Annotated in this window: 33 protein-coding genes; 21 read left to right on the top strand and 12 right to left on the bottom strand. The window is 63.5% G+C overall.

Translation table 11 applies throughout. The features are described from left to right. Window positions 1-83: 83 nt before the first annotated feature. Entirely contained in the window at window positions 84-419 is a 336-nt protein-coding gene (locus tag SB4_RS10025; protein ID WP_058717124.1) for an EthD domain-containing protein, read from the bottom strand. Between the two features lie 65 nt (window positions 420-484). On the opposite strand from SB4_RS10025, the gene SB4_RS18935 reads away from it, so the two are divergent. From SB4_RS18935 to SB4_RS10015, 3 genes are all read left to right on the top strand, one after another. Continuing rightward, window positions 485-1,465 (top strand): AraC family transcriptional regulator, encoded by a 981-nt coding sequence (locus SB4_RS18935; RefSeq protein WP_338112948.1) that lies wholly within the window; start codon window positions 485-487, stop codon window positions 1,463-1,465. A gap of 221 nt (window positions 1,466-1,686) precedes the next feature. Beyond that, on the top strand, window positions 1,687-2,628 hold the full coding sequence (locus SB4_RS10020) for a 2-hydroxyacid dehydrogenase (RefSeq protein ID WP_058752467.1): 942 nt from the start codon (window positions 1,687-1,689) through the stop codon (window positions 2,626-2,628). A 613-nt stretch (window positions 2,629-3,241) separates the two neighbouring features. After that, the gene (locus SB4_RS10015; protein WP_058752466.1) at window positions 3,242-3,982 is read left to right on the top strand and encodes an SDR family oxidoreductase; all 741 of its coding nucleotides are present in this window, start codon (window positions 3,242-3,244) and stop codon (window positions 3,980-3,982) included. Window positions 3,983-4,091: 109 nt separating this feature from the next. Here the strand turns inward: SB4_RS10015 and SB4_RS10010 are convergent, their stop codons facing one another. After that, entirely contained in the window at window positions 4,092-5,405 is a 1,314-nt protein-coding gene (locus SB4_RS10010; RefSeq protein ID WP_058752465.1) for a hypothetical protein, read from the bottom strand. Window positions 5,406-5,864: 459 nt separating this feature from the next. Here SB4_RS10010 and SB4_RS10005 point away from each other — a divergent pair, with 459 nt between their 5' ends. Both SB4_RS10005 and SB4_RS10000 read left to right on the top strand, forming a co-directional pair. Next, window positions 5,865-8,873 (top strand): MobA/MobL family protein, encoded by a 3,009-nt coding sequence (locus SB4_RS10005; protein ID WP_082670103.1) that lies wholly within the window; start codon window positions 5,865-5,867, stop codon window positions 8,871-8,873. Between the two features lie 113 nt (window positions 8,874-8,986). Next, window positions 8,987-9,244, top strand: a complete 258-nt coding sequence (locus SB4_RS10000) for a DUF6429 family protein (RefSeq protein WP_058752463.1) — start codon at window positions 8,987-8,989, stop codon at window positions 9,242-9,244. Between the two features lie 129 nt (window positions 9,245-9,373). Here the strand turns inward: SB4_RS10000 and SB4_RS09995 are convergent, their stop codons facing one another. The 3 genes from SB4_RS09995 to SB4_RS09985 are packed head-to-tail and all read right to left on the bottom strand — an operon-like array spanning window position 9,374 to window position 12,602. Beyond that, window positions 9,374-9,763, bottom strand: a complete 390-nt coding sequence (locus SB4_RS09995; RefSeq protein WP_058752462.1) for a DUF4878 domain-containing protein — start codon at window positions 9,761-9,763, stop codon at window positions 9,374-9,376. After that, window positions 9,763-10,506 (bottom strand): hypothetical protein, encoded by a 744-nt coding sequence (locus tag SB4_RS09990; protein WP_058752461.1) that lies wholly within the window; start codon window positions 10,504-10,506, stop codon window positions 9,763-9,765. Before SB4_RS09990 ends, SB4_RS09995 begins: the two co-directional genes overlap by 1 nt. Before the next feature lie 26 nt (window positions 10,507-10,532). Continuing rightward, entirely contained in the window at window positions 10,533-12,602 is a 2,070-nt protein-coding gene (locus SB4_RS09985) for a S8 family peptidase (RefSeq protein WP_058752460.1), read from the bottom strand. A gap of 40 nt (window positions 12,603-12,642) precedes the next feature. On the opposite strand from SB4_RS09985, the gene SB4_RS19990 reads away from it, so the two are divergent. The 11 genes from SB4_RS19990 to SB4_RS09930 all read left to right on the top strand — a co-directional run bounded on the left by SB4_RS19990 (window position 12,643) and on the right by SB4_RS09930 (window position 24,437). Next, window positions 12,643-12,978, top strand: coding sequence for a hypothetical protein (locus SB4_RS19990; protein WP_193753789.1), 336 nt, complete (start codon window positions 12,643-12,645; stop codon window positions 12,976-12,978). Between the two features lie 498 nt (window positions 12,979-13,476). Continuing rightward, a complete protein-coding gene (locus SB4_RS09975) occupies window positions 13,477-14,130 on the top strand; it encodes a hypothetical protein (protein WP_058752459.1) in 654 nt (217 codons plus the stop codon). A gap of 42 nt (window positions 14,131-14,172) precedes the next feature. Next, on the top strand, window positions 14,173-14,826 hold the full coding sequence (locus tag SB4_RS09970; protein ID WP_058752470.1) for a hypothetical protein: 654 nt from the start codon (window positions 14,173-14,175) through the stop codon (window positions 14,824-14,826). Between the two features lie 46 nt (window positions 14,827-14,872). Next, complete coding sequence (locus SB4_RS09965; RefSeq protein WP_058752458.1) at window positions 14,873-15,730, top strand: 3'-5' exonuclease family protein; 858 nt, start codon at window positions 14,873-14,875, stop codon at window positions 15,728-15,730. Between the two features lie 190 nt (window positions 15,731-15,920). After that, window positions 15,921-17,384, top strand: a complete 1,464-nt coding sequence (locus SB4_RS09960; RefSeq protein WP_058752457.1) for an AAA family ATPase — start codon at window positions 15,921-15,923, stop codon at window positions 17,382-17,384. 159 nt (window positions 17,385-17,543) lie between these two features. Beyond that, window positions 17,544-18,893: a hypothetical protein gene (locus SB4_RS09955; RefSeq protein ID WP_058752456.1), complete on the top strand. Its 1,350-nt coding sequence runs from the start codon at window positions 17,544-17,546 to the stop codon at window positions 18,891-18,893. A gap of 473 nt (window positions 18,894-19,366) precedes the next feature. After that, window positions 19,367-20,797 (top strand): IS1182 family transposase, encoded by a 1,431-nt coding sequence (locus SB4_RS09950; protein ID WP_058752455.1) that lies wholly within the window; start codon window positions 19,367-19,369, stop codon window positions 20,795-20,797. A gap of 258 nt (window positions 20,798-21,055) precedes the next feature. After that, window positions 21,056-22,018, top strand: coding sequence for an aspartyl protease family protein (locus tag SB4_RS09945; protein WP_193753788.1), 963 nt, complete (start codon window positions 21,056-21,058; stop codon window positions 22,016-22,018). A 585-nt stretch (window positions 22,019-22,603) separates the two neighbouring features. Then, complete coding sequence (locus SB4_RS09940; RefSeq protein WP_082670100.1) at window positions 22,604-23,323, top strand: phosphatase PAP2 family protein; 720 nt, start codon at window positions 22,604-22,606, stop codon at window positions 23,321-23,323. A gap of 95 nt (window positions 23,324-23,418) precedes the next feature. Next, on the top strand, window positions 23,419-23,955 hold the full coding sequence (locus SB4_RS09935) for a hypothetical protein (RefSeq protein ID WP_058716283.1): 537 nt from the start codon (window positions 23,419-23,421) through the stop codon (window positions 23,953-23,955). Then, window positions 23,955-24,437 carry a DUF421 domain-containing protein gene (locus SB4_RS09930; RefSeq protein WP_058716284.1) on the top strand — a complete coding sequence of 161 codons (483 nt, stop codon included), beginning with the start codon at window positions 23,955-23,957 and terminating at the stop codon, window positions 24,435-24,437. The genes SB4_RS09935 and SB4_RS09930 overlap by 1 nt, the downstream gene beginning before the upstream one ends. A gap of 889 nt (window positions 24,438-25,326) precedes the next feature. On the opposite strand, the gene SB4_RS09925 is transcribed toward SB4_RS09930, so the two are convergent. Genes SB4_RS09925 through SB4_RS09915 form a run of 3 tightly spaced genes read right to left on the bottom strand, consistent with a single transcriptional unit; the run spans window position 25,327 to window position 27,691 of the window. Next, complete coding sequence (locus tag SB4_RS09925) at window positions 25,327-26,439, bottom strand: acyltransferase family protein (protein ID WP_193753787.1); 1,113 nt, start codon at window positions 26,437-26,439, stop codon at window positions 25,327-25,329. A gap of 14 nt (window positions 26,440-26,453) precedes the next feature. Continuing rightward, window positions 26,454-27,002 carry a sugar O-acetyltransferase gene (locus SB4_RS09920; RefSeq protein ID WP_193753786.1) on the bottom strand — a complete coding sequence of 183 codons (549 nt, stop codon included), beginning with the start codon at window positions 27,000-27,002 and terminating at the stop codon, window positions 26,454-26,456. A 5-nt stretch (window positions 27,003-27,007) separates the two neighbouring features. Beyond that, window positions 27,008-27,691 (bottom strand): DUF1349 domain-containing protein, encoded by a 684-nt coding sequence (locus SB4_RS09915; RefSeq protein ID WP_058752451.1) that lies wholly within the window; start codon window positions 27,689-27,691, stop codon window positions 27,008-27,010. A 94-nt stretch (window positions 27,692-27,785) separates the two neighbouring features. Between SB4_RS09915 and SB4_RS09910 the strand changes: the two genes are divergently transcribed. Continuing rightward, a complete protein-coding gene (locus SB4_RS09910) occupies window positions 27,786-28,343 on the top strand; it encodes a TetR/AcrR family transcriptional regulator (protein WP_058716281.1) in 558 nt (185 codons plus the stop codon). Window positions 28,344-28,516: 173 nt separating this feature from the next. Here SB4_RS09910 and SB4_RS09905 read toward each other — a convergent pair whose 3' ends face one another. Further along, window positions 28,517-29,917 carry a sensor histidine kinase gene (locus tag SB4_RS09905; protein ID WP_241488573.1) on the bottom strand — a complete coding sequence of 467 codons (1,401 nt, stop codon included), beginning with the start codon at window positions 29,915-29,917 and terminating at the stop codon, window positions 28,517-28,519. Next, window positions 29,914-30,630 (bottom strand): response regulator, encoded by a 717-nt coding sequence (locus SB4_RS09900; RefSeq protein WP_058752450.1) that lies wholly within the window; start codon window positions 30,628-30,630, stop codon window positions 29,914-29,916. Before SB4_RS09900 ends, SB4_RS09905 begins: the two co-directional genes overlap by 4 nt. A gap of 117 nt (window positions 30,631-30,747) precedes the next feature. On the opposite strand from SB4_RS09900, the gene SB4_RS09895 reads away from it, so the two are divergent. Together SB4_RS09895 and SB4_RS09890 are read left to right on the top strand one after the other, a co-directional pair. Then, on the top strand, window positions 30,748-31,125 hold the full coding sequence (locus tag SB4_RS09895) for a hypothetical protein (RefSeq protein WP_058752449.1): 378 nt from the start codon (window positions 30,748-30,750) through the stop codon (window positions 31,123-31,125). A 4-nt stretch (window positions 31,126-31,129) separates the two neighbouring features. Then, a complete protein-coding gene (locus SB4_RS09890) occupies window positions 31,130-33,547 on the top strand; it encodes a TonB-dependent receptor (protein WP_058752448.1) in 2,418 nt (805 codons plus the stop codon). A gap of 167 nt (window positions 33,548-33,714) precedes the next feature. Here the strand turns inward: SB4_RS09890 and SB4_RS09885 are convergent, their stop codons facing one another. Next, a complete protein-coding gene (locus tag SB4_RS09885) occupies window positions 33,715-35,808 on the bottom strand; it encodes a DUF4238 domain-containing protein (protein WP_082670099.1) in 2,094 nt (697 codons plus the stop codon). Window positions 35,809-36,269: 461 nt separating this feature from the next. Between SB4_RS09885 and SB4_RS09880 the strand changes: the two genes are divergently transcribed. Next, window positions 36,270-42,401, top strand: a complete 6,132-nt coding sequence (locus SB4_RS09880) for a DUF3320 domain-containing protein (RefSeq protein ID WP_082670098.1) — start codon at window positions 36,270-36,272, stop codon at window positions 42,399-42,401. A 401-nt stretch (window positions 42,402-42,802) separates the two neighbouring features. Here SB4_RS09880 and SB4_RS09875 read toward each other — a convergent pair whose 3' ends face one another. Further along, the gene (locus tag SB4_RS09875; protein ID WP_058752446.1) at window positions 42,803-43,360 is read right to left on the bottom strand and encodes a helix-turn-helix domain-containing protein; all 558 of its coding nucleotides are present in this window, start codon (window positions 43,358-43,360) and stop codon (window positions 42,803-42,805) included. A 240-nt stretch (window positions 43,361-43,600) separates the two neighbouring features. Here SB4_RS09875 and SB4_RS09870 point away from each other — a divergent pair. Next, window positions 43,601-45,247 (top strand): recombinase family protein (locus SB4_RS09870; RefSeq protein WP_153006161.1); only part of this gene is annotated, 1,647 nt, incomplete at its 3' end.

The raw sequence follows: 45,247 nt of genomic DNA, 5'->3' as shown, positions 1-45,247 counted from the left end.
GCGCCGTTCGCCATCTCGCCGGTACGCTGATGCCGCGCTGGAGCATCAGGTTGCCACGTCAGCCTGATGCTCACAGGAGACGGCTAACCAACGACGACTATCTCCTCTGAAACGATCCGGCTGACCGACGCTAGATCGATGAAGTTGGCATGATCGGGGTCGACCACCTCTTGAAAGGCTTCGCAAGTGTAGAGTGCATTCAGGTCATCAAGCGAGTCAAACCATGCCTCCACGACTGCATCGAAGGTCGGCTCTGGCCAGCCAGGTGCGGCAACGGGATAGGATACGACAAATCGTCTAATTTTGTCCGCTTCGGGAAGGTTGAAAAGTAGCGGTGCGTGGATATCGCGCCGGTAGTCTTTGAACTCCTGCATGCTCATTCCCTGACGACGGCGAAAGCCGATCAGCATCTTGATCATATCTGTGCGACCTCATGTTTGCGTTTTACCGAGACACAATCTAGCGCCGTACACTGAGACGAACTATGCGTCTCAGTCCATTTAACATTCGCGATCGTCCCACGTTGATGTCACAAGATCCCCTGTCTGACGTGCTGTCGACCCTGTTCCCGGTCACTCACGTTGCCGGTGCATTCGATCTGGGCGGAGCCTGGGCGATACGGTTTCCAGCCCATGACGGGCTCAAAGTATATGCCGTTGCCTCGGGTCGGGCATGGTTAAGTGTCGAAGGCGAGGCAAGTCCACTGCGCCTTTCGGCGGAGGACTGTGTGATCCTGCCGAGTGGCCGATCCTTTACCATCGCGCGCGATCTTTCTTTCGCGTCGACAGGTATCGACAAGATACCCGAAGAGGCATGGAGCGATCGCACCGCGACCATAAACGGCGGTGGAGATACGGTCTTGCTGGCTGGGCATTTCGCCTTCACGGGTCCGCAGACGGCAATGCTGCTCGGTGCGATGCCTGGCATCCTTCCCCTTCGTGACGCTGCGGGCCAAAACGGCCTGCGCTGGCTTCTGGAGCGACTGCGGGAAGAATTATCGGCAGAGGCGCCGGGCCACATTTCTGCCGTACGTCACCTGTCGCATTTGCTGCTCGTTGATACGCTGCGCCACTACTTGAGCCAAAGTGCGGGACGCACAACAGGCTGGCTCTTTGCCCAATCCGACCCACAGATTTGGCGGGCGGCGCAGGCTATCCACGCCGATCCATCTCATCCATGGACAATCGCCAGGCTTGCAGCGACCGCGGGCATGTCACGCTCCAGATTTGCGGAACGCTTTCGAAGCTTAACTGGGACACCCCCGATGGAGTATGTGACACGCTGGCGTATGGTTCTTGCTCAACAGCGCCTGAGAAACGGAAGCGACAGGATAGCGGCCATCGCGTATTCGCTTGGCTACACGTCGGAAGCTGCATTCAGCACCGCATTCAAGCGGGTATACGGTTGCGCACCGATGAGGTACAAAAACGCCGAATGTTCTAACGCGGGTACCTCAAGACGCTGATTGGTTACCTGCAGTGGCAGCCGATTTTTCAACTCTGTCTCAAAATACCATCCCAATGGGAAAGCCTTGGCCGTCTTGCAGGCCGCTCCTTTGCGGGAAGGCGGATTGGTGGGGGGCGCCTGCGTCGCCCTTTGCTCGTGTCTATGTGCCTGTAGGGACAATTGCTATGCTTCTCGTCCCGTCGCCAAATCCCGGCTGGTGCAGCATCCGGAGGTCTATTCATGTCGATCCCTCTCCTCGTTCTCGTCGAGCTTGCACCTGAAAGCCTGGCTCGTATCAAGGACGCAGGTTTCGAGCTTCATGTCGCGCCCAAAGCATCAGAACGGGCGGCGGTCATACAAGCCGTGGGTGACAGCATCCGCGCAGTGCTGACGAACGGGTCGACGGGCCTCGGTGCCGGCGAGATCGCGGCGCTTCCAAAGCTTGAGATCATCTGCGCGCTCGGCGCGGGCTACGAGAAGGTGGACGTGGCGGCCGCCCAGGCACGAGGCATCGTAGTCACCAACGGGCCGGGCACGAACGACACGTCCGTCGCGGACCACGCGATGGCTCTGATCATGTCGATCGCACGCGGCATCGTCCAGGCCGACGCGGCGGTGCGGCGCGGCGAATGGGCGATCTCGCGCCAGCCGCGCCCGATGATTTCCGGGAAGAGGCTCGGCATCCTCGGTTTGGGCAATATCGGCGAGCAGATCGCCCGGCGTGGCGCCGAAGGCTTTGGGATGACGGTCGCCTATCACAACCGCAAGCCCCGCGACGGGTCGTCCTGGCTCTACTTGCCTTCTGCGAAGGCGCTAGCCGAGTGGTCGAACTTCCTGGTCGTCGCCACGCCTGGCGGAGCGGCGACGACGCACCTCGTGGATACGGCCGTGCTCGATGCGCTCGGTGCCGAAGGCTTCCTCGTCAACATAGCGCGCGGCAGCGTGGTGGATACATCTGCCCTGATCGACGCGCTGACGCACGGCCGCATTGGCGGGGCCGCGCTCGACGTGGTTGAGGGAGAGCCGAATGTGCCAGGCGAACTGGCGGCGCTGCGCAACGTCATCCTTACCCCTCACATCGCCGGCCGTTCTCCGGAAGCTGTGCAGGCGACGGTGCAACTCGTCCTCGACAACCTGCTCGCGCATTTCGGCGGGCAGTCCGTACTATCTCCTGTGACGTGATTCCCCGGATGTGACCTCCTGATTAGCGATCACGCTGCGCCAGCATCAACAGGGTACATAGTTCCCGCAATTCTATCGATTCCGAGAACGCCCGCCTCGCCTCGCCGGCCGCTCGTTTATGGAAAAGCGAGACGCCTGCCTTCACTAACTCCAGACGGCCTATCTCTGACGGCTAATGTCAGACACAGCACCGTCGCAGGCAGCTATTTCCATGCCAATTCCGTTGCCGCCTAAAAACCGAACACCTTTAGCGGCAGAAACAGCTCTTTGATAAACTATCCAGCTATTCCGTTCGCGCAGATATTCAATGTGAAGATCATATCTTAATATATTCTTGTCTATCGGTTCAGGCGGTGCCGATGCAATGACAACTTGGGCGATGGCCCGTGCCGCCGCTTCGGTCCGAGCAACGTCAAATGGAAGAGTGCATTTCGGAGAAGACGTGGAGATTGTCGCAGCGATCATGAGCGATAGCATGGTTACTACCTTGATATGGGTAGGCTACCCTTAGCGATAGCGAATGTCAGTTCTACTACATAGCGGACATTCCCGTCTCACCATCCCCGTGGGAAAGCCGGATGCCGGAAGCGACTTTGTCTGCTAACTTCGCTCAATGGCAAGGTTCGAGAACAAACGCGTCCTTATCACGGGCGGAACGAGCGGCATGGGTCTGGCTGGCGCGAAGCGCATCGTCGCCGAAGGCGGCAGCGTAATCGTCACGGGGCTCAGTCCGGATCGTATCGATGGCACGCGACGTGAGCTCGGCGATCGTGGCCAGGTCCTCGCCAACGATGCCGCTGATCCTGCCAGCGTCGCCATGCTGGCCGAGACGGCAAACAATGCGGGCGGCCTCAACGGACTATGGCTCAACGCCGGATATGCCGCGCTCGGCACGCCTGAAGAAGTCGACGCCAGTGCCTTCGACCGGATGATGGCCGCCAACGTGCGGGGTCCGATGCTTCAACTCGCTGCGCTGTCCGATCACCTGAGGGACGGGGCCTCGTTCGTCGTCACGTCATCGTCCTCGACCTATGAGGGAGCCGCTGCCACAAGCCTGTACGCTGCCACCAAAGGGGCACTGGTCGCGGTGGCACGGTCTTGGGCGACGGCATTCGCGCCGCGAGGCATCCGTGTGAACGTCGTCGTGCCCGGACCGATCGACACCAATTTCCGCCATTTCCTGCCCGATGAGGCAAAACGTGGTTTCGAGGATTTCGTCGTCGGTCAGGTCCCGCTGGGTCGCCCTGGTACACCCGAGGAAGCGGCGGCTGTTGCGCTGTTCCTCCTCTCGGACGATGCCTCCTACGTCACCGGCAGCCAATATGCCGTCGATGGTGGCCTAATCATGCAGTAGCCGCCCGTTCTCGTTTCGCGATGGAGACTGTCCGAAAACTCTGCCCTCCCTTTTGCATTTACAATATACGTGCGACAAAGTTGCAACCTACGTAACAAATGATCCTAAATTATGTTTGATGGACGCTATGTTGCAGGCGCAGTGCTTCATCTACGTCCGTCAGCGAGTTTTCGGACGGTCTGGATGGTGAAATGGGAATGGTCGCGCCTTCGGCCTGCTCCGGCACAAGCGCGGCCCGGGGAACCAGATACCGAACCGCTGGCACGGGCGCGGCGAACAGTGGGAGTACGCGCCAGTCGAACAGGCGCTGTCGCAGCCATGCGGGTTGCAGCCATTCGTCCGTCACGTGCCGGCCGACCAGCAGGATCAGCCAGCCGTTGATGAGGTCGTCGTCGATCGGATCGTCCGCCAGATGATAGTCGTGCTGTTGGGACAGGTAGCCGTTGATTGCCCAATGCCGCTCCGCCCAGTACCACCAGATGCGGCAGCGTTCGTCGTCCTGAAGGATGTCATAATCCCGATCGATCAGCCGCGACAAGTCGTGGTCGGGCAGGTCCGCGCCGGTCTGGGCGACTATCCCTGCATAGGCGCGGTCGGCCCATTGCCACGTCTCCTCTTCGGGGTCGCGTGGGATGTCCCGCATCATCCGGACATGCATCGACAGGTTGGTGAAGCGTTGCCGCGCCTCATTCGCCCAGAAAGCGAATTTCGCGTCCCGCGCGATCATCTGATCATAGCTCGCATATCGCGGCATGGGGTCGTCTTCCCACTCGAATTCCGTCGCATCGCCAACGGGCAGATCGAGTGGGCAGTGAAAGGGGTAGGCCCGGACCGCGTCCCAATAAGGGCGTGGGATCGGCCGCCCGGACCGTTCGAAATCGGCCGGCGGCAGGACGAACCCCGCCGTCAGCGCGCGAAACGCTCCATCAGTCTCGTCAGACCTCGGCGATACCGAAATGTCGTCATACTCAACCAACCCCGCTTCACGCGCTCGCGTGAATGCAGCATGGAAAAGCGCGGCCGCTGGCATATCGGCCTTGCGCTCGCGGGCGAGCGCTGCCTTGATCCTCGCCGGCAGATCGGCGGCTAATTCGTCCGCGGGTAATTTCGTCTTCTTCGACGACCGATCGACATACTGCCGCTGCTGTTCCAGCTGCGCCAAGCGCAGCAACTTGCCTAGGGTCGAGGGAAGCTCGGATACCAGCTCATTGCGCAGTCGGTAGATCGCTGGCTGAACGTCCTTGAGTGCGCTCGCCGTCGTGCTGGTGCCCCAAGGCTGTCGAGCGGCCTTGAGATCACCCCGCTGGATCAGCGCGTCGATCTCTACCTCCACCCGGTCGCCATGCTCTTCGCACGCCAGGACCAGGGCCTTGAGCAGCGTATCGGGTGCAAATTTCCAAAGCGCCGCGTCGTCTTCCAGCATCTTCGTCCTCGCGATGTCGTCACTTTCATGACGGACTGCCGTGGGACTTTAGGCAACAATCGTGAACCGAACCTTGCCATCCATGGCCAAGGTGCGCCGGGATCGGTCCTTGGCGGGCAGCGGCCTCGCAGAAGGTCATGAGGCAATGATCCGTCCATCATCCTTGCCAAACGCCAAGTCGCGTTTCCCAGAAAACCCGAATTATCTCGTATTCCAAACCCATTTTCTGGGAACACAGCCCCCAGACGATATAAGTCGCGCAATTCCTTTCTCGGGTATGCGGCGCACCCGAGAAAGGGGAAGCTCTGGCGAGCGGTCGCTTCGCGATAATCACCGTCGTCATCGACGGTGGCGGCAATAAGCCGTAGAACTTTTCCAGTTCATCCTATAAACCGTGGAGACACATGCCATTCACAATATCTATTGTGCATCGATAGTATTCGGTGGACACTATCCACCATGACATCGCAGCTCGCTTTTAACTTCGAACCCCCGGCCGCAATGAACCCGGCCAAGGCTGCGCGCGCTCAGGCGGCCATCGGGCGATACCGCTCGCGCCTGTCCGATGATGACATTACCGGGCGCGAAACCGACATCATGGGCCTTCGGCGACGCCGGCGGATCGACGAACCCAAACGCCAGGTCGTAGTCGAGCGGGCGGCTCGCCCGTCCCGTGGCCTGCCGCCTGCGCGTTTCCATATGCCACGGCCTCCAATCGGCCGATTCGTAACCGCTGATGGGCACCAGTCATTTCACTTCGCGCTGACCAGCGTCACCAAGGGGGTGGATGGGGCATGCCGCACCAATGACGGCCTTCCCGCCGATCCGGTCGGTCATGTCGACTATGTGACGCGCGAGGAAGCCGTAGCGACTGCTGCCCCGAGTGAGGTTCACGACGCCGTCGCACATGTTGCCTACGTGACGCGTGACGAAGCCCTCGCGCGCGACGCTGAAGGGGCGGCCGTAATCGAGACCAACATCATCGGCGATGCTGGCGCCTTCTTCGCCACCGTGCTCGCCCATGAGGACAGCGGCCATCCCGACGGCATCTGTCTGGCCGAGCGGTTTGACCCAGTGACGTTGAACGTCATGATGCAGGAGCCAGACATCCCGTCAGCGCTCAAGACCGCGCTCGAGCGGATCATGGCCGATCCGGAGGCGCACCGGGTCGAGAAAGCGGGGAAAATAGCCAGCGCGTCGCCGAGCAGGACGCACCCCTTCCAGGCGGAAGCCGACATCGCCGATTGTGCCAGCTGGTTGAAAAAGCATGACCCTGACGGACTGGTCCACATACGCAAGGGGCGTGGTGGCATTGCTCAACGCCGGATCACCGGCGAGTTGCCAGCAGACCTCGACCTCGACGGATGTCAGAGGGTCCTGAAAACGTTGAAGCACGAGTTCGAACGCCTTCACCTGCGCTGCTATATCGCGCTGCACGCACCGACAGCTGCGAACCATCAGCGCAACTGGCATTTCCACCTGCTCTATCATGACAGGCCTTGCGAGCAGATCGATGGTCAATGGGACTTCGCCATCGTGGAGGAAAAGCGCACCAAATCCCGTAATCGCCGACAGACCTATCCGTATCGCCAAAAGAAATGCGCCGAGGTCCGTCACAAGGACTGGCCGATGTACATGCGAACGCTCTTCGCCGCTGCGGTGAACGTGGAACTGGAGGCGATCGGATCACGGCGGCGCTATGATCCGCGCTCGTACGAAGCCATGGGGATCGAGGCCGAGCCGCAGCAGCACCTTACTCGCAAACCGGCGTTCCTCGCGGCATGTGGCGCCGCCCCCGCGAAGGATGTCGAAAACGCGATTAAGGGCTGGCGGGCGCGGATGGCTGCGTTGCTCAAGCAGCATGACGAGGTAGAGAAGGCCGACGCTGACCGGGTGGCGGACCTGCGTGCCATAATCGGCGAAAGGCCAAAGGACCGCGCCACGCTCGCGGACCTTGAACGCGAACTGACGGAGCGGCGCGCGGAGGCGCGGACCGCTGATGTACTTTTATCGATTTTCCATCCCATGGCGCGCAGCAATGCGGATCAAACCGCCGAGAAAATGCGCGGCCATGCCGACGACCTCGCCGGCAAGCTGCAAGCGAAAGGCAAGGCTCCTTCGGATTGCCCGCGCTATCAGGCTTTCAAGCAGCGTGAGCGGGAGGCACACGCCTATCTCGACGACCTCGAAAAGGCTGCCGCGCCCGACGTCAAATTCGCAGCGTCGCTGATGGCCGATGCCCAAATCGCCCGCCAGCGGATCGAGATGGAATTCCAGGTCCTGCATGATACCGCGATCTGGCGGCGCGAGCACGTTGCAATCGAAACCTCGGTGACCACCGCCGCCCCGGCGAAACAAACCGTCAGCCAGCCCCAGCCGGTGGAAGACCCGGCTGCCCCGCCAACCCCGACGACCGAGCCTGCATCGGCCCCTGCGCCATCGGCCGAGGTGCCGGTTACAGCGAAAGTCCCATCCAGCGCCGAGGTCGACGACTGGCTGTCGCGCATCGAGATTTTGCGGCGCCGTATCACGCGCCGCGACGGTCGAACCGAGCCGCTTAAAATCAACGATCTGGATCGTCATATGCTCGATCTGGCATCACCCGAGCAGGTAAAGGAGCTCAACCGGATCCGCGACCGGCAGAACCGACTGATCGCCAATATCGTTGAGGCCGTAAAAGCCGCACCCGGCATTCTGACCATTCCCGACGACCCCAGCGGCAAATGGATCTTGGCCCACCGTAACCGGATCCTTCAGGACGGTCTCAGGTGCTATATCGCCGACCCCAGTGTCCAGGATCGACTGCGTGATGCCCGGGACAAGGGCCTGGAGCGTCAAGCGGGGGCGCGAAAGGCGCCAACGCAGGTCCACCGCGCGATCGACGAAATTTCGCGTGCTGGTATCCCGGTTCGGCAGCAGGACGAGGGGCTTGTCCTTCGCGATACCGATGCGGCTCGTCTGGGAATCACCCCAGAGGCATTGCAGTCAGCCGATGTGCAGCGCCGGCTGGAGGGTATCCGTCAGTCGCAGGAAAAGCAGACGGCACCAATTGCCCCGCAGCCCACCATTGTGCCATCATCGGCGACCGAGTGTCCACATCCTCCGATCGAGGCCACGACCCCGCCCGCAACTTTACCGACGCCAGTCCCATTGAAGGGGCCGGATATCACGGCTCCCGCAGCGACAAAGATGGTCGAGCATGCGTCGGTCGTGCCGCCCGTTGCCACCCATCCGCTTGTCGTCCGCTGGCAGGAGGCGCATGACGCCAATCTCCGGCCCGGCAGCGCGATCACTGTCGGTGAGCGTAACCGACGCGCGGCGGTAGCTTTGGCCGACAAGGTGGCGGCGGCTGAACTGGGTCGGCTGGCTCCCTCGTTATTGGCGGAGGCGATAGCACAGGCGACCGAAAACCGGCGGTATGTGCAGCGTGTCGCCGGCCGATCGGGTCCGTCCCCACATATCCGGTGACGGGGTTCACCATGGGCGCGTCACGCCAGCCACGCCTCTGCCGAGGGCGGAGGGATTGACCGATCCGATATCGGCGGCGCACCCTTTCGGATCAAATTGCGAGGGGATAGGTCATGTCCATGCCGCCCGTTGATACCGATCGCATCGACGAAGCCGTGCTGGCGCTGCTTTACCTCACTCTACACCGGGATGGTGCCGGTGATCCGACATGGCGTGCGTGGAAGACGTATGATTGGTCGGCACTCGACCGCCTTCACGGGCAGGGGCTGATCACTGATCCGGCCAGAAAGGCGAAGTCGGTGGCGCTGACCGAGGACGGGGTCCGCCGCTGCAAACAGGCATTCGAACGCCTGTTCGTCCGGCATGCCTGATCGACGTGGCCGTTCCACGGCGACGGGCCTGCGACATCACGAGAGATGTCGTAGGCCCATGGATGAGGGCGATACCTTTCCTCCATTCACCCGCCATAGGGAGACGATCGAACCCCACACGCCTCCATTCTACATCGTAATGTACCACTTGCCATCGATGCGGCGTACTTTGCCGGTGTCGGTCTGCGTCGATCCGTTGCCAAAGCGGGTGACGGTGGTCACCACGGCGTGATCCGGATCCGTTTTGTCGATCTTCTCGACCTCGACCGACGTAACGCCGCCCCGCTTCTGCGCGTTCGCGGCCTTGCCCTGCAGCATCGGCGTGATCAAGATCCCGGCGGTCGCCTTGATCTCCGGGTCGATCCGCTCGAGCGCCTCGGCGGTCTGACCGCGCCCGGCCGCCTCCATCGCGGCACGGGCAGCATCACCCGGTCCCTGGCCGCAGGCGGTCAGCGCCAGAAGCGCGGCGGCTGCGACCAGCGGACGGATATGCATCGTCCCCTTCAGAATCGCGCCCATCACAGCACCGGCTTCTTGGCACGAGCGGCAAAGAAGGCGTCAGCGGCTTGTGCCACCAGAGCGGCTGGCCGTTGGGATGATCCATCGGGTGAACCGATGCCGACCGTACCACCACGAGGTCCGACATCGGCGTCGGCGTGGTAGCCATCCAGCCCGGCTTTCCCCCAACGCGCGGAGAAGGTGTCGCGGCTGCTCTCCTGATGGGGCGTGCCCCATTTGGTGACAAGCATCTGCCGCCATTCGGCGGCCGCCGTACCTTGTGGCGCGATATAGGTGATCCCGGACAAATGCGCCCCATCCGGCCAGACGAGCATTCGTAGCGTATATCGCCCGCCCGCGTCGTCCTGAAGCGTCGCCTCGCCGAGCACGCTCCGTCGGGTCGGGGCTCCACCGGCGCCACCCGCAATATTGATCGCACCGCGTACCTCGCTTTCAAAATCGACGAAGCGGGTCGCGCCTTTGGTGAGCAATCGACGGGATGTTGCGACAGCAGACACCTCCGCCTCGCTCATGCCGAGGCGAAAGCCACCGAGGTCGAAGGTGACCGGATCACCGGCAACGCTGCGATCGGCAGCACGGGTCAGGCCGACGATCACCGGCGTGGCCGGCATGGTGATGGCAGGCTGCTTCGGCCCATTGCCGAAGACGGATGGGATCTTGTCGAGCAATTTGGTGATGGGTGCCCGCTGGGCGGCGGCGGGCACGGCGGCCAGCCCGATGACGAGTGCAATGGTCAAACGCATGAGTCTCTCCCTGTGAGATGGTCAGATCAGAAGCCGGTGTGCCAGCCGACGAGTGCGGCGACGGAGCCGTCTGTGACGTCGTGCATGACGCCGAGGCGGAGCGGCATGGCGGTGCGGGTGATGTAGCCAGCGGTGAGTTGGACGCGGCGTTGCCCCACAAGGCTGGCGCGGGTGACACCGTACATGACTGAACGGCTGGCAAGGTCGTAGCCGGTGCCCAGGGTCAGCTCCGCCGCGCCCGCCTCGATGGCGAGCGGCTGCGCGATCCCGAGCGTCAGCAGGCCGCCGGGTACCGCACCGATTGCCTGCACGCCGATCCGGCTGCCGAGGATCGGGGTGGCGCCGGTGACGAGCGAGGCGGTGTCAATCTTCAGCCGGGTCACACCCAGTGAGCCATAGCCCTCCAGCGCCCAGCCATCGGTCACACCGATGCGGTGGTGGACTTCGACCATGACGGTGCGGGCGCCGCGTCCCAATCGCAGCGCACCGGCACCGGTCGGCATACCCATCAGCGTGCCATCCTCGTCGATGAACGACGCGCGCAGATCGAGGCCACCCCGGCTCCAGCCCAGCGTCATCGCCTGCGCGGCACTCCCGCTGGCTCGCCCCGCCGCCATGGTCAGCCCGAGCCGTCCGCCACCGACCGCCCGGTCGACGCCGAGGCTGGTCCCGGCCTGCGGGGCATAGGCGAGCACGCCATCGGCGAAGGGCGCCAGACCCATGACGTCGGCCTGGAGCATGTCGCTGGCATTCCATGCCGCATGAACCCCGGTCGTCCCGTCAGTGTAACCAAAGGTGCCTGCCGTCGCTGCGGCTCGAACCTGATCCTGTCCCGGGCCGAAGCGGGTGCTGGTAAAGCCCATCGTTCCGCTGAAACCGCCGAGTGACAGGCTCGCCTGTCGCCCCATCTGCTGGACCCGCCGCTCGATGCGGCGGTCGGCCATCACCTGCGGCTGGACGACGAGCGCCGCGACCGAACCCGAAAAGTCGCGGCCATAGGCGTCGAGCACCGTCACATGCGACAGCGCCGTCTGGATCGCAGCGGTGCCGACCGCCGTCGGCACCACCATCACCGACTTGGCGACGCTGGTCTGAGTGCTGCCGTTCGACAGCGTCGGATTGACCGGCGACAGCGCCGCCTTGAAGTCGACCAGCCCCATGCCGAACACCTCGTCCGGCCCCGGTGCACCAATGTCCTTGGCAGTCTTCAGGATGACGTCGCCTGCCTGCTGGCCGCTCAGCTGCGGCCATTTGGACAGGATGTCGGCGGCGAGACCTGCGACCACCGGTGCCGCCGAACTGGTGCCGGAGAAGACGCCGACCGTACCATCGACCAGCGTGGTAACATTGGCGCCGACCGCAACGACGGTGCGGTCCTTCATCGACCCCGCCCGGTTGGAATAGGCCTCGATTTCGTAGGCGGTCAGCGCCGGGCTGAGCGCGCCGACGAACAGAAGTGCCTGGCGCTTGTCGGCGCTGATCCACTGGCTATTATGGGGATCGGCAGCGCCGTAATTGCCGGTGGAGTTGACCAGCAGCCCGCCGGTCGCCGCCAGCCTTTCGGTTGCCGCAGTCCAGCTCGCGCTGCCACCGACCAGCGATGAACTGACGATCTTGATCCCCTTGTCCGCCGCATAGCGGATGGCCTCGTCGGTGTGCCACAAGATTTCCCCTTGCGTCTTCTCGTCCCAGTCGGCGACACGGAGCGCGACGATCGTCGCGGACGGCGCATAACCCACCGCGCCACCGCCATTAACCCTGGCGGCGATGATGTTGGCGACCGCCGTACCGTGGTCCGACGCTGCGCTGCCCAGCTCGTTGCGCTTGGTCCGGGTGCCGTCGGCGGCCACGATATAGCCGAAGTCCTTGGAAAGCGTCTGGTCGATGCGGCCGTCGAGCTCGCCGTTCACGTTCATCACGCCATCGTCGACCACCGCGACGGTGACACCCTGACCGGTGTGCCCGCTGTCGAGCGCGTAGAGCGCATTCATGAACTCGTTCGCACCGTAGTTGCGGCGGAACTCGGGCGTGTCGTTGACCGAGCGGATCGGCTGGCGGTCCGATGGCGTGATGACATAGCCCGGCGGTGGCGGCACCGGCGTCGAATAGACCGGCGGCGTCGGCGTCGGCGTTGGCGTGGGGGCCGGTGTCGGCGTGGGTGTGGGTGAAGGCGTCGGAGACGGCGAGGGCGTTGGGCTCGGCGACGGCGTTGGCGACGGTGTCGGACTTGGCGATGGCGTCGGCGCGGGCGTCGGTGTCGGCGCAGGCGTCGGTGATGGACTGGGCGTCGGCGTCGAGCCGCCAGTCGGCGGTGGCGTCGCTATGCTGCCCGAACTGCTGATCGCGCCGCCGCCCCCGCAGGCGGCGATCGTCATCGCCAGCATGCTGGCCGACGCTGCCCTAATCCCCCGTATCCCAACCATATTATCCCCCGATGGGGATGCGCGCCGGACAGCCGGCGGCACCCCGTGAAATGGCGGGGTGCCGGCCTTCTGGAGACCGGAAGTTGAGAACCAGCGCATAGACTGGCGCGAACACCTTTAGCCGGATGGCCTGGACATACGTGTCCGCCATCCGGTCACAGAAGTGCTCCGCGACCGAATTTGGTCATATTGACCGGCTCTATGCGCAGGGTTCTCACGCCCCGGTCCGTAGGAGAGCACCCACGGACACAATCAGGCTATATTCGATTCCTTAACGAATTGCGACAGCCTGGAAGTGCCTCTGAAAGGCGAAGCCATGCCACTGGCACGGAAAAGAGGCGGCGATGGCGCTGATCCGTACGGACGGATGAAGCGAAGGTTCTGAACGAAAGGAAAAAATAGGGTCGGCATCCGCCGACTCGGCCTTCGGTCAGAATTTTCATCGTCGGCCGGTTCTGCCGGTCATCCCCCACCATCCACGCGTCTTAAACCCCCGCCGCCTCACGCGGCGTGGGCGACAATGGCGCGTGCCTGGAGCACATTGCCTATGCTTCCTTCACCTATCATCACGGCCCTGAGCGTCGCCCGGCTCGATATCGGTCATCGCCTGGGCGTCGACCGCCAGATCCCCATCGGTGCCGCCATTCTGACCGCCGAACTGCGCGATCCGGACATTCACTTCGCCCTCGACAGCTGTGTCCTCCAGCCTTCTGATCCCGCCGAGTGGCTCCTGACATGGCTTGACGAACAGCTGCTCCGCGATGGCGCAACGATCGCCGGATATGGCCTGGATGATGACGCGGCACTTCTCGATCGCCTGCCCGGTGCCAAATGGTCGCCCTGCATCCGCGCGCTCGCGGGATGCGGTCAGCAATATGCTCTGAACCTGACCGCCAGCCATGACGACAAACGGCTGACCTTCGCGCAGGCCTGCGCGAACATGAACATTCTCCATGCCCAGGTCGATCGGGGCCGCCGCTTCGCCGACTGGCTGCGGTCGAACATCAGCGAGATCGAGGGGCAGGTGCAAGTCGATGCAATCGCCACCTTTCGGCTGGTCATACGGCGCTTCGCCGCGCTGAACCCGGTCGGACATAGCATCGCGGCCGTCCTCAGCGACCATCTCTCCGTCTGGCTCGGCGAAAGCGATCACGCCGCGGCGCAAGCGCACGTCGCGGACCTGCTGTCCGTAACCAACTGATCCCACACGGCCGCCATGCGGCCAATGCCCAAGGAAATGCCCATGTCTTTCATCGACCTGTCGATCGAGGAGCGAGGTTTCGCGCCCGCGTCGATCGCACTCGCCATCCGCACCATCGGGGCCTGTCCCGCCGCGCGTAACAGACCGGATGCCCGCATCCTCTGCGGGATCGGCATGCTCACGGTCTCCCCGGATCATGACGGCTACCGCTTCTCGACCGAGGCTCGGTGCCTCGGCGAAGGGGATACCGTCCTTGATCTGCTCGACTGGCTGGAGCCGCACATCGCATCACCCGGTGCCGTGATCAGTTGGGACAATTTCGGCGCCGTCCCCTACCGTCTGCTCGCGCTGGCCGATCCGGCGCGCCACCCAGAGATCATCATGGCCGCCGCCGACACCGCGGGACGATGGCGGGCCCTGCCGCTCGGCCACACATGGCACCTTCGTCAGGCACGCGCGCATCTCATGCCCTGCATGTGCCCGCTGCAGACGCCGGTCGACGAATGCGAGGGGTCAATGCCGACCTTCCTGCTGCCGGATCCGAGCACGACTGCTGTCGAACTGATCGGCGAGGCGATCGCCGGATGGCGATGCTGGGCTCAAGGCTTCGGCGACTTCGATGACGCCGATCACCCTGCACAAGCAGCACTTCGGGCGCTGGACCGCTGGCGGGGCGAGCAACCCATCGCCCTCTGAAGCCCACCCCCCTCATCCCGGACCTTCCTTCGATAGGAGAATTACCATGCATATCGATCCCGCTCGCCTCTGGAAGAGCGACACCCCTGCTTATGTCGTCGTGCTCGATGCGGAATGCCGCTACGATCATGAAGTCCATGGTCGCTATCTTGCGGCCGAACGCTTCTGCCCTGCCGACGTCGCCGACATCGAGCCGCGCGAGCGCCGCAATGACCCGCGCGTGACACCGCGCTGGCCGTGCCAGAAGATTGTGACCCTCTCCTGGCTCATCCTCACCGACGGTGACGACGGCTTGCGCCCGGTGCGAATGGAGACACGCGGGTGTCCCGAACTCGACGAGGCTGGCATCGTCGGTGCCTTTCTCGCCGACATGGCGCAACTGGGTCATGTCCAGATCGTGACCTGGGGTGGATTCCACGCCGATATGCCGCAGATCATGCTCGCCGCCGTCGCTGCGGGGCTGCGCCTGCCTCCTTCACTGGCAGGCCTGCATTCGCCATGGCGGCGCGAGGCGTCGGGACATCTCGACCTGATGAGCGAGATGTGTGGCGGCGCCAAATCCGCGCACCTCGCCGAGGTCGCTGCCAAACTCGGCGTGCCCGCCAAGATCACCTGCCGCCCGGATCAGGTCAGCAAGCTGATGGATCAGGGCAAATGGTCGTCGGTCAAGGCCGTGGCGGAGGGAGATGTCCTCTCGACCCTGATGCTCCTCATGCGCTGGCGGCATCTGCTGGGCGGAAGCGTGTCGACGCTGGAAGCGACGCAGCGGCTGACCAGCTTCGTCTCCGAACACCTGTCTCACCGTCCCTACGCCGCCGACTGGGAGCGCTACGGCGCCGAGGTGTTGCGCCAAGCCTTCACGCTTGAAGCCGCCAAGGTCGAAGAGCTGATCCCGTCACCCTGACGATCGCGCAAGAGGCCCTGCGCCCGCGTTAACCATCGCCCGCAATTTTTTCAGCGCGCGCACTGGGACCAGGGCGGCTGATACATTCAGCCGCCCATGGCCCATAAACATATATAAAGGCTTTGTACGCTGAATGCTGAATTCCCGTCGCGCTCATCATGAGCACGACCCGCAACCGGGATTGGCCAGCATGTCCAAATCGAATGCCATACCAAGCGATCCGAAGCATTCGGATCGCCGACCCGCGTCGGCGCATGTTGCGCCGACGCGACGCTGGGACTCCCAGCCCGAGACCGACAAATGGCTGGCCAGCCACCATTTCGAGGACGCGACCCCGACCATCCCCTTCCGGATCGACGGCTGGCTGGCGGCCCAGGGCGCCGCCGTCTGGTTCGGCGCGGGCTCGACCGGCAAGACGCAGCTTCTGCTCTGGATGGCGGCGATGATCGCGAGCCGCCCGGAGCACCGGGCCCCCACCTGGCTGGGCGGCAAGATCAACGGCACCGGCCATGTCCTGATCCTCACCGCCGAGGACGCCCGGCCGCAGATCGTCGGCCGTCTGCGCGACATCGTGCAGAACACGATGCACCAGAGTGCGGCCGTCGCGCACGAGACCTGCTCGCGCCTCCACGTCATGCCGTTCCTCAGCATGACCGAGGACGAGTTCGGCCACCCCAACGCCAGCCTCCTGCGCTTCGGCGACGACCGCGTCTGGCGTCCCTCCGAGGTCATGACCGAGGTTCGCCGCTACATCACCGAGTGGAACGCACGTCACGACGATCCGGAGGACCGGATCGTCGGCGTCGTCATGGACTCCGCCACCAGCATGGCCGGGTTTGACGGCATGGAGGGCGAGGCCACCACCAACTTCTTCTTCTATCTCGGACGCCTGTGCGAAGCGCTCGGTGTGTTCTTCACGATCATCGGCCATGTCCCGAAGGCCGCTTTCGTCCCCAAGAAGGATCCGTGGGGGAGCGCCGCCTCCCGTCTGCGCGGCGTTGCCATGTGGACCACGGCACCGCGCATGGCGGTCGAGGTGCGCCTCATCCAGGAATGGCGCGAGAAGGGAGGGCCCTACTACGAGGCGGAGGAGCTTCGCGACCTCTTCCCCGATATCGAGCGCAAGGACTTCCTCGTCATCTATGCCGCCAAGGCCAATCTGCTCGGTGTCTGCCGCGAGCCACGCTACCTCATCCGCGACGCGCAGGGGGCGTTCCGCGAGGTGGGCCTCCCTGCCCCCACCGATGACGAGGGCACTGATGCCAGCGAACCGACGCCGCCGCGGTCCCGGGCCAAGCCGAAGACTTCACGCACTGCACCGTCTCGCGCTGACCGATCCCAACGAGTCGAGCAGGACTACACTCCGGGCACCGACCTCGTGATGCAGGTTATGGGCGTGACCTACCCCGACCTTGCCGATGGTCAGCGCGTCTCCGCCAACCGCGTCATGAAGATACTCAAGGCCATGCATGCCGAGGAACCCCTGCCCGCGCGGTCGCTGGTCGGCAGTGCCTCAGGCGGCGGCAAGACCGGCGCGCGTGCCGGCAGCATCGCCTGGCACTTTCAAAAACTTGAGGAGCGCGGCGTCCTCATCAAGCGCAATAGCCGACATTTCTATATCGGCCAGACCGATGCATCCATCGACCAGCCATAGAGCATGTCGCGGCCATCAGGCCGCTCATCAGCCCTGACAGCGTCCTGGGCGAGCGTCACCCCTTCTCCTCTTTTTTCCCTCCTCACAGTCGACCTGCAATCGATCGATTCTGAAGAAGATTGGCGAAAGCCAGAGAAAGGAAAAAAAGGAGTATTTAGAATGAAGACGTTCGCAACTGACCTGCTTGAAGCCACGCTGGTCGATAAGTTCGATGCTGCCTTGCGCTCGGTTGAACTGGAAAACGGAACATTGCTCGCCACTGTCTTGGCATCCGCGATCATGGTTGATCTACGATGCAGCGGGCGTGAGGATGGCGTCGATACAATCGACACTCTGGACGATGACGCAATCAAGGAGCTTGGCGCCCTTCTGTTATTCGCCATCGAGGGAGACGATAGGCCGTTCACCCTCCCTCTCGGCACCGTAGTTCGGCCGTACGAACCGGGTTCGGTCGAGATCGGAGCGGAAGTCTGGGTGATCCAGACGGGCAAGCCGGGTCTGTCTCCGATGGAGATCGTCCGGCACGACGCCTATGGCCGTAACCTCGAGTTGCTACGTGAATTCATCAGCAAATGGGTTCAAGGTCGGCCGTGGCAATGTATCGGTCTGCCCTCGCCCAGCAACATCTCGGATTACGGTCCCGTAAATCTGCTCGCGTTCCCGCCCTTTCACGACGCTGGCGGCGTGGTATTGCAACGGGAGGTCAACAGCACCGGTGCGGCCTGCTTCGCCGCCGCCATGCCGGAGGACATCAAGTTCCTGGCCTTGTCGATCGCTAACGACATGAGAGCCATGTGGCACCGTCGGCAGGACATAGCAGAACAAGCTCGCGCAGTGCGCCAGATCGCCGAGAGCAAGATCTCGAACGATGCGGTTGGCGTCGCGCTGCACGCGATCGCCATCGACCTTCACCGGCAACACACCGACAAGCACTTCGGCTTCTACGTCCACTATGACGCCATCGACGATGCCTTCCGTCCCGGCGTGGTGCGAAACTTCATGCCCGCTCCCTTCGAGGGCGTGTATCCAAACCATGGCGCCACCCACGAGATCGTCGGTCGCCGCGAAGCGCGCGACGTCGTGCGCGCACTCGGCGCAGACGGTGAGATAGACTCCTTCGCCGCTGCTGTCGTGCGCTACGCGCCAGAGGGTCAGGCGGAGGTACTTGCTCGTCTGGCGATCGACTATGACACGGTCGTGCAGTTCGTCACCCCGCTGGGGCCGGTCTATGCCACCCTGTACTGGCGCGACGGTTGCATCGAGGCTGAGATTTCGGCCCCTGGCCGGATCGTCAAACGCGGCGAGTTCCTCGAATGGTATGAAGAGGATTTCGACGCAGACGACGCACAAACGCTGCTCGGCCTCACGCCGTTCGATGTCCTGCCGCTGCCCTTCGATGCGAAGTGCACCATCAAGCAGGCCACCCCGCTGCGTCCCGGCGTGAAGATGCAGCTCGACAGCAGCCGCTTACTCGTCAACTGCGCCACTGGGCGCATCTGGAAGGACTGATCGATTGTGGGGCCGGTGCTCAGCGCACCGGTCCCAGATCCGTCGCTGACCAGCATCATTGTGGTCACTACGGCCGAGTTCGCAGGCGGGCCGCACTCTTGCCCTACCGGCACCGCCGCATTCGCGCGGCGCGATCGCTCTGCGCATCGACAGCGCTGCCACACACGTCCGGACCTCGAAGACAAGTCCATTACCCGGCGCATCCGCCGCCGGTTGGGCTTTCGAAACGAAGAACGGGGAAGCCGCCCCTCTGAGGAAAGAGGAAAAGAAACAAGGACAATTCGTTCAAACCCTCAGCTGCTAGCGCGTCGATCAAACTCATTCTGCCCGGTCCAGGCCCGCCGGTGATGATGTGAAGGTGGTTGGTCATATGATCCTTATGGCTAAGACCCGCCCTCCCGAAAACGATCGCAGACTGTGCGGAAACTCGCCGGCTGATTCCATCGAACCGCTGACGGGCGTATGCTGTGTTCATGGCGTATATCGAGGGTCATGCGCGCGAGCAGGCGCTGCTGCTGCCGGCGTCGGTCGAGGACTATGTGGGGGCGGACAGCCCGGTGCGGTTCATCGACGTGTTCGTGGACGACCTCGATCTGGCCGAGGCCGGCTTTGTGCGGGCGCAACCGAAGGCAACGGGACGCCCCGGCTATCATCCGGCCGACATGCTCAAGCTGTATCTCTACGGCTATCTCAACCGGGTGCGGTCGAGCCGGCGGTTGGAGGCGGAGGCGACGCGTAACCTCGAGCTGATCTGGCTGCTGCGCGGGCTTCGGCCGGACTACAAGACCATCGCCGACTTCCGCCGCGACAACCGGGGCGCGTTCAAGGCGGTGTTCCGCGCCTTCGTCACCCTGTGCCGCAGGCTCGACCTGTTCGGGCGCGAGTTGCTGGCGGTGGACGGCACGAGACTGAAGGCGGTGAACAATCCGGGACGCAACTTCTCCAGCAGCAAGCTGGCCAGGTACATCGCCGCGGCCGACGAGCGGCTCGAGGGGTATCTGGCCGAGCTGGACGCCATCGACCGTGGCGAGGACGGCCATGGCCCCGGTCGCCGCGAGGCACTGGCCGCGAAGATCGCGACGGTGCGGGCGCGGCGGCAGGCGCAGGCGGCGATGCTGGAGCAGCTGACCGCCAGCGGCGAGAGCCAAGTCTCGCTGACCGACACGGATGCGCGCGCGATGGTCACGGGTCAGAAGACCATTGTCGGCTACAACGCGCAGGTGGCGGTCGATGCGAAGCACAAGCTGATCGTCGAACAGCACGTCACCAATGCCGCCACCGACATGGGCCTACTAGCGATGACCGCCGGCGCGGCCAGGGAGGCACTTGGCGTCGAACGCATCGATACCGTGGCGGACATGGGGTATTACAAGGGCGAGGACATCGAGGCGTGCGAGGCGGCTGGCATCACACCCTATGTCGCTCGACCCGAGCGCGGCACCGCCGTCGCCAACGGCCGATTTCCCAAGGAGCGGTTCCGCTACAATTCGGCAGCCGACGCCTACCATTGTCCCGGCGGCCGGCTTCTCGACACCCGCTACCGCTCGGTGACGAACGGCCACGTGTCGATCCAGTATTCCAGCCCCGCCGCCTGTGCCGCCTGCACGATCAGGGCACGCTGTACCGGGGGCCGCTGGCGGCGCATCAACCGCTGGGAGAACGAGGCGGTGCTCGAGCGCATGGCAAAGCGGCTCGCGGCCAGCCCTGATATCCTGAATGTCCGTCGGGAAACGGTCGAACACCCGTTCGGCTCGATCAAGCAGTGGATGAACCAAGGCGCGTTCCTCATGCGCGGGCTGGAGAAGGTTCGTGGCGAGTTCAGCCTGACCGCGCTCGTCTACAACCTCAGACGGGCCATCACCCTCATCGGCGTGCCGAGCATGATCCGGGCGGTGCGGGTCTGATCCGGGGCGCTATTTGGGTCGACGCTGCGCCAGACATGCCGCCCATGAAGCCATTGCAGCGCCAGCACCGCCGCAAACCCGGATCTGGGTGATCTCTGACCCGGCCAGACGCGAGAACCATCAGGTGGCAGCCAGCCGATGAGTTTCCGCACGGTCTAGATCGGGAAACGGGACAAGATAATCATTCCGTGGTGAGCAGGCTGGTGATGGCCAGAAGACCAGGGTACGATCACCGCAATATCAGGAAGAATGGCAAGTATGATGCAACTGCTACGCTCCGTATCGATGTCAATATTAGCGATAGCATCGGTCGCTGCCCCGACTCATGCAGCGCCTTCAGCGAACGCTCAGGCTACTCCGGAAGCAACGCTGGAACATAGCATCACATTCCTAAGCGAAGCAAATTCAAGCCCGACGCCGATCGACACCAGCGACGACGTCGTATTCTTGAAGGTTACAGTAAATGGGCACGACGCTTGGGCCATGCTGGACAATGCCTGTGGCCACACCGTGATCGATCTTACCTATGCCAAATCAATTGGTTTGACGGTCGGACCGATCGTCGGAAAGCTCGATCTCGGCGCCGCGTCGCTGGACGAGCGGTTGGTCAAGGGCACCAGCATCGTGGTGCCGGGTCAGGTCACCTTCAACGGTTCGGTGGTGGCCATCGATATGCAGCCGTTCAGCCGTCTGGTTGGTCGCCCGGTGCAGGCGATCATCGGCGGCGATTACCTGGACCGGATGGCCGTCCTGATTCAGAACAGCCGCAAGCAGATGATCTTGGCTAAGTCCGGCGATATCACGCCCCGCGTTAAAGTTGCCACCCTCCCGCTGATCGATGGCAACCAAGTGTTCGCCAAGATAAACGGCCAAGCGGTCTCCCTAAAGGTCGACATGGGCTATAACGGCACGATCCGCCTTTCGGACAGGGCATGGGCGCGGGTCGTTCCAACCGGCACAAGTGCCAAGGAAGGCAAGACAGCGTCGCTTGACGGGGTCGCGAGAACCGGCAGATCGGTATCAAATGCGTCGCTTGTACTGGGACAGGTCAGCGTCAACCCTATCAGCGTATCCGTGGGCGAAAAGCTGCCGGGAACAAGTGACGGCCTGCTCGGCATGACGTTTCTTTCGAAGGCTGACTTCATTTTGGATGTGGACCAGAAAAAACTCTTCCTTATCCCCATCGAAGCACCGGCCGTACCATCCGCCTCGGCTCGGTGATACATCGGCAGTCTTACTCGCACCCATCGGCGGTCAGACAATCCCATAAACGAAGGTCGAACGGGACGGCTCAGGCAACTCCCGTCTTCCTCAATCGTCCGGCGGGCCGGCCTTCCCGAAATGTGTTCCCGATTGCGGTTTCCCCAAAACGGTCTGTTGAACATGGAGAAACGGGACTGCTGAGCGTTGGCGGATCGGCCGGTCTGGATGCCGAGCCGATTCACCGAATGGCCGGAAATGGCTCGCTACCGGCCGGGCAGCCCAGCGGCCGCAAGGACCCACTTTCGGTCATTCGCGATCTCTGTTTGACTCCCCGCCTTCTGCCGCTCATTCATGTTCGCAGCCGGGGAGATAATAGGCCGCTGCCCGGTCCCCTGTCCTACCAGCTGTCTCGAAAAGGCTCATGGAATGAGAAAGCCCGGGCCGAAAAGTCTGGGGCGAGACGAAGCGATCATCGGCAGGGGGATAGATACATTTTACAGAATTATCGGCGGTAGGCCGCCTAAGGCAAAAGGCATTCAATAAAACAGTGCATTCTTACATGGCCTGACGGAGCCAACGGATTGATTCATCTGTTGAACGGCGATGAATGGGGCACGCAAACCTACCGCTGTCGAACAGGCCGACCATAAAATTACCTCAGAAGTGAACGACAAGCGCGATAGCTGGCCAGTGCGGCTGGTTGGCGCCGCCAGCGAGATCGGTGATCAGCCACCAATGCGGATGATCTGCGCCGCCACGGTCGCGGATGGTATCGCCCGACGGGATATTCACCTCACCAGCACCGGCTTCAGGATACTGGCGGCTCACACGCTTGCCACCTGGGCCAAGAGCAGGATTAAAGCCGTGATCAACCGTAGGCGCCCGAAAGACGGTGATGATCCACGGGTGCGGGAAGGTGATAGCGACCGTCACGAGGAGAATTCATTCCCGTCCGGCCACAGTGCTGGTGCGGTCGCGGTCGGAGAGGCAATTGCGCGGGCATATCCAGATCATGCGGTCGCCGCCCGTGGCGCGGCACTGTCAGTGTCCGTCGTACAGGTACCGCGCGGAACGCATTATGCGGGCGATGTTCTGGCCGGGATCGCCATCGGCCTGATCGCTGAACGGGTCAGTGACGCGGCGATCGATTTAGCGGTGCGATGGGCTAGCCGTGCGCTTGTAGCGCCGCAGCGTGCGATTGGTGACGGCGCGACGCCGGTCATCCGTCTTACAATGGAGCTGTCGTCGCCTCGGCTTCAGCAAGATGGCAAGGACGTGGGATCATCCCAGCCGCGCCTTATTGACCTGAGTTTATTGCATTAACTCACCCATGAGGGCCTTATGCCCCATGATTGGATGGACCCCAGGACCGAATCATATGACGTTGTGCCTACACGTCTGCGAGACAAGACGGCTCGATGACGCAGCTGGGTAACACCGACCTGCCTGACGGCATTGAAGAGCGCCATGTCGTACCCGTGAGAGGGCTTCGGGCGCATGCCAGTTTGCTCGCATTCATCGTGCTAGGCACGGCTATGGCCGTTGCGGCGAGTGGACTGCTCGGCGGTGCACCTGCGCCCGTGACATCTGTCTCTGCTCCCGCCGCTTCATTGGAGCTCAAGATTGCCCGTCCGCTACGCAGCGGCTTATTTTTCGAGACCCACATCCGGGTCACCGCCCGACAAGCCATTACCAAGCCGGTGATCGGGGTGGACGCGTCCCTATGGCGCGATCTGACCATCAACAGCCAGGTCCCAGCCCCCGCCAACGAGAGCTTCAAGGACGGACAGTATCGCTTTGAATACGGCCCACTGAAAGCGGGGGAGACGTTGGAGGTCAAAATAGACGGCCAGACAAATCCACCACTGATCGGGCGCGTTTCAGGAAACGTCACACTTCTGGATGACGACACCCCCCTGACCCACGCCCATGTCACCATCCGAGTCCTTCCATAATGGACATCGTCCTGCGGGCTTCCGTCACATTCGCGGCGCTCTACTTGTTGCTGCGGTTGCTGGGGAAACGCGAGATCGGCCAGCTTACGCCATTCGAATTGGTGGTCATCGTGGTGATGGGCGACCTGGTCCAGCAAGGCGTCACGCATAACGACTTCAGCCTCACGGGATCGATCCTGGCGATCGCCACGTTCGCCTTCTGGGCCTTAGTAATGAGCTGGGCGACCTATCTCTCGCCCAGGCTGGAAACGCTCTTGGATGGTCGGCCGCAGGTCATCATTCGAGATGGCGAACTGATCAAGGCGAATCTCCGCCGCGACCGCATCACGCGCGCAGAGGTCGAAGCCGAGATGCGCCTAGCGGGTATCGCTCACATGAATCAGGTCGCCTGGGCTATCTTGGAGACGCAGGGCAAGATCAGTTTCATCCGCAAAGATAGTGGTGAGGTGAAGCCTGACGACGACAACGCAGCTACTGCGTAACGCGATGCACGCCGTCACGACGGCGGCAACCCCAAGTCGGGTAATTCGTTCGGCGAGAGTGTAGGAGAAGACCGATCGCCCATGCCAGCAACGTCGTCTACTGCGACGGACCGAACAGCCCCCATGCTTTCGACATCATCCCGCTTCAGCCACGAAACGGCACCCTGGATGCAAAATGCCCGATCTGCCGAGGGTATGGGCAATGGAACACCGAGATCGATCTTGTCAGCTTCCGGTGCAAGCGGGCAATCTGCGATTATTGCCACGGGGCGGGGTGGATAGAGACCGGCAACGACCCGGTAGGGCATGCCGACATCACCATGTCGCCAGAAGGTTATCCGCAATGGGTGATCGCATATGAGCCGGACCAAGATTCGGATCGGCCTATCTCCGATCCGACAGGTCCGCTATCGCCTAACTACATCGATCGCTAGGCTGTCAAAGGGGGCTCCCGGGGCGGACGATGAGACGTATCGGCGCATGGTCACCTTCTCACAGAAAAGGGTAAGTCAGAGCCTTAAAGCCGTACCGCCTAGATGGTATTACGAGCGTGCCCAAGCCTTGGTGGAAGTAGAACGACAAGATTTGGGCCTAAGCGGCCACCCTTCCCTTCTGTCGCACAGACCCACATGCGGCCATTCGCAGCACCTTGCCCGCGTTCCAACTTCCGTCATTCGTTCACTTTAACGCCGAGAAATAACCCACGGTTTGCGTTAGATGATTAGGGGCTCGATGTAGAAACGGCGCCTACCTACTCGTCGAGTGTCACACACGGCCGAGCAGCAGGGGTGAGGCCCTCTTGCCCTGTCACGACCGCTCACGCGCTCGAGATGCCACACCATGATCGAGCTCCCGATATTCGCCCGTATCTAGCGTCCCACGGAACAGCTCAGAGGTGGCCCCTCGGTTCGCCATCCCGCCGCTGCAAGGCCCTGCGAAGCGGCAAATCCCATAATCGATAAGCGACGAAGGCAAAAACAACAGTGAAGACGAACAGCGCCGCTGGAACCCATATTGTGCATCCCGATGCCACGTGGCCGTTGGAGATCCAATTCATGTAGAGGTACACGAATGGGTAATGCGTGATGTACAGTGGGTAGGACAATATGCCTGCGGCGCGGCACAACCTCCTAATTGATGGGCTCCCGCGCGAATGCCGCCCCAGCACGATGATCGCGGGAAACAGCACCAGCACGCAGAGCGCCTGATACAGGCCGTTGAGCTTAACGTCGCCGACGGCGGGCCACACTGGCGCGGCAAAGGCGAGCGCGAGAACAACACTGAGCGGCACGAAGCCGATGCGGCACCTTGGCAAGCGATCCTGAAGGCGAAACAGCAGCAGCCCCGTCATAAACGGGTATGCTAGGCGCACCGGCGCCCCCCAGGCATTCGCAAGGCCCCAGCCGGTATCATATGACCCCAGTGTGAGCGCCATGGCCGCTGATAGCAGCCCTGCGACACCAACCGCGACGGCGAGCGCGCGCGTCCCAAGCCGCCGCAACACCAACGCATAGGCGAGGTTGCCGACATATTCCTGAAACAGCGTCCAAGCTGGCGCGTTCAACGGGTGACTGTCCCCCAGTCGATTGGGCAGCGGAGCGGACGGCAAGGCCAACGCCGCCATGACGAAGGCGCACATGACGAGGATCGCTGGCGCGGCCTGCCGGTCGCCTGCGAATGGGTCGGCCACGTAGCTGAGTAGTCCAAGAATGGCGCCTAGCACGACAAGCGGGTGCAGACGGATCAGCCGGCGCCGCAGAAACTGGGCCGTCGACATCGTCCCCCAGCGATCGTCATAGGCATAGCCGACGACAAAACCCGACAAGGCGAAGAAAAAATCGACTGCCAGATACGCGTGCGGCAACAGCAGGCGCGGTGCGTCAAACAGCACCGTGATACCCTGGATGTGGAACGCCACCACCAGCAGCGCCGCAGTGCCACGGAGCCCGTCGAGCACCTCGAAATGGTCCTTACCATCGCGGCGACGCGGGCCCGCATCCATCAGAGGCCGTCCCATCATCGTCGCGCCAGGCGCGCCGGATTGCCGACAACCGTCTCACCCGCCCCGACGTCGCGGGTGACGACGCTGCCGGCACCCACGATCGCATCGTCTCCGATCGTCACACCTGGAAGGATCAGTGCGCCGCCCCCGATCCAGACATTGGCACCGATCCGGATCGGCCGGCCGAACTCCAGTGCCTGTGCCCGCAATGCCGGCTCGCGCGGATGATCTGCGGTGAGGATCTGTACGCCCGGACCTATTAGCGTGCCCGCTCCGATATCAACCCGCACGACGTCGAGTACGATGCAGCCGAAATTGAGGAAGACGCCCTCCCCGAGGTGGATGTTGTAGCCATAATCGCAATGGAAGGGTGGCCGAACGGTCACGCCTCGCCCGACGCTCCCCATTCCCTCGTGCAGCAGCCGCACACGATCGTCGGGAGCGGCATCGATCATGCCATTGTACCGCGCCATCCATGCTGCGGCGCGCGCCGCATCCGCCGCGAGCTCAGGATCGTTCGCGGTGTAAAGCTCGCCCGCCAGCATCTTCGTCTTCTCAGCCATCAGCCCTAGCTCAGGTCGTGCAGGTCTTTGCCGAGCGGCCGCGTGATGCGCAGTTCGGAGAACCGCACGTCCAGTCCCTCGCGCTCGGGGGTGCAGGCCATCGGGCCAACCCAATACGACGACGCAACCGGAAACGGCGCGAGCCGCACGAGTGGCCATGTCTTCCCATCCGCCGACACCTGAAGCCGTAGCACACCGTTCGCGACGGTGGCGCGCATCCAGAAATCGTGGGGGTCATGCGCGTAGGGACTTGTCGCCCAGTCCGAGCGGCCGTCGGTCAGAACGCTGCTCAGCATTGCCCGGCCGTCAGACAATTCGATCCCGGCCTTGATCCAGCGCCGCTCGTCCAACCGGATCATGATACCCGCCTGGTCGTAAAGCTTCTGGTAATCGCCGCGGATGCGCATCTGCGCCGTGAAGGCAGCTAGCGTTGGGAAACCCAGAAAATGGCCCGAATCTCGCGTGAAGCCGTAATGCGTCTCGCGCCAAAAATCGGTTGCCCTATCGGTCGTCAGGGTCAGGTCACCGTCGGCATCGGCTTGCCAGCGACGCGGCGCATTGAGCCACACCCCGTCGTTTCGGCCCAGCACCGTAGGCACAGCAATCGCCTTGCCCTGCGCGATCGAGGGTATTGCCATTGCAGCCACGCCGCCGATGATCTTGCGCCGCGATACTTTTGGTTCCTGCATGACCCCTGCCCTTCCGGTACGCTATGGCTGCGGTGTGCCGCCCTCCAAAGGGAGGATGTGTACAAATGTACACTAGCTTTGCAAAGGGGGTGCCGTGAACGGCGGGACAAAGCGAAACGATCCTGATCGTCGACAACGGATAATCGACGCGACGCTGGATGCGATCGCGGCCCATGGCGTCTCAGGCACTACGCATCGCCGCATTGCAGCGCTGGCGGCCGTGCCGCTGGGATCGGTGACATATTATTTTGCGACGCTGGACGACTTGATGGCCGAAGCGTTCCTGCAGCTGGCCGAACATTCGTCGCAGGCATTCGCCGATCGGATGGGGATGGCGAAAGATCGGGACGGCGCCAAGGATGCAATCGTCTCGATCATCGCGGGGTCGATCTGGGCCACTCCGCGCACCTTGCTGCTCAGCTACGAACTGTACGCCTTTGCCGCCCGCCATCCGCCTGTCGCCGACGTGATGCGCCGATGGATGAGCAACAGTCGCGTCGCCCTGGAACGCTTCTTCGACCCCCTGACCGCACGCGCGCTGGATGCTTTGGTCGAAGGGATCGGCATCCACAATTCGATCGATCCCGATCCGCTAAGCGAAGACGCCATCCGGATGATCGTGAATCGCGTCACCGAACCGTACGGCGTGTGATGCGAGAGCGCCCATGGGAGAAGAGACCCAGATGCGGTCATTCGGGATTGCCCGGTAGCTTCCCGCATTCTGCCGTTCGTTCATATCGAGACAAGGGTAGTATCGGGCCCTCACCCAGCATAGGCCACCGAGCCCAGTACGCTGGCAAAGCCGCTAATTCTTGCTTCACGATCCTATTGGACAAGCGCAGGGACGGCCAACTTCGCGATCGTCCCGCCGCCCTCCGCCTCGTCCAACGATAATGTCCCGCCGTGTAGATCCGCAAATGTCTGCACGATACTGAGCCCCAGTCCCACTCCGCCCGTGTCTCGGCTGCGCGAGGCGTCGCCACGCTCGAACGGGCGCAATAATCGAGCACGGTCGGCGGGCGGGATGCCGGGACCTGCGTCGATCACACGGACGATGGCGGCGTCGTCTTCGGTGGCAATCTCAACCCGGCCGCCCCCGGCATAGTCTTCGGCGTTACGAACAAGATTCTCGACCGCGCGGCGAAAGGCCGGCTCGACTGCGATCACCGTAACCTCCGGTCCGTCGATCAGACGCACAGTCAGCAGGTCTGCCACAATCTCGGCGACCATCGTCCGGACCTGCACCGGGTGTCGCGATGCGTTGGCGGTGCGGGCATAATCAAGGACATCGGCGATCATCGCGCCCATGCGGTCGGCGTCGGCGGCCATGCGGGCGCGCTGTGGCTCCGGCACCGCTTCGATCCGCAGCTTAAGGCTGGTCAGCGGGGTACGCAGGTCGTGTGCGACAGCGGTCAGCATGCGCATGCGTTCATCGGTTTCGGCGGACAGGCGCGCGCGCAGGTGGAGGATCGCGCGCGCGGCATCCTGCAATTCGCGCGGCCCTTGTGCTTGCGGTGGATCGCGGCCGTCATCGATCGCCAACGCCAATGCGCGAAACGGTCGGGTGAGGCGTCGGGCGAACAGCCAGACTAGGGGCGCTAGCACCGCGAGGCTGGCGACGAGCGCGACCAGCACCTTCAACCGCCACCCGCCAAAGGTCGGGGATTGTGGCGCAACGGTCAGCCATCGACCATCCGCCAGACGCACGCTGGCGGTAAATGCGGGTTGTGGCAATGTGAGCAGGACCTTGCCGATCAGCGAATCCGTCATACCTCTCGGAACGATCCGCATGGGCAGCACGCCCTGGCGGCGGATAACGACCGGTCCGCTGGGCCGGGTGCCGCCCGACCACAACATCTTGCCGGCGGCCTCGCCCTTGCCGCGCGCCGTGAAGACGACGACACCGTCACCGCGGGTCGGACGCGCAGCTCGATCGAGCCAAACGACCCGTACGTCCGCAATGGGACGGCCGATTGCCTGCGCCAGAACCGGCTGGAGCAGCACCGCCGGCGACCCGTCCGGGGGACTGCCGAACGTGCGGGCCAGACCGGCGTTCGTACCCCGCAGCGCTGCGACGGCCTCAGCGACGGTCATACGCACAGCGGGCGGATCGGGCATCAGCAGGACGATGCTGGCGGTGATCGCGACGCTGAGCACGGCGATCGCGACGCTGAACCCACCAATCGCGGTCAGGGCGCTCGGTCGCCGCCAGACGCTGCGCATCATGCCGGTCGAACCGCGGGCAGAAAGCGATAGCCAGCCCCCCGAACCGTTTCGATCAACGGGGCACTATCACCTTCCGCCAGCTTGCGACGCAACCGGCTGATGGCGATGTCGATCGCCCGATCATAGGACGCAGCGTCAATACCCCGCGCGACGTCCAGCAGCGTGTCCCGGCTGAGCACCCGTCCGGGGCGCCCCACGAAGGCAGCCAACAGCGCATGCTCGCCTTCGCTCAGCAGCAAAGGCCGCCCGTGCGGATCGCGCAGGCGGCGCTCGTCGGGGCTGAACCACCAGCCGGCGAACGCGACCGCATCGCCGTGTGCCGCTGGGCTCTCCATGCGCGGTCGCCGCAGCAACGCTCGTACGCGCGCCAGCAATTCGCGCGGCTCGAACGGCTTGGCCAGATAATCCCATGCCCCGACCTCTAGCCCGACGACGCGATCGGTAACGCCATCGAGCGCACTCAGCATTAGAATCGGCGTACCGGTCGGAGCCAGACGCCGGCACAGCGACAACCCATCCTCTCCCGGCATCATCACGTCGATCACCAGCAGGTCGGCCGGCGCCTCGGCTAGTAAGCGACCGCAGGCAACGGCACCGCTGGCCGTGCGGACTGCGTAGCCATGATCGCCGAGATACTCGGCCAAGGCGTCGCGGATGCTGGTGTCGTCGTCCACCACGACGATGCGATCTCGGGATATGGCAGCGCTGTGCATCGCTTCAGGCGATAGCACGGCTTTGTAGCATCTTCGTATCACGCGCCGTCACGAACGCGGCATCGTCCCGCTACCTCGATCTGCTTTCCTTGACCCGGCTTCAATTTGGAGAGCTGTATGATCGCGACCATTCTTCTCGCCATGGCCTCGCCCGGCGCGGCGCCGGCGCCAGCGCCGGCGCCGCCGTGCGCATCGACGCAGCCTGCCGATCACCTCGCCGGACACTGGATCGGCGCATTCGCAGGGGCCAACTGGACATTCGAACTGACCCGCAATGCGACAGGGTGGTCCGGGCGCTACCAATCGTCGAGGGCGCAGGTCTGGCGACCGCTCGAGGCTGTGTCCGTGACCGCGGGCTGTGCAACGTTCAGCCTGAAGTCCGAACCCCGAGTAACCTTTGTCGTGACGCTCGATGCCGGGGGCACGGCGCTGACGGGCGATGTGCATATCACTGGCCTCGCAACCTTGCCCTTCGCGGCGAAGCGAGCCTCGTGACGCGATGACGACGATCATCGGCATAGGTCTGCTCGCCGCAGCACAGGTAACGCCCCCCGCTGCGTCCCCGCCCCCGCCGCCTGCCATCCAATTCCACGGACCGGACGGCCAGCCGCTACCCGAGGACGTCGAGCGGAAACTGCGCGAGCAGTACAAGGACGCACTACCCGCGGCGCGGCCGGCGACCGCGTCTGGCGACATCGTCGTCAACGGGCGCCCGCCGCGTGGTTCGGTCATCGGCGATATCAAGCCCGAACGCACGCTATCGGCCCTCGACATCCGATCTTATGGCACGGCAACAGTGTCCGAACTGATCCAGGCGCTCGGCGCGCAGGTGTCGAGCGGACGCAACGATACGTCGGCCGATCCGATCGTCCTGCTGAACGGCCGCCGCGTGTCGAGCTTTGCCGAAATAGCCCGGCTTCCCACCGAAGCGATCGAACGGACAGAGATTCTGCCTGAAGAGGTCGCACTGAAATACGGCTATCCGGCCGATCGCAAGGTGGTGAACGTGGTCGCCTTCGAACGCTTTACGTCGCGGATCGTCCAAGGGAACCTCGCCGGGCCAACCGCGGGAGGACAGGCGACGACTGCGGGCGGTGCCAGTTATCTGCGCATCCGCGGCGATACGCGCACGATGCTCGATGCCGATCTCAGCCGGTCGAGCGCCCTGCTGGAGAGCGAGCGCGACGTGCGGCAGCCGAGCGGTGATCGGACGCTCGGCGACTATCGGACGCTGTTGCCCGCCACCCACCGCGTCACCCTGAATGCGACCGTCGCGGCCAATCCGATTGCCGACGTGGCAGCAACGCTCAACGGAAGGGTCGAGACGAGCAAGACCAAGGCGCTGGTCGGGCTGGGACCGGATGGCGTGCTGCACCGCGACGTTGACAGCGCGACGCTACATCTCGGCACCACGATCGGCGGGCGGCTGCGCCAATGGCAATGGACCGCGACCGGCAACCTCGACCGCACCACGAACGACAGCACGACCGACACCGGCGTTCCCGTCACCCCGCAGAATCTTGCACGCTTCGCCACCCTGACGGCCAACGCCGACTTGCTGGTCAACGGATCACCCTTCACCCTGCCGGCCGGGTCCGCGTCGCTCAGCCTGCGATCAGTCGTCACGACGCGCGACGTCAGCAGCCGATCCCAACTGGGTGCGTCGACGCGGGTCGGGTCGCTGGAGCGCGACACCGCCAGCGTCCAGGCCAGCATTGACCTGCCGATCGCAGGGGCCGCCACACCGTCACTCACGTCGATCGGTGCGCTGTCGGCCAACGCGACCGTCGCCGCGGAAAGACTGTCGGACGTCGGCACGTTGTGGACCCTGGGCTACGGCCTACACTGGACGCCCCTGCCTGGGCTATCGCTGCTCGCATCGGTCAGCGACACGCGATCGGCCCCGACGGTCGAACAGCTCGGGGCGCCGTTGATCGTCGTGCCCAACGTTCGCACCTTCGATGCGCGCCGTGGAGAGACGGCCGATATCACGCGCAGCTTCGGCGGTAATCCCGGCCTTCACGCCGACGATCGCCACGTCCTTAGCGCAGGCGCCACCTTCAAGCCGATGGCCAGGACGGATCTGGTATTCACAATCGACTATATCCGCACGCGGATCGACGATCCGATCGCTGCCTTTCCTATCGCGTTGCCGCAGGTCGAGGATGCGTTCCCGGATCGCTTTACCCGCGACACCACCGGTCGCCTGCAGCGTATCGACGCGACGCCGATCAACTTCGCGCGATCGAACCAGCAGCAGATCCGCTGGGGCCTGAGCTTCATGAGGCCGCTAGGCCCGTTGCCGCCCGGTCTTCAGAACGCCAACGTCCGCGTGTTCTCTAGTCTCGAAGAGGCCAAGCGCCGCCTCCCGCCCGGCGCGCGCCTGGAGACTGTAGAGGCCGGGAGTCCCGCCGCCCGACGGGTTGAAAACCTTACGAGCCGGCTGATGCTGTCGCTACAACACAGCTGGCGGCTGGAGGATAGTGTATTGCTGCGCCCCAGCGGTCCGGTTCTGAACCTGCTCGACGGGGGTGCGCTCGACGTCCGGGGCGGCCGTTCCCGGCACGAGGTTGAGTTCCAGGCCAGCGCCTTCAAGCGCGGCCTCGGCGCCCGATTCACCGCGACATGGCAGAGCGGAACATCAATTCGTGGATCCGGCACACCGGCGGGAGATCTGAAATTCGGCGACCTGGCGACGATCAATCTCGCGCTATTCGCCAACGTTGGCGACTATCTAGGACGAACGAAGGCGCCCTCGTGGCTCAAGGGCATGCGCATGACGTTAGGCGTTACCAACATCGTCGATTCGCGCCAGAGCGTGCGCAATAGCTTGGGCACCACGCCCTTGATCTATCAGAATGCCTATCTCAACCCGGTGGGCCGGACGGTCGCATTTGGTTTGCGAAAAATGCTATAGCGTAGGTGATCGACAAAAGGACCCACAACAGGACGTTCGGCGGTCGTTTCGCGCTCCCCAACTTCGGACGCCCATTCATGTTCGCCCGACACCTCAACTCGCAATGGGGAAAAGGGGGACTGAGCGGTAGTTCGATTGTGGGTACGCTGATGTCATATTCGGACTAGCTACATAGTAGCTGCATCGGCAGCGTCCGCGCTATCGGCTGGCAGCTGAGAATGGGCCAGCATCCAATCGAAGTCGGACCAGTGCGGGACCTCAACGCGTCCACGGCCATCGTCATCCCAGAAGAAGATGGCGCCGAGGAGAAGGAGGCGACGAATATGCTGGTTCAGCACCAGCATTTCCACCTGCGCAGGGTATTTCGTGCCATCCCTCCAAATCGAAGGTAGATCGCTACGAAGAAGATCGAACCAGTTTGTTAGACCCCGCTCGGAGAGCATCCCTTCCAGAGCTAAATCATGGTCGTCCCCGCTATGACTTGTGACTGCACACGCTAGCTCGAACAAATCGGACACGGCCTCGCCTGCATCATGGATTAATCTGTCGACATCACCGTGGATACGATAGGCTCGGCGGATACCAACGAGATCGTCGGTGATCGTGGCCAAACGATCGCGAAGTCGATCTCGGTGGATGTTCTTCAACTCAGGATCAAGAAGCCCAGCATACCCGCTGACCAACCATGCCTTCCAGCCGGGGAGGGAGTACCGGAAGAGCAGCGCGTCGATCTGATCACCCTCAGTCACCCCACCGTCGAAGACCTTGTTGATCAACGCCGTGGCGCCGAGGCGGGCTAGCTGCCCCAATACGACGCTTGCTGCCCATCCGAACGAAAGATCGTCCTCGCCGAGCAGACCTGCCGCTACGCCGCCCCTCAGCACAATGGCGACACCATCTACGCCGTCCTGCTCGATGTTGACGTTGTAGGCGATGCTGAGTCCCGCCGCAGAAGGTACGGGAGGAGCCTCGATGGTGTCGAACCTGCCTCGAACCAGCGAGCTCAACGCACCGTCATAGTCAGAGTTGATGATGATACGTCGCAGGGTCGAGATGTCGAACCGCGATTTTGCCAATCCCAAAATCTGGCCGATGACGACGTTTAGCCGGCGCCCTCCCTCCTGATCGACACAGTCGGTATGCAACTCAACCCGACCCAGCGGTTCGCTTGCCCAATCGGCAGGCTGCTCGGTGCGAGCCGGGGGTGCCTGTGCAACGGTCGCGCGGAAGCTGGCCGCGGATTGCTCAAGCGACTGCCTGAGCAACGCCGCGGCCCCGAATCCCATCTTTGTAGCCGCGAACTCTAGTGCCGGGCTGACCTCGGAGCCGACGAAGAAGGAAAGGCAATGAGGTATCGCGGCTTCGTTGAAGTTGAACGTGTCCGCAGTGACCTCGCCGAGGCTGCCGATCAGAGCACGCCGGGGTGACAGCGGCATCATCACGACCGCCAGTTCGTCCTTTCCATGCTCCAGCAGCGACCCGGCAACGCCATCGTTATTCCAGCCGAGCGCTACGAAGTCGGGCAAAATCAGACGATTGCCGTCGATGTCGTCGACGCGCCAAGTGAATTGCTCCAGCATCTCGACCCGTCCTTGCGGAGCGAGCGAGGCACTGAGCGCGCGTGCGTGCGCGTCCCTTGCCTCAAGGGGGCCGTGCGCTTGGAATCGTGAAACCACCTCCTCGATGGCGCCTGACATCTCGCCATAGCTGGCGGAAGCGTTTTCACGCAGCATGGCGTGGGCAATCGGAATGAATGCGGCTGGTGGCACTCCCATGGCGGAGATGATCGGGTTGTCGGCAATGTGTTCCTCGAACACCTTGCGAAACTGGGGACCGGGTGTTTTGTCAGCCGCGCCGAGCAGCGCGGCAACCTTCTCCTCACTGCCGAATAGGTCGCCAACCAAGCCAGCCATAGCCGAAGCGCCGGCCTGCATGATGCCACGAACATGGTCGTTCCGGACGAGCAGATGCGTCACCACTCGCGCGGCCGTTTGGGGGGACGCTGAACCGCTCGTCGCGTTCAGTTCAGCCAAGTCGCTTGCCAACCCGTTTTCATAACGGGTGATCACATCGTCGAGTGTGTCGGCACCGCCTTGTGCCAGGTCGGAATAGAAGAAACGCTCAGCCGCGACGTCCTCGACGGGCGAGGTATAGCTTCGATCAGCGCGGAACACACGCACTCGCGCCACCTTGCCGGTTGCGTTCATTCGAAACGCGCGGAGCAACATGCGAGGGATGAAGTGCTGTTTCGATCCTGACATCTTTCGAATTTAGGACAGGGAACAGGCGCGGGCGAGAGCCAACAGCAATCCAACTGATATGGTATTTGCCGGCTGTGTCACTTTGAAGCCCCAGCTATAGGATATCAGCGAGTGTAGCCGATTTTCGGCATAAGACGACATTTCCAGCACCTCATCGGAATGGCGCAGTTTGGTCTTGAGCAGACGCCTCGCCGGACCACGACGACAGACCCGGTTTCGAACGCGCGGTGCGGCGAACTCAAATCCTGACTGGCGACATCCATGGACGTGTGCTGCATACCCGAAGATAGCTCGTGCAATCCCGAGCGCTGGGCTCATTCTTGTTCGCATGGCACCTGACATTGGCGATGCCCCTCGTCGGGGCTGACAATCTTAGCGGATCCAATTTCGTGTCGCGATGGACTGGACATGGAAGTTGATCTGAAGCCTAATCAGTTAAGTACAACGCTTTGGGGGTTGGGGTGGCGACGAGTCCGATTTTAGAAGAGGGCCAGGTCCCTACTTCGGTTTTCCAAAGCGATCTGCCGCTTGACGAAAAGCTGGACCGGGCTCGCACCGAGCTGTTGGACCTGTCCGCACGAAACCGACTGCTGAACATGCCGCGGTCGTCGAAGGGTTCAAAGGCGGTGGAGATCGTCGACGAGGTCAGCACGGAGATCTTCCGGCTGCTGGTGAGTGAGGGACGTCCCTTCACCTTCTTGGCTGGCAAGGCGGCGGCAAGTAGCGATCCGGCGGAGGACGATGTTCCGGTCGAGGAGGTCGACGAGATCGCGGATCTGGCCCAGCCCGACGACGACGTCGCCGACGATCGCGGCGTCTTCTCCCGGCACGCCGACACCCGGCTTCAAACACGCCTGACGCCGAAGGGTCTGCAGAAGCGGCTGCTTGAACTCTACTTCGACGCCCGCACACTGGAGGAGGAACAGGGCGTCAACATCCTCTATCTCGCGCTAGGCGCGCTGAAGTGGATCGATCCCAACAACGCGGCGAACGTGCGGTTCGCACCGCTCGTTCTCGTCCCCGTGCAACTGGAACGGGGCAACGCCGGCGAGAAGTTCAAGCTGCGCATGCGGCAGGAGGACTACGCCTCCAACCTCTCGCTCGAGGCGTTTCTCGATCGCATTCACGGCATCCGGCTGCCCGCCTTCGAGGCGGGCGACACCTTTGATCCGGGCGCCTATTTCGCTGAGGTCGCCGACGCCGTGTCGGCGAAGCCCGGCTGGGAGGTCCAGCCCAACGTCGTCGCCGTCGGCTTCTTCTCCTTCGCCAAATTCCTGATGTATCGCGACCTGGACCCGCAGACCTGGCCGGAGGGCGGTAGGATAACCGACCGGGATCTCGTCCGCGGCCTCCTCTCGGACGGCTTTGCCGGTGCCGAGGGCATGGTTCCCGAGGACGCGAACATCGATCCGTTCATCCCGCCGTCGGAAATGCTCCACATCGTGGACAGCGACAGTTCGCAGGCGCTTGCCGTGCACGAGGTCCGGCGCGGGCGCGACGTCGTCATCCAGGGACCACCGGGCACCGGCAAGAGCCAGACAATCGCCAATATCATCGCCTCCGCCGTGGCCGACGGAAAGACCGTGCTGTTCGTCGCCGAGAAGATGGCCGCGCTGGAGGTCGTCAAGCGCAGGCTCGACGCGACGGGCGTGGGCGACGCCTGCCTCGAACTCCACAGCAACAAGGCAAACAAGAAGGCTCTGCTGGAGGAACTCCGGCGCACCTGGGAACTCGGCGCACCCCGGCATCAGGATCCCGGCAGCCTTCATGCGCGGCTGACCGCCGCGCGCGACCGTCTGAACGACCACGCCCGGCGCATGCACGCGCCGCACGAGGCCTCGGGCCTGACGCCGTTCCAGGTCGTCGGTCAGCTCAGCCGCCTACGTCTCGATGGCGAGAAGCCCAACGACATCGTCCTGATCGAACCGGAAACCTGGTCCGCCGACGACTTCGCCGAGCGACACGACGTGATCCGCGACCTAGCGGAGCGCATCGACGTGATCGGCCGTCCTGCGGATCATGCCTGGCGTGGCGTGGGCCTCTCCTCGATCCTCCCGACCGACGTGGAGCGCCTCGAGGATCGGATCGCCGCCATTCTCGCCCGCCTGACCTCCTTCGACGAGGCCGGGGTTGTGCTCGCTTCGACCATGGAAACCTCGCCACCGCGGTCCCTCGTTGACCTTGAGCCGCTGCTGACGCTGGCCAAACGCGTGGCGGGTGCACCGGATCTGGACGCCGCCGCTCTCGCCGAAGCCGTCTGGGCGGACCGCGTGGACGACATCGAAAAGCTGATCGCGTCAGGACAGCGGCACTCCTATCTGCGAGGTCAGTTGGCGGACCTCGTCGTGGACGCCGGTTGGACCGCCGACCTCGCGGAAGTCATCGCCGCCCTCGCGATCCTGCCGTCCGGCTTCTCGCCGGAAGACTTCCGCGACGTGGAGACGCTTTCTAATCTCCTGCCGCGGCTGCAGGCCGAGGCGGAGGCGCTCGCCCGTGCCATGACGCGAGATACGCCGAACACGTTGGACGGTGCGCGGCGCATGGCCGCCGTGGCGGAACGCGTCGCCGAAGCGCCCGAAGGCGACGCAGAGGCCTTCGCATCCGACGTCTGGATCGCCGGCCTGGAACGCGCGTCCGACCTCGTCGACGCCGTGGCGGCTCACGAGCAGGCGGTCGCCACCGTCGACGGCCGGCTCACCGTCGCGTCCTGGGACCTTGATCTGTCTGCCGCCCGGTCGACCCTGGCCTCGCACGGCACCAGCTTCTTCCGATTCTTCAGCGGCGACTGGCGGCGCGCCAACGCCCTCGCGCGCTCGGTCATGACCGAGCAGAACACGCCGCTCCCCGACACTCTGGTCTTTCTGGATGCCCTTTCAGCCGGGCAGGCCGCCAGGCGGACGATCGAGGGAGAGGAAGCGTTCGCACGTTCTGCGTTCGGGTCGGATTGGCGCGGGATCAGATCAAGCGCAGGACCGCTCCGCCACATCGTCGACTGGATGCGCTCGCTACGCGGACTCGGCGACGATCCGCGTCTCGTGGCGGCTCGGCGGCCGGACAGGACCGAAGTGGGCATCCGGGCGAAGCGCGCAGCCGACCTGTTGGATCAGGTTTCTCCGCTCGTCGAGCGGCTGTGGGCAGCGCTAGGTTCCTCACAGCCGATCGCATTCGGCGATGCCCTCGCGGCCGAACGCGCCGATCTCCCTGCCCTACTCACCTTTATCGTCCGCATCCGTTCCGCCGACTCAGCTACGGAGGCGACGTTCGTCAAAGTGCCGAACGACCTCGACCTTCGTAGAGCGCGGCTGACCGAACTCGACGAATTGCAGTCGAAGGCGGCGAAGCTGCGCGATCTGCATGATCTTGGGACGTCCGCCTTCGGCACGGCATGGCGCAGCACGTCGTCCGAGTGGAGCGACCTCCGGTCCGCCGCCGATTGGATCAGCGCAAACGGCGACATCCGCCTGCTGGCCAGCCGCGTTCCCGATCGGCAGGCCGCAGCCGATGCGGCCGCGAAGCTCGGTGCCGAGGCCTCGTCGCTGCGGGCGGACCTTCAGTCCCTGGCAGATGATCTTCATCTCAATATGGCCGCGGCACTGGCGGCGAATACCTTCGCCGAGGTTCCGCTCGAAACGGTAAGCCGCCACATGGAACGCTGGCGGACATCCGGAGAGCAGCTCTTCCAGTGGACCGCCTATCGCGATCGCTCAGGGCGCGCGATCACGCTCGGATGCGAGGACGTCGTCCTTAGGCTTGGTGACGGACGGCTCACGACCAACGGCGCGGTGTCCGCGTTCGAGATGGCATATTACGAGGCCGTCTACGCCGATCAGATCCGCGCCGATCCGGAACTTGGCACCTTCGACGGCACGCTCCACGGCAGGCTGGCCCGCGAATTCGCCGACATGGACCGACAACGCATCGCGAGTGCGAGCTTCGAGGTCGTCCGGGCACATCACGAGAAGGTGCCGGCGCGCGACGGCGGTTCGGTCGGGCCGCTCGGCGTGCTGCGTGCCGAGATCGCCAGGAAGCGCGGCCACATGCCGATCAGGCGGCTGATGGAGAAGGCAGCGCCGGCCATTCAGGCGCTCAAGCCCGTCTTCATGATGAGCCCGCTCTCGGTGGCGCAATTCCTCACCCCCGGTATCTTCGACTTCGACCTGCTCGTGATGGACGAGGCCAGCCAGATCCAGCCCGTCGACGCCCTCGGCGCGGTCGCCCGCGCGAAGCAGGTCGTCGTGGTCGGAGATCCGAAGCAACTGCCGCCGACGGCGTTCTTCTCCAAAATGACCGGCGGGGCCCCGGAGGACGACGATGACGGGGGCACACGCGTCGCCGACATCGAGAGCATCCTGGGCCTGTTCACTGCCCGTGGTCTGCCGATGCGGATGCTTCGCTGGCACTACCGCAGCAAGCATCAGTCGCTGATCGCTGTCAGCAACCGGCAGTTCTACGAGAACAAACTCTTCATCGTGCCCAGCCCCTACACTGCCGAGGCCGGCATGGGCTTGCGCTTCCACCGGGTGCCGCAGGGCGTGTTCGACGCGGGAGGAACGCGGACTAACCAGGTAGAGGCGAAGATCGTCGCGCAGGCCATCGTCGCGCACGCGCGCGAGCATCCCGAGCTGTCGCTCGGTGTGGCGGCGTTCTCCGCGGCCCAGCGGCGTGCGATCCTCGACCAGCTCGAGCTTCTGCGGCGCGGTCTGCCGCCAGAGACGGAGGCCTTCTTCCAGTCGCATCCGGCCGAACCGTTCTTCGTCAAGAATCTGGAGAACGTGCAGGGTGACGAGCGCGACGTCATCTTCATCTCGGTCGGCTATGGCCCTCCCGCCCCCGGCGGCAAAGTGCCGATGCGCTTCGGACCACTGGGCACGGACGGCGGCGAGCGGCGACTGAACGTGCTCATCAGCCGCGCCAAGCAACGCTGCGAGGTGTTCGCGTCGATGTCGGACGAGGACATTGATGCGGACTTCGCGTCGACGCGCAAAGGCGTGCTGGCGTTCAAACTCTTCCTGCACTTCGCCCGCACCGGCCGCATGACCATGGCCGAGAGCACCGGCCGCGATCATGACAGCGTCTTCGAGGAGCAGGTGGCGAAGGCGCTGCAGGCGCGCGGCTATCAGGTGCACCGTCAGGTCGGTCTGGCCGGCTTCTTCATCGACCTCGCCGTTTCAGACGCCGATCGGCCCGGCCGCTACCTGATCGGCATCGAATGCGATGGCGCGTCCTACCACGACGCCCGCTCCGCGCGCGATCGCGACCGGCTGCGCCAGTCGGTGTTGGAAAGCCATGGGTGGACCATCCATCGCATCTGGAGCACCGACTGGTTCCAGCGTCCCAAGGAGCAGATCGATCTCGTCGTCGCCCGTATCGAGGCGGCGAAGGCGGAGCACGACGCCGAGGCGCAGGGCGTCTCCGCCCGTCGAAGAAGCCATGTCGAGATCGTCACCGTCGAGCGCGAAGGCTATACCGAGGTGGGCCTCGCGGAAGCGGAAGCGCCGCCTACTACCGCCCTCTACGAGGAGGCCATGATCGAGCGCCCCCGGCACCTCGTCTGCGAACTGCACGAGGCACCGCGCGGCGCCCTGTCCGCGCTTGCCGAAGAGGTAGTGGGGATCGAGGGACCCGTTCACGTCTGCGAGGTGGTGAACCGCATCCGCGACGCGTGGGGGCTGAAGCGGGCCGGCGGTCGCATCCAGGAAGCGGTCGAGAGGGCCGTTGAGGTTTCCGTGCGCGAGGGCAGGCTGGCCGAGGACGGCGACTTCCTGACCATCCCGGGCAGACCTCCTCGCGTGCGGGACCGCAGCGAGGTGCGGTCGGCCTCCCTCCGCAAGTGCGACAGCCTGCCACCGGCGGAACTCGAAGCCGCCATCCTCGGCGTGGTGCGGGAGAACTACGGTGCGACGGACGATCAGGTCGTGCAGGCCGCCGCCCGCGCCGTCGGCTTCAAGGCGACGAGCGGGCAGCTGCGGGACCTACTCGCTGACGTCATCGCGGCGGCGGTTTCGGGCGAACGGCTGACCCGCCGCAACGACATGCTGGTGGTCGGTCCCGCGGCGGCGAACGACAGCGGACCGGTGCGGACGCCAAGTCCGCTCTCCCAGCTGATCGCGACGGGCGAGAGCGAGCGGCTCGAATTCAAGGAAACGCTGCGCTGGGACGTCGTCAACAACACCCTCAACAAGAAGCTGGAGGATGTCGTCGTGAAGACAATCGCGGGCTTCGCCAACGGTGCGGGTGGAACGCTCCTGGTCGGCGTCGCCGACGACGGCACGGTGAAAGGGCTTGAACGCGACTATGCGTGTCTCGGCGGTAATCGGGACAAGCTCGAGCTCCACCTGACCAATCTGCTCGGCAAGCATTTCGGGTCGGCATTCCGTGCGGCACGAATCGGCGTGACCTTCCCGCAGCACGAAGGCGTCGACGTGTGCCGGATAGAGGTTGGGCCGGCCGTCGAGGCGCAGTTCGTGTCACTGCCGGACCGGGGCGGAACCGTGACCGAACGCTTCTTCGTCAGATCGGGCAACTCAACGCAGGAGCTCACGCCAAGCCAGATGCACCTCTACGTAGGCCAGCGTTTCCGCAGACGTGATTGAGTGAGCGTCAGGCCAGCCGCCCAACTCCTTGTCGTAACCGAACCTGGCCTGTTCGGCTGCGGCGAGGTGCTCTCGCCCCCCGTCCATTAACAGGCGTGAATGTCCGATCGGGGCCCTCGGCGCGCAAAACAAACAGCTAAGTTCCCGCCACGGCAGGCGTTCGATCCGTCTGCTGTAGCACATGACCGAATGGCGGCTCACCCCGATCACCGCCCGAAAGCGGCCATTCCGCTATCCACCACCGGCGGGCGTTCGAGCACCCTACCCTATCGCCTGAACGAGCGTCCGCTTTGACGCGATCGACGCCCGAAAGCGGACAGGCAGCTCTCCACCAGTTTTTCAGCATTCCTACCGACATCATGAGGTCGGTGGTCAAACTGCCTTATAGGACAATGTGTCGTTCATTTCTGATAACTGGGATGGATAGGTCGAACCCCGCCCCCTGCGACATTTGCCAGGACGGGGTGAGTGAACGCGATCAACCGGTCCTGCAGTTCTATCGCCAGGTAATCCGGGTGCCAGCCAAAGACCGCAGACTTACCGCCCTGCCCGCGTTCGATCCTCGATAGCTGCGACGCGGATATGCCACTGTAGCGCGCCAGATCCGACAGGCTCCATCCCAATGCGATGCGCCCTGCCCTCAATGCTCGACAGAGAGTGTCGCGCTGCAGATCCTGCAGCGTGTCAGGTATCCGCCGAGGTGGTGAGCGCGTCACACCGGGCTCGGCAACATCAGACCAGTCGATCCCGAAAATGTCGATGATTGCCTCCAGCGTCTCGGAGCGTGGCCAGGCTCGGTCATGCTCAATCCGCGACAGCGTTACCCGGCTAATGCCGACGCGGTGTGCGAAGAGCTTGGGCGGCAGGGGCGCATCGGTGCCTGTGCCGGCCAGCCGGTGCACCCGGATGATCTGGCCGAGGTTGTCCTTGAGCCTGGCATAGCCAGGCGGGAGGCGCATCCGGGCGGGCTTTCGAGGAGCCATCGAAATAGGATCTAACGATTGTGTATCGTTGATGCACGCCTGAATTTTGTCTTCCTATCACCGCCCCATGGCCATTGCGCGGATTTCGTGGGTGAAAAATGCAGAAAGCGAGAAGGCGTTGGCCGAACTCGTGCAGCTGCTCGCCCGGCAGCTGGCGGCGGAACACCGCCACACCGCGTCCTCCGCACGGCCCCCAACAGAAAAGGCTTCATCCTCATGACCATTTCCGGCCAACGTCGCGTCGCATTGTACGGCAGGCATTCGACCGCCCTGCAAACGGCCACATCGTCCGACGATCAGGTTGCGGCGTGTGCGCCGCTCGTCAATTTACTCGGTGGCAGGGTCGTAGCGACCTGGCTCGATCCAGAGATTTCAGGCTATCGGCGCGACCGCCCCGGACTGAGAGGGTTGCTTGCGGCCGTCGAGGCGGGCGAGGTCGACCTCATTGTATGCGAGTCACTGGACCGGCTGGCGCGTGACGCGGAGGACGTGGCCTGGCTGGGCAAGAAACTGCCCTATCACCGCGTGCAGCTGCATACGATCAGCGAAGGCCGGGTCGATGAGATCAAGTTCGCCGTCGCGGGCCTGATGGGCGCGATCTTCCTCAAACACCTTGTCGACAAGACCCTGCGCGGCATGGAGGCGGCGGTCTTGGCAGGGCGTTTCCCTGGTGGACGCGCTTATGGCTACAAGCGCGTCATCCAGCTCGATGAAAAAGGCGAACTCGTCCGTGGGCTGCTCGCGATCGACGAGCCAAAGGCAGACATGGTTCGCCAAATTTATCGATGGTTCGCTGGCGGCCTGTCGTCCGTCGATATCGCCACCCGCCTGAATGCTGAGGGTATTCCAGCACCTCGTGGCGGGGAGTGGAATGCCTCGACCATCCGGGGCGACCACAAAAAGCTGGTCGGCATCCTTAATAACCCCCTCTACACGGGACGGCTTGTCTGGAAACGTCGACACTGGCGCCGCGATCCGGACTCGGAAAAGCGCGAACGGCGCTATCAGCTTCGAGACCCCAGCGAGTGGATCGAGGTGGCAGTCCCGGACCTCCGCATCGTCGATGACAGTGACTTCGAGGCGGTGCAGGCGGAAATGAACGCCCGCAAGCGCACCACCACGTCGCTGCCGCTGGCCCAGGGTAATCGCAAGAAGCATCTGCTATCCGGCCTGATCCGATGCGGTTGCTGCGGGTCCAACTACACGATCAGCGGCAAGGACTATTATCGCTGCGCCGGTCAGAAGGAACGTGGCACCTGTGACAACAGGCTATCGGTCCGCAAGGGGCCCCTGGAAGAGGCAAGCCTGACGGCTATCCAACACCGTCTGCTCACCGAAGACCATGTACGCCTGTTCATTGCGGAATATGAGCGCGAAGCCACGCGACTTGCGCGGATCGACAGCCATGAGGCTGACACGGCCAGGATCCGGCTGCAGCAACTCGAGCGCGAACTCGGCAATCTGTACGAAAATCTGTTGGCGGGTATCGCGACCCCTGCCCTGCGCCAGATGATCGACGAACGGGAGACGGAGAAGGCCCGCCTGATCTCGCGAACTGCTACCGTCGACAGAGGGGTGGTCTCGCCTCCCTCGCTTCCAACGCCATCCGTTCTGCAGACCCAGTTTCGGGCGCGGATCGCCGACCTGCGCACCACCCTGGCAGATCCTGCGGTACGCGGGCAGGCTGCATCGATCATGTCGCGGCTTATCGAAAGCGTGACGATCTATCCGGATGAACCGGAGGGTCCCGCAGCGGAGGTGGTGGCCAGCGTAGCGTCGCTGGTGGCGTACGCCATAAACGACAACGCCGCCCGTGAGGGCGGCGTGTCGAGTTCTATAGCGGTGGTTGCGGGGGCAGGATTT

It is taken from the genome of Sphingomonas sanguinis, assembly GCF_001476905.1.
Lineage (GTDB): Bacteria > Pseudomonadota > Alphaproteobacteria > Sphingomonadales > Sphingomonadaceae > Sphingomonas > Sphingomonas sanguinis_B.
The sequence above is the reverse complement of the archived record's forward strand: the minus strand, read 5'-3'. Positions and strand labels throughout refer to the sequence as shown.

Coding starts and splice junctions, on each gene's coding strand:
- SB4_RS10025 (WP_058717124.1), bottom strand. CDS start 419: ATGATCAAGATGCTGATCGGCTTTCGCCGTCGTCAGGGAATGAGCATG.
- SB4_RS18935 (WP_338112948.1), top strand. CDS start 485: ATGCGTCTCAGTCCATTTAACATTCGCGATCGTCCCACGTTGATGTCA.
- SB4_RS10020 (WP_058752467.1), top strand. CDS start 1,687: ATGTCGATCCCTCTCCTCGTTCTCGTCGAGCTTGCACCTGAAAGCCTG.
- SB4_RS10015 (WP_058752466.1), top strand. CDS start 3,242: ATGGCAAGGTTCGAGAACAAACGCGTCCTTATCACGGGCGGAACGAGC.
- SB4_RS10010 (WP_058752465.1), bottom strand. CDS start 5,405: ATGCTGGAAGACGACGCGGCGCTTTGGAAATTTGCACCCGATACGCTG.
- SB4_RS10005 (WP_082670103.1), top strand. CDS start 5,865: ATGACATCGCAGCTCGCTTTTAACTTCGAACCCCCGGCCGCAATGAAC.
- SB4_RS10000 (WP_058752463.1), top strand. CDS start 8,987: ATGTCCATGCCGCCCGTTGATACCGATCGCATCGACGAAGCCGTGCTG.
- SB4_RS09995 (WP_058752462.1), bottom strand. CDS start 9,763: ATGGGCGCGATTCTGAAGGGGACGATGCATATCCGTCCGCTGGTCGCA.
- SB4_RS09990 (WP_058752461.1), bottom strand. CDS start 10,506: ATGCGTTTGACCATTGCACTCGTCATCGGGCTGGCCGCCGTGCCCGCC.
- SB4_RS09975 (WP_058752459.1), top strand. CDS start 13,477: ATGCTTCCTTCACCTATCATCACGGCCCTGAGCGTCGCCCGGCTCGAT.
- SB4_RS09970 (WP_058752470.1), top strand. CDS start 14,173: ATGTCTTTCATCGACCTGTCGATCGAGGAGCGAGGTTTCGCGCCCGCG.
- SB4_RS09965 (WP_058752458.1), top strand. CDS start 14,873: ATGCATATCGATCCCGCTCGCCTCTGGAAGAGCGACACCCCTGCTTAT.
- SB4_RS09960 (WP_058752457.1), top strand. CDS start 15,921: ATGTCCAAATCGAATGCCATACCAAGCGATCCGAAGCATTCGGATCGC.
- SB4_RS09955 (WP_058752456.1), top strand. CDS start 17,544: ATGAAGACGTTCGCAACTGACCTGCTTGAAGCCACGCTGGTCGATAAG.
- SB4_RS09950 (WP_058752455.1), top strand. CDS start 19,367: ATGGCGTATATCGAGGGTCATGCGCGCGAGCAGGCGCTGCTGCTGCCG.
- SB4_RS09945 (WP_193753788.1), top strand. CDS start 21,056: ATGATGCAACTGCTACGCTCCGTATCGATGTCAATATTAGCGATAGCA.
- SB4_RS09940 (WP_082670100.1), top strand. CDS start 22,604: ATGAATGGGGCACGCAAACCTACCGCTGTCGAACAGGCCGACCATAAA.
- SB4_RS09935 (WP_058716283.1), top strand. CDS start 23,419: ATGACGCAGCTGGGTAACACCGACCTGCCTGACGGCATTGAAGAGCGC.
- SB4_RS09930 (WP_058716284.1), top strand. CDS start 23,955: ATGGACATCGTCCTGCGGGCTTCCGTCACATTCGCGGCGCTCTACTTG.
- SB4_RS09925 (WP_193753787.1), bottom strand. CDS start 26,439: ATGGATGCGGGCCCGCGTCGCCGCGATGGTAAGGACCATTTCGAGGTG.
- SB4_RS09920 (WP_193753786.1), bottom strand. CDS start 27,002: ATGGCTGAGAAGACGAAGATGCTGGCGGGCGAGCTTTACACCGCGAAC.
- SB4_RS09915 (WP_058752451.1), bottom strand. CDS start 27,691: ATGCAGGAACCAAAAGTATCGCGGCGCAAGATCATCGGCGGCGTGGCT.
- SB4_RS09905 (WP_241488573.1), bottom strand. CDS start 29,917: ATGATGCGCAGCGTCTGGCGGCGACCGAGCGCCCTGACCGCGATTGGT.
- SB4_RS09900 (WP_058752450.1), bottom strand. CDS start 30,630: ATGCACAGCGCTGCCATATCCCGAGATCGCATCGTCGTGGTGGACGAC.
- SB4_RS09895 (WP_058752449.1), top strand. CDS start 30,748: ATGATCGCGACCATTCTTCTCGCCATGGCCTCGCCCGGCGCGGCGCCG.
- SB4_RS09890 (WP_058752448.1), top strand. CDS start 31,130: ATGACGACGATCATCGGCATAGGTCTGCTCGCCGCAGCACAGGTAACG.
- SB4_RS09885 (WP_082670099.1), bottom strand. CDS start 35,808: ATGTCAGGATCGAAACAGCACTTCATCCCTCGCATGTTGCTCCGCGCG.
- SB4_RS09875 (WP_058752446.1), bottom strand. CDS start 43,360: ATGCGCCTCCCGCCTGGCTATGCCAGGCTCAAGGACAACCTCGGCCAG.